Source organism: Clostridium brassicae, assembly GCF_026738875.1.
In the GTDB taxonomy this organism is placed as follows: Bacteria; Bacillota; Clostridia; order Clostridiales; family Clostridiaceae; genus Clostridium_H; species Clostridium_H brassicae.
Window position 1 is genome coordinate 1 of the sequence record NZ_JAPQFJ010000011.1, and the last position, 57671, is coordinate 57671.

Consider the following 57671-nt stretch of genomic DNA (forward strand, 5'->3'; position numbering starts at 1 on the left):
TCTTGAGTAAAGGTAAAATTATTCATAGGATAATACCGCCTTTCTTAATTTTTCTGTAGCAAGAAAATTATACTTCAAGGCTTGGTATTATCCACTATTTATTTTTTGGAAACTATAATATGGAAACTAATAAAGTTTTGTTTGTACAAAACTTAGGTAGTTAAAAATATTATATTTAAATTTATTTTTGTTAGATTTAAAATTGACTATAATTTTAGAGTTTATTATAAACAAACATCATAAACTTTGTTCTAGTTCTACAGTTAGAAAGTAGCTAACAGGTTTGTTATTTATAGAACAATTCATAAAATTGTTAGCCTTGTCCACATAAATAAAAGTGGTAGTTTGTCCATTAAAAGCAGCTATATTAGCTTCTGAATCAACAGTAGTATATATTAAATTTTCATCAGTAATATTATTGCGGTATATATTGAATCTTAAAGCTACTGTGGTATCAAAAGGGGTAGGCTTTCTCCAACTTATTGTTGCTATTAAAGAGATTAAATTTTTTGATGCTTGAACGGTTAAGGGAATTTTAGCTAGAAGTATTGGGTCAGAATAAATGGAAATAGGGGATTCGGGTCGAATTATTGCGGCATCAAAGCTATTGATTAATCCTTTCCCAAGAGTTAAAGGCATTGTCATTTTAATTCCTCCTTGCAGTGCAATAAAACATATTGTGTTTCGTTATATAATATGTTTTTAAAACATATTTGTGCTAAAAATTAAAAAATAAGAGTATGTTTCAAAATAATTTTTAAAACATACTCTTCATAGTTAGATTAAAAACAAACAGGATATTTATTTTTCATTAATAGTTTTTAAATTTCTTTGAGAATATACACAGCCGCAATAATTTTGTCTATAAAGATTATATTCCTTACTAAGCTCTATGGAACGTTTGTATCCGTTTTTCTTTTTGAAATCTGAGTTGAGAAATTTTATATCAAGTTCTTTTGCTAATTTTTCTCCAATTTCATTGATTTTTTCTGCGTTTTTATGAGGGCTTATAGATAATACAGTAGTAAAATAATCAAAATTTAATTTCTTAGCTTTTTTTGCTGCTTCTCTCAAACGTAATTCATAGCATTTAAAACATCGAGTGCCACCTTCACGTTCCTCTTCTAGTCCTTTTGCAATATCAAAAAATTCCTGTGTATTATAATGTTCTTCTATAAAGTTAATTTTTATTTTTGTAGGTAATTGTGCTATGAACTCCTTTTGTTCTTGAACCCTTTTTCTATATTCATTTTCAGGATGAATGTTAGGGTTATAATAAAATATTGTTATATCAAAAAACTCTGAAAGATATTCTAAAACATAACTACTACAAGGAGCGCAACAACTATGTAAGATAAGTGAAGGAACTTTATCTAAAGCTTTTATTTCTTCTAGTTTTTTATCTAAGATTTTTTGGTAATTAACTTTCATTTTAATGACCTCTTTTTATATAATTAAATTTCTGTTTATTAGTGTATAAAACACCTAATTAAAAATATTATTTTTAATTAGGTGTTTTATACTTTATTTAAACACATATTAATTTTCAATTAAGCAATTGTTACTTTAAATATAAGTAACTAAATTATATATTTTATGGTGTTACATAAAATATAGAAGGAATTTCTCTTTCACCAGTAGATTTGTAAGGGTTGCTTATAACTTTTTCTTTATAGTACATGGTAGAAGATGAACCTCCGTCTAAATTTATAGCATAATACGCACCATATTCATATAAAATATCTTGTAATTCTTTTAAAGTAACTGCAAGGCGGCCTATGTACTTACCGTCAATAACTAGGAACAGTATACTTCCATCTTTCCTTTGACCTATGGCTGTTCTAGGAGCTGTACCCCAGCCTCCATCTCCAGAGGTTATAGTCTTTTCACCATTTACTATTAAACATGGACCAAAAGATACAGCATCAGTTACGTTTAATTTTTTTAATTCGTCTACTGTATGATTACCAACTATCAAAGTTCCATATTTAGTAATACCAGCTATACAGCTTTTTTCATCTTTCTTTAAACTATTGTATACTACTTTACCATTAGAGATTATTATACCAGAAGCGGAGCCACTTGTTTTTGAACCAGTATTTTCTGAAACAATAGAATTAGCATCAAAACCTCCTGCATTTATCGCAGCAACAGCATTATAACGTTTTGCAATTTGACTAGTAGTTTCACCGCTTTTACCTATCTCATCAGAAAATCCGACTTTTACTCTTTTAGGGTTTTTAATTACTAAAAGATGCCCTGTAAATTTATCTCCATTGATATAGTATCTTTCTATTTCATTGGAGCCTTTAGGATTATTGTTTATTTTATTAGTTATTTTTTCGTTTAGTTTATCAATATCTGTTTGAACTATATTTTGAATTTTATTTCTGCTTAGTATTTGATTTATATGGTCCTTAGATAAAAACATTGTAGCAATCCATTGATGGGTAGAAGTAGTCATTGCTGATCCGACAACTGTAGTTTTTACATTATCAAAAGGCCCATAGTAAAGTAAAAATGGGGCAGAAATTATGGTGAAGATAATTTCAAATATTATAAACCATTTTTTTGGTTTCTTGTCTTTTTCAGACTTATTTTTAAACATAAATATCACCCTTGTATATTCTATATTAAAATAAAAATTTATACAAGCTGTTTTCTGGCATTAAGAAAAATTTTTATATGCCAAATAACGACCTATAAAGTAAAATATAGTATTTATAGATAATAATATGAAATTTTCGTAATAATCATGTAACTTTGTTTGTTAAAACAAATATTTTGGAATTAAAAAGATAATTATATCATTCCTCAAACCCAATATATATATTATAAAGTTAATTTGGTTATTAATAAAGGTTAATTATACATAATAAATGTAAAATATTTAATAACAAATAACTTTTAATTGCCATAAAGCGTTTAAGTTGGTAAAAATAAAGATCTTATATATTAACTAATGATATTTTAAATAAGATTATTTTATATCAAAACTTAGAAACTGCAACTAATAAAAAGATGTGAAATTACTAATACTACAAATTGTTAGGATGTGATTAAAAAAATTATGTATTCATAAAGAGGTGATATTATAAATGAAAGTTACAAATGCAGATGAACTAATGGACAAAATTAAACGAATTCGAGAAGCACAAAGAATATATTCTACTTATAATCAAAAGCAAGTAGATGAGATATTTAGGCAAGCGGCTATGGCTGCTAACAATGCTAGAATAAGACTAGCAAAAATGGCAGTAGAAGAAACGGGAATGGGTATAGTTGAAGATAAAGTTATAAAAAATCACTTTGCTTCAGAATATATTTATAACAGATACAAGGACGAAAAGACTTGTGGTGTTATAAGTAGAGATGAAGCTTTTGGTATATCTAAAGTTGCAGAGCCAATAGGGGTTGTAGCTGCTATTGTACCAACTACAAATCCAACATCTACAGCCATATTTAAGGCTCTCATAGCTTTAAAGAGCAGGAATGGGATTATATTTTCTCCTCACCCAAGGGCAAAAAAATCTACTGCGGAAGCGGCTCGTATAGTATTAGAAGCAGCTGTAAAAGCTGGAGCTCCAAAAGGGATAATTGGATGGATAGATGAACCTTCAGTAGAATTATCTCAGTTAGTTATGAGTAATTCTGATATTATATTAGCTACGGGTGGTCCAGGAATGGTTAAAGCTGCTTATTCTTCCGGGAGACCAGCTATAGGGGTTGGTGCAGGAAATACTCCGGCGATAATAGATGAAACTGCTCATTTAAAGATGGCTGTAAACTCCATATTACTTTCTAAAACCTTTGATAATGGAGTAATATGTGCATCAGAGCAATCGGTAATAGTATTAGATGAAGTATATGATAAAGTTAGAGAAGAATTTGAAGCAAGAGGAGCATATATACTTAAAAAAGATGAGGTCGATAAGATAAGGGACATAATAGTAATTAATGGTGTATTAAATTCAGAAATTGTAGGTCAATCAGCACATAAGATAGCAGCTATGGCAGGAGTTGATGTGCCACAAAATTCTAAAGTGTTGATTGGAGAAGTAGAATCTGTTGAACTAGAGGAACCTTTTTCTCATGAAAAATTATCCCCAATACTTGCTATGTATAGAGTAAAGACCTTTGATGAAGCATTGAAAAAATCTGTTAGACTAATAGAACTTGGAGGATTTGGACATACTTCTGTGTTATACACTGATCAAATTAAATCAAGAGATAGAATTGATAAGTTCGGAGCCGTTATGAAAACAGGAAGAACAATAGTGAATATGCCTTCATCTCAAGGGGCTATAGGAGATGTCTATAATTTTAAATTAGCACCATCTTTAACTTTAGGATGTGGTAGTTGGGGTGGAAACTCAGTATCAGAAAATGTAGGTGTTAAACATTTATTAAATGTAAAAAGCGTAGCAGAGAGAAGGGAAAATATGCTTTGGTTTAGAGTCCCTGAAAAAATATATTTTAAATATGGTTGTACTCCTGTAGCATTAAGAGAATTAAAAGAAATGCACAAGAAAAAGGCATTTATAGTAACAGATAAAGTGCTTTTTCAATTAGGTTTTGTGGATAATGTTATACAAATACTAGATGATATAGGTATAGATTCTAGGGTATTTTTTGATGTAGAGCCAGATCCAACTCTAGCAACAGCTAGAAAGGGAGCACAAGAAATGTTAAGTTTCAAGCCAGATGTAATTATAGCTGTGGGGGGTGGATCACCTATGGATGCAGCTAAGATAATGTGGGTTCTTTATGAGCATCCACAAGTAAGATTTGAAGACCTTGCTATGAGGTTTATGGATATTAGAAAGAGAGTATATACGTTTCCTAAAATGGGAGAGAAAGCGATGATGGTGTCTATACCAACATCAGCAGGTACAGGTTCAGAAGTGACTCCTTTTGCAGTTATAACAGATGAAAAGACAGAAATAAAATATCCATTAGCGGATTATGAGCTAACACCTAATATGGCTATAATTGATGCTGAGCTTATGATGAATATGCCAAAACCCCTTACTGCAGCATCAGGAATAGATGCATTAACACACGCTATTGAAGCATATGTATCAGTACTTGCCTCAGAATACACTAATGGGTTAGCTCTTGAAGCTATAAGATTAATATTCAAATATCTTCCTCAATCCTATGAGGAAGGGCCTAATAATATAAAAGCTAGAGAGAAAATGGCTCATGCATCAACTATGGCTGGAATGGCTTTTGCAAATGCATTTTTAGGAGTTTGTCACTCTATGGCACATAAATTAGGTGCAATTCATCATATACCACATGGTATAGCTAATGGAATACTTATAGATGAAGTAATTAAATTTAATGCCGTTAATAATCCAAGAAAGCAGGCTGCTTTTCCACAATATAAATATCCAAATGCTAAATGGAGATACAGTCAGATATCTAATTATCTACATTTACATGGAGACACAGAAGATGAAAATATAAATCTTTTAATTAAAGAAATAGATCAATTAAAGAAAAAAATTAATATACCAAAGACTATTAGTGAAGCAGGGGTATCAAAAGAAAAATTTTATGCTAGCTTAGATAAGATGTGTGAAGAAGCTTTTGATGATCAATGTACAGGAGCTAATCCAAGGTATCCTTTAATAGAGGAAATAAAACAGATGTATATAAATGCTTTTGAGGGAAGTTCTACGAGAGTTTAGCTAACACGTATTTAGATCAGAGTAATTTTATATAATAAAGAAGACTATTAATAATCTAATTTGATAATAGTCTTCATTTTTTATTTTAGATTTAAATATTTCAAAATCTGATAAGCTATTATTAAAAAGAGGTTTAAATGAATAGCAATTATCCTTTGAAATCATCAGCGATAACTTTTATTTTTGCTATATGGGATTTTAACTCTATCATAGTAGCACTAATTTCTTGTGTACTTGAAGCTTGTTGTTGAGTTAGATCCATAATTGTATTTACTGAGTCGGATATACCTTCAACTAAAGAAAATATATAAGTTAGCTTATTTGATATATCATTAACATTTGTTGCTGTACTTTGAGCTAACTTTTTGACTTCAGAAGCTACTACAGAAAATCCTTTTCCATGTTCTCCAGCTCTTGCAGCTTCAATTGCAGCATTAAGAGAAAGGAGATTTGTCTGATTAGCAATTGTTTTTATAAGGTTAGTTACTTCGTGGATTGTTTTTATTTCTTTATTAGCTTCTGTAGTTTTACTAGACAAATCTTCAACCATGGTTGCAAGGTTAACCGCAGAGTTGGCAATGGAAGTAGAAGCACTTTCTGTTTGGTTAACAGCTTCATCTAATTCGCATGAAGTTTCTCTAAGTTCAGATAAGTTATTTGAAAAAGGTGAAGTTACTGAAAGTCCACCCACTATAACTCCGTTTTCATATAAGGGGATTGCCATACCAACATATCCCACTCCATATGGCGAGTCTTGTTTAGCTATTTCTGAATAAACTCTTTGTCCTGTACGACAAGCTTTACTTAATACTGTTTCTTCGGCAATTGTATCGCCAATTTTTACAGGAAGTTTAAGAATATCACATTCTAAATATTCTACGATTTTGGAATTTTCAGTGATTAGGATAGTACAATTTTTATTATTTAGCTCATATAACATTTCAGCTGTTTGTTTTGCAACATCAATTATAGACACGTTATCACTCCTTAAATTATATTGATATTTAATTTATTAATTTCTAAGGGGTATTTATATAACAAAATCACATTTATAAATTATTCGAATGGTTTATATAATTCTTAAGTAATCTATACAGAAAAAACTATGTAGTTTTCTAATTAATTAGGTTATTTACAGTGAAATTATAGAATAAAAAATATTATATTTTACAATAAAGTTTTATAATTGTGATATTTTAATTGAGAAATTTTTTTGTTTTGAAATATGTAGTTAAGATTTAAAATAAAATGGACGAAATTATAAAAGAATGTCGAATAAAATAATATGGTATAATATTTTTTTATATTATTATAATTAAAAGATAAAGAGAGGTATGAAATATGGAAATAAACCATGAGTTACTTTATAGAGGATCTAATACAATGCTTAAGGTATGGCTTGAACAAGGACAAGCTATAAAGGCAGAATCGGGGGCTATGGTTGCAATGAGTCCTACTATTGATGTGGATGGGAAACTTGAAGGTGGTATTTTTGGAGGAATTGGAAGAATGTTAGCTGGAGAAAAATTTTTCTTTCAAACTTTAAAAGCATCTAGGGGAAAGGGTGAAGTTTTACTTTCGCCTACATCTATTGGAGATATAATACCTATACAGATGGATGGAATGACAGAATATGTAGTTCAAAAAGATGGTTTTCTAGCGGGATCCGAAAGTCTTGATATATCCACAAAGATGCAGGATCTCGCAAAAGGATTTTTTTCAGGAGAAGGATTTTTTGTATTAAAAGTAAGAGGAAAGGGAACTTTATTTGTAAGTTCTTATGGAGCTATTCATCCATTAGATGTTCCAGAAGGAGAAGAAATGATAGTAGATAATCAACATTTAGTTGCTTGGCCTGAAAATATGGATTTTACAATAGAAAAGGCTTCAAAAGGCTGGATATCTTCAATAACTTCAGGAGAAACCCTTGTTTGTAGGTTCAGAGGTCCAGGAAGAGTATATATTCAAACTAGAAATCCTGCAGGATTTGGACATTGGATTAGAAAATTTGTTCCTGCAAAATAGAATATAAAAGTGTAAATATAGGGTAAAATTTCGTTGGAATTTTACCCTGTTTTTATACAATGAAACTAGTAGGGTTAAATATAGATTTAAGAAGACTAAAGAATGGTGTTAAAAAAAATAAAAGGGAAAGAACCCCTTTATAAGGGGTTCTTATGGGGAAATATATTAAAAAAAGAAACTAGCTTAGTTTAAAATAAAGATTTAAATTAATATTTGAAAATGAATATTTATTTAAAAAAGAATTTACAAATCAATGTTTTTTATGTTGTAGCTTATGAATAATTATACTTCTTAATATATATTTATGCAAGATTTTTAATTTAATAAATGTAAAAAAATAAAAAACAGAATAAATCTTAAAATATACAAGAAATATATATAAAGCTAAAAAATAATGTTAAATAAATATTATTTGAGCTAATTTTGAGTATTTGAAGATATCTTAATATAATTATTAATCAACTTGTCCAACTTAACACTAATAGTCAATACTTCCTCATCAGATAGGCTAACATCCTTGATTCCAACTAAAGTGTTTAATTTTTCTTTTAGAATATTAATTTCACTTAAAATTTCCCTGTCCATACATATCCTCCATATAATAACATCTATGATAATAATATCTATGATAATAATATCGATAGATTATGCTGTAATCTTAATCATAATGTATATAATTATATAGTCAAAAATTTACAAAATCAACTTAAAATTAATCTGTTTTTATATAATTAGTAAAAAAGTAACAAATTATTCACAAAAAATTTTAATTTAGATAATTTTAATATTCAATTTTTTTTATTATATTTAAAAAGATGTTTTAACAATTAGATGGGTAATAATGTGCACTGAAGGAAATAAAACGAAAATTTATACATATTCTTAATTATGCGTATTTTGAATTAAAGTGTGTATTTATGCTAAAATTATTAATAAATTTAATTAAAAGGAAGGACAATTATAATGGATAATCTTTTCAAAGATTTATTTAAAGATAAAGTATTTTATTATTTTGCTGACATAAGTAATATACCGAGGGGATCAGGGAATGAAAAGACTATTAGTGATTATCTTGTAGATTTTGCAAAGAAGCGTAATTTAGAAGTTGCTCAGGATAAAGCATTGAATATAATAATAAAGAAAAATGGAAGTAAGGGATATGAGAATTCTCCTATAGTTATTTTTCAAGGGCACATGGATATGGTTTGTGAGAAAAACACAAATATAGAACATGATTTTAATAAAGATCTTCTAAAATTAGATGTAGAAGGAGATTTTATTAAGGCATGAGGAACAACACTAGGAGCAGATAATGGTATAGCAATTGCTTATTGTTTAGCTATATTAGATACAGAAGATGTTTCTCATTCACCGTTAGAAATTTTGTTTACTACTGAAGAAGAAACTGCTATGAGAGGAGTGGCTGAATTAAATTATGATGTACATACTCCAAAAGAAAAACTTAGTATTCTTCTGCTAAGAGAACTTTTAGATATTTATTAAATGTTTTAAAAGAGATAAAATAAGCTTAGGTCACCATTTAATTTTAAAATAACTTTGTAAAATTGAGGGGAATGTGTAATATTAAACTTATATGAGTTTGTAATTAGGCAATTCGCTTAATTATAATAAATAATAGATTTGGGGTGGTTTATTTGCTTCAATGGAGAGAATTACATAAAGAATGTATGGAGTGCCATAAATGCGAATTGGGAGATACTAGGACTAATATGGTTTTGGGAGAAGGAAATCCAAAGGCGAAGATTATGTTTATAGGAGAGGCCCCAGGGGCAGATGAGGATAGACTTGGAAGACCTTTTGTTGGAAGAGCTGGTCAATTATTTGAAAAGGGAGTTCAAGCTCTTAATTTAATGAGGGAAAGGGATTTTTATATAACAAATATATGTAAATGTAGACCCAAAAACAATAGAACCCCTTATGAGGAGGAAGCAAATGAGTGTATTCCTTATCTTAGAAATCAAGTAGCACTTATAAAGCCTAAAATAATTGTTTGTCTTGGAGCTACAGCTATGAAATATATACTAGGATCTGATTGGAGAATAACCAGAGATAGAGGGAAATGGGTAGAGAGAAAAGGGTATTTTATTACATGCACTTTTCATCCATCTGCTGTTTTAAGAGATGATAATAAAAAATTTAGTTTTTGGGAAGATCTTAAATCTATAAAAAATAAATATGATGAAATAGAATAATATTGTTACATAATGAATAAGGTCGAGGAATAGGTTTTCTAAAATATATGTAGTTATCTATTAAACCTTTAGTATGCAAAGAAACACTAAAGGTATATTCTTCTAAGAACCTTATCCTAACTATGGGATGTCCATATCCCAGTTTAGTTGCCGGAGTCCATATTCCGGCAATTACGCATTTTTAGAAATTTACACCTTAAGTGTTTCTAGTTACTATTTCAAAGTTTAATTGGCTAACTACATGATAGAAAAATTTTTAAAAAGTATTGTTTTTTTATTTTCATTGTTCTATTATGTATATAACAGATATAACTTATAGAACATAAAATATTATTAGATACAAGTATTGTAATAATGGAGAAAGGGGGGGGATTATGCTTATTAAAATAGATTTTCAATCGGAAACTCCAATATATATTCAACTTAGGAATGAAATAATAAAAGGAATAGCTAAAAAACAATTGTTGCAAGGGGAGAATCTTCCTTCTGTAAGGCAAATGGCAGAAGATATAGGAATAAATATGCATACTGTAAATAAGGCATATAACTTATTAAAGGAAGATGGTTTTATTAATATAGATAGAAGAAAAGGTGCCATGATTGGAAGTATGCAAAATATAATTACAGAAGATTTTATGATGAAACTTAATGAAGAAGTAGATGCATTAATAGCTGAATCTTGTTGTAGGGGAATGAGCGAAAAGGAATTTATAGATTTATGTAAAGAAAAATTTAATTCTTATAAATAGGAGGACATTAAATGGATATAAAAATGATTATTATAAATTATGTTCCAGTGCTTTTAATACTATTCTTTTTAGGAATATACATGCCAAATTTAACTAGAAAAGAAATATTTTTTGGTATAAGAATACCAGAAGATATGATTAGTACTCCTGAAATTATCCAGTTTAAGAAACAGTATATAAAAAATTATTTGTTAGTTTGTGGGCTACTTTTATTAGTTATAGTGGGAGCTGTTATTTATAGTAAAAATGAGATTGTTTTTGTTATTGGCATATTTATATATTTGTTTGTTGAAATGATGGTATATTATAACACGCATAAGAAAGTTAAAGAGTTTAAATCACAGCACAATTGGGAAGAAGGAAAAAGAGAAGTTTTGGTTGTAGATACTAGTTTTAGAAGTAATAAGAATGGAAAAATACTTGTTAGTTCTCTTTGGTTTTTAGTTCCCATAGCTATAATAATTGCAAATATAATAATAGGATATAAAGTGTATCCTGATTTGCCTAATAAGCTTCCTTTACACTGGAATTCACAAGGAATAGTAGATACTTGGGTACAAAAATCTCCTAAAGTAATTTTTATGTTGCCTGTTACAGAAGTAGGTATGCTTGTTGTTATGTATATATCATATAAAGTTATAGGCATGTCTAAAGTTCAAATAAATGCTTCTAATCCAGGGGTTTCAAGAGAGCAAAATAGACGTTTTAGATACTTGTGGTCTGGATATATAGTATTTTTATCCGTATTTATTACATTAATATTTACTTTTGCTCAATTAACCGTATTAACTGTAATAAAATGTACATCTGATCAAATGGTTATAGCTATTGCAATTCCAACTATTATTATTATAGTTGCTAGTATAGTTCTTTCTGTTATGACAGGGCAAGGAGGAAGTCGAATAAAAATAAGCCAAGATAATAAAAATGAAGGGTATATAGATAGAAATGATGATAAGTATTGGAAAATGGGAATGTTTTATGTAAACAAAAATGATCCTGCGATGATTATTGAAAAAAGATTTGGAATAGGATGGACAATAAATTTTGGAAATACTAAAGCGATACTACTATTTATATTATTAATGATATTTATTATTTTATCTTCTGTTATGAGTGTTTGGATGGCAAAATAAATTTACATTTCTTTAAAACAGAGCCTATTATATAAATATTGAAAGTTTACTTAAAACAAAAAGTAAATGGGGAGGGGATAATGATATGATTAGTAATAGTAAGTTAATATTTATGATTATATCTACTATTATATGTTTTGGTTTGCCAATAGGATTAACAGTCTATTTTTATAAGAAAGAAAAAATATCTTTATTTGCTGTATTTTGTGGGGCACTTATGTTTATTGTATCTCAAGTATGTTTGAGAATACCAATGCTTCAGTATTTAAATAAACAACCTTGGTTTATTAATTTTATAAAATCAAACACAGTCATTTACATGGTACTTATAGCTTTAAGTGCGGGAATATTTGAAGAAGTTGCAAGATTTATTGGAATTAAGTATATACTTAAGAATAGATTGAGTTGGAAAAATGGAATTGCTTTTGGAATTGGTCATGGTGGAGTTGAAGCAATTTTAATAGTAGGATTTACTTATATATCAAATATAATATATTCATTTTTTATTAATAGTGGTAACGAAATTCCTTATGCAGATGTGCTTATAAATACTCCTTCTTATATGTTTTTGTTAGGGGGATTAGAAAGAATTTTTGCAATAGCTCTTCATATGGCATTGACTATGGTTGTTTTAGAAGGAGTAATAAAAAAACAAGGAAAGTATATTTTATATGCTATTTCAATACATGCTTTAGTAGATTTTGTGGCTGTATATAATAAAAATATTTTTTTAATAGAGGGATTTATGTGTTTAGTTGCTCTTATAAGCTTGAGATTTTTAATTAGATCTAAGAGTAAAATTAAGTCTTTATCTTTTTAATAAAGCTGAATAACTATTTTATTAAAGTGAATTATGTGGGAATTTGTACTTTATATGTAGTGGTTTAAGAATATTTAAAAAGCAGAGCCTATGAAATAATATTTCATAGGCTCTTAATTATAATTTTGATAACGGTTTTAATTATTTAAGCTTAATTAAAAGTTCTCCTGATTTAACTTGTTGACCTTCTTTAACTAATATTGAATCTACAGTACCATTTGTAGATGCAGTAATATTTGTCTCCATTTTCATGGCCTCAATAATTATTAGACTATCATTTTCTTTAACTTCATCACCTGGTTCAACTAACACTTTTAATACTGTACCAGGAATACTTGAACCAACTTCTAGTGGGTTATCTGGATCAGCCATTTGTAATGTATTTACATTGGTAGAATTTTGGGCACTCTTATCTTTTATTTTTATTTCACGTCTATTTCCGTTAATTTCAAATACAAGAGTTCTAAATCCTTCTTTGTCTATTTTGTTTATTTGGAGAAGTTTTATAATTAAGATGTTTCCCTCTGCTACCTTAACTTCACAAGTTTCTCCTTCACGTAATCCATGGAAGTATATATCGCTTCCCATTCTACTTAAATCACCATTTTCCTTAATGTATTTTAAGTAGTCTTCAAATACATCTGGATATAATGCATAACTTATAATATCTTTTTTTGTAGCATCGATATCAAATTTTTCTTTAAGATTCTTAGCTATAGCGTTGAAATCTTCAGGTGGAAGAAGTTCACCTGGTCTGCATGTAATAGGTTTTTCTCCTTTTAAAATTATTTTTTGAAGAGCTTCAGGGAATCCACCTTCAGGCTGTCCCATCATACCTTTAAAATATGCTACTGAAGAATCTGGGAAAGCCATATCTTTTCCTTTTTCTAAAATGTTTTCTTCTGTTAAATTGTTTTGTACCATAAATATTGCAAGATCACCAACCATTTTAGAAGAAGGAGTTACCTTTACTATATCTCCAAGCATTAGGTTTACTTTCTTATACATTTCTTTAACTTCATCAAATCTATGACCTAATCCAAAACTTTCTACCTGAGGTTTTAAGTTTGAATATTGACCTCCTGGTATCTCGTATTTGTATATCTCTGTAGAACCAGATCTTAACTCAGATTCTAATTGAGCATATACAGGTCTTACAGCAGCCCAGTAATCAGAAAGTTTTTGAATTCCATCTAAACTGACACCTGTAGCCCTTTTAGTATGCTCAAGAGCTGCTACAATAGAGTTAAGTGCAGGTTGACTAGTTAAACCTGACATACTGTTAAGTGCAGTATCTACAATATCAACTCCTGCTTCAGCAGCCATTATAAGTGTAGCAACACCATTTCCAGTTGTATCGTGAGTATGAAGATGGATAGGTATTGATATTTCATTTTTTAAGGCTTTTATAAGTTTGTGTGCAGCATAAGGTTTTAATAGAGCGGACATATCCTTTATCCCTAGAATATGAGCACCCATATTTTCTATTTCTTTTGCCTTTTTAACATAGTATTCTAAAGTGTATTTATCTTTTGATTCATCTAAGATATCTCCAGTATAACAAATACAAGCTTCTGCTACTTTATTATTTTTTAGAACTTCATCTATAGCAACTTCCATTCCCTTTAGCCAGTTAAGGGAGTCAAAAATTCTAAATACATCAATTCCAGAGTTAGCAGCTTCATTAATTAATTCCCTTACTACATTATCTGGGTAATTTTTATATCCAACTCCATTAGAACCTCTAATAAGCATTTGGAATAATACATTAGGTATTTTCTTTCGAAGCTCTGCAAGTCTAGTCCAAGGAGATTCTCTTAAAAATCTATAAGCTACGTCGAAAGTTGCTCCTCCCCACATTTCAATGGAGAATAGGTCTTTTTCGTAAAGAGATGTAGCTTTACCGATTTTTAACATATCTACAGTTCTCATCCTAGTTGCCATTAAAGATTGATGAGCATCTCTCATAGTTGTATCTGTAAGAAGAAGTTTTTCATTAGATTTTATCCATTTAACAAGACCTTTAGGCCCTTCTTTATCTAATATTTGTTTAGTACCTGTTAAGTCACTAGGAATACGTGGTTTTGGAACTATAGGTACATCGAAGTCCCTTTTAACTCCACGAGTTTCATTTACAACTTTATTTCCTATAAACTTAAGTATATTGTACTCTGTATCTGTTTTAGTAATGATATCAAATAATTCTTTATGATCTTCTATGAATTTTGTAGTACATTCTCCTTTTGCAAACACTGGATTGTTTAAAACGTTGATTAAAAAGTCAACATTTGTTTTAACACCAGATATAGTTAACTCTTTTAAAGAACGCATAGATTTTCTTATAGTATCTTCAAAGGTTCTTGACCAAGCTGTAGTTTTGAAAAGTAAGCTATCGTAGTATGGGCTTACTATAGCGCCTGTAAAACCATTACCTCCATCAAGTCTTATACCAAAACCTGAACCAGTTCTATAAACGTCTATTTTACCTGTGTCAGGAGCAAAATTATTTGAAGGGTCTTCTGTTGTTACCCTACATTGAATTGCATAGCCTCTAACATTAACATCATTTTGAGAAGTTATGCCTATTTCTTTAGAATTTAGAGGGTAGCCTTGTGCAATTAAAATCTGACTTTGGACTATATCAATTCCAGTAACCATTTCAGTTACAGTGTGTTCAACTTGAATTCTAGGATTCATTTCTATAAAATAGTGGTTTCCATGAATATCAACTAAGAATTCAAGAGTTCCTGCACTTCTATATCCTACAGAATTAGCAATTTTTAATGCATCTGCACAAATTTCTTCTCTTTTCTCAACAGGGAGAGCAAATGCAGGAGTAAATTCGATTACTTTTTGATGACGTCTTTGTACCGAACAATCTCTTTCATATAAATGGACAATATTTCCGGACTTATCTCCTAAAATTTGTACTTCTATGTGTTTAGGATTTTCAAGATATTTTTCAATGAATATATCATCTATACCAAAAGCTTTTTTAGCTTCATTTTTAGCACTTTTAAAAGAAGGAATTAGTTCATCTTCATTTCGAACTATTCTCATTCCTCTTCCACCGCCTCCAGCGGCAGCTTTAAGCATTACTGGATAGCCACATATTTTTGCAAATTTTAATGCTTCTTCTTCTGAAGTAACAGGTTTTTCTACTCCTGGGATAGTAGGAACATTAACACTTTGAGCTACTAATTTTGATTTTATTTTATCGCCCAATTTTTCCATCATATTAGCAGAAGGACCAATAAATTCAATACCAGCTTCTTCACATTTTCTTGCAAATTCAGGATTCTCAGATAAAAATCCGTAACCTGGATGGATTGCATCTACACCTTTTTTTAAAGCTAAATTTATTATTTCATCAATATTAAGATAAGCCTCTATAGGACCTTGTTTTTTCCCGATCTCATAAGCTTCATCTGCTTTAGTCCTAAATAGAGCACATTTATCTTCATCAGAGTAAATTGCCACAGTTCTAATTCCGAGTTCATTACAAGCTCTGAATATTCTTATGGCTATTTCTCCTCTGTTTGCAACTAAAATTCTTTTGAACTTTTTAACCACTTTATTCACTCCTTTTCTGTATAGGTAAAAATATGCAATTCTGCAATATATTTTATGCAAATAATGCAACATATTAAATGCATTTGATGCAAAAAATAATAATAATACTATTATATATGAGTTACATCATTATTTCAATTGCATATTTTCAAAAAATAACTTGCAAATTTCTCAAAAGTTAATGTGATAAAATTACATTTTTATTATGATTATATGAGAAATTAATATATGATATATAATATATTATTCTCCTATATTAATAAATGAAACGATATAATTAATAAAAAATTAAGTCAAGCCCTAGTAGTGGACTCGACTTGATTTTTACTTATCTTCTATTATTTCAGCATCAGATACATTTTCAGTAGTAATATCATTTTCTTCTATAGTAATATCATTTTCAATATTTGTTCCACACTTAGGACAGAACATAGTTTCAGAGTTTAAGGTTTCCTCACATTCAGGACAAACTTTTTTGTTTTTTATTTGAATTACCCTGTTTTTCATTTCTTTTACCTTATTTTTTAAATCTAACACGTCGTTACATTGATCTACTAAATCAGGATCTATATACATTCCATTTTCATGCTTTTCACAGACTATTTTACCAATTTCGGTATATATGTCTTTGATTTTAGATTCTTCAGAGTTTATAGATACTGTTAGTTTAGATACTTCAACAAGTTCTTCAGATTTTTTTGCTATTTTAGCTGATCCTTCTTTAGCTGTTTGTGCAACTACTTCTGCAGTATCAATAGTAGTTTTAGTTATCTTTGAAATAACATTTTTAAAATCCATTAATTAATCCCCCCGAAATATATAATATTTTAGTAATTTTAATAATAGTTTAAAGGAATAGTATAGTCAATATATTTTAACTTTAATTAACGGTAAATTCAAAATTTAATAATTAACTAAAAAACTCCTAGGCTAAATAGCTTAGGAGTTTTTTTAGTTATATATCTAAAAGATTTGTTTTATAATCTATATATAGTTTTCTTAATTCTTGCATTTTATTATCCATCTCAACTTGAAGATCAGAAATTGAAGCTAAGTCACCTGCATCTACAGCATCGTGTATTTTTGAGAATAAGGACTTAGAAGAATAAGAATCTTTCATTAAGTAATATCTTAATTCATTTATTTTTTTCCATCTAGTTATATCTACGTCATAAGCTTTTTCTACATCATGAAGCATCTTATAGCTTCGTATAGTTCTTATATGATTAGGAATAATTCGTGCTATGATTTCTGTTATCCATCTTTTTTCAACACCACTTCTGAAGCTATTAATTATTTTATCAGTAAATACTTCTCCAGATTTCAATACTTCAAGTTTCTCAGGATGTTTATCAAAGGATAATAGATTTTCATATACTGTATTAGGTGCAACTCCAAATAATCTATTTCTTTCTTCTTCAGTATAATCCTCAAAGACGTCCTCCTCACTTCTGTAAGCTCTGTCTTTTTCAAGATAATCGGCTTTTTCACCAGCTTGCTTAGAAAGCTCAGCGAAAAGCTCATCTTCAGTTTTATTATTAGTAATTGCATAAGCAATACCATCATTGCATGCCATAAACATTGTAGCTAATGCAAGATAGGTATTTGTATGAGGATTTGGCGATCTAAGCTCAAATCTAGTAGCTAGTGGAGCAGTTAAATCACGTATAACTCCTAGTAATATAGTTCTGTTTCTAGAAGGAACATCTACTGAATGACCTACAGATGTAACAATACATACAGGAGCTTCAAATCCTGGTTTTAATCTTCTTAGAGAGTCATTAGTGCAAGATATAAATGGATTTATAACCTCATAATTTTTTAAGATTCCCATTACTGAGGCATATCCAAATATGCTTAAGAAAGTCTTTCCTGTAGCTGCAAATAAATTTATTCTTTTTCCGTTCTTTAATTTTAATGAAAAACTTAAATGAGTGTGTTCACCGCTTCCAGCAACTCCATTAATAGGTTTAGCAAGAAAATTAACATCTAATCCATGTCTCCTAAAAGTTTCTCTAACAAGTATTCTAACATATAACTCATTGTCAGCAGCTTGAAGAGCATCAGCATATTTCCAGTCAATCTCTAATTGTTCCATTATGTGAGTCAAGTTTCCACTTTCAGATAAAGTAGCTTTTACGCCACCAACTTCTTTATGACCCATTTCAGATTCTAAACCATATTTATCCATCAAATCAAGTACTTCTTCAAGTGCAGTTCTTACTGAACCTTTTGTTCTAGTCCAATATTGTTCTTGAAGAACTTGAGATGTAGAAAGTTCTTCAATATGAGCTCTTTCTTCAGGGGTTTTTACCCAAAATTCAAGTTCAGTGGCAGCTGTAGCATAAACATCTTCTATATCATCTACAGTTATTCCATAAGGTTCAAGAAGATGAGGGTAATCATTGAAGTATTTCATAAGATTTTTTTCAATATGTTCTATAGAAGATTTTAAAATATGTCTTGAATCAATTGCTTTACTGTCATGTATTAAGAAACAAGGTATTCTAAGTGTTCCAATAGGCTTTTTAGTCTCAAAATCTATATTTTCATAATTGTAGTCTATAAACCAGTTAACATCAGTATCTGGAATCATATCTACTTTAGCATTATTTAATGTAGCAATACCAGGTAAAACAACAGATGAACCGTCTGTTTGAATAGCCCCTTTTAAAAATCCATCTATGTCATCTAAAAAAATTCTTATTGGAATCTTTTCGTCAGTATCATTACCTGAAAAATCTATACCTATAAGAGATACAAATTTAATTTCTGGATGTTCAGTAAGAGTTTTTCTTATACATTTTTCAGAATGATCAGATTTTGGTATAGAAAAAATTAAATCATTAAACATTTTATTCCTCCTCATAAATTAAACACAAAAAACTGTGAAAATTTTTGTATTTATTATTTTAACCCCATTTATTTTAAAAATTATATAAAAATTCTATTATATAATTGATAAATTGTCAATGAGATTAGTTTTTTTTATAAAAAATTTTAAATGGAAAAAGTTAAGTTTTCTGTTTAAAGAATGTATATTCATATAGTATTAAAAGAATTTGTGAAGTATAATTTATATTATGGGTAAAATTGATATGTTTTAATAAAATAATAAGTTTTGTTTTAATAAGTTATGCTAAATAAGCAAATCATTAAAACATAGACTTAATACAATATATGGATTCTCGGAAAAGATTGGAGGTGAAACTGATTTGCAGGTAGAATTTCTGTAGATCAGTTAAAATTATGGACATTAGCAATAAACCTATAGGTTTTTTCGATTCAGGAGTTGGAGGATTAAGTGTTTTAAAAAAATCTATAGAACTTCTTCCAAATGAAGATTTTATTTATTTAGGTGATTCTAAAAATGCTCCTTATGGGGTTAAGAGTGTTGAAGAAGTTAGAAAACTTAGTTTTCAAGCTGTAGAATTCTTATTACAATATAATGTTAAAGCTATTGTAGTTGCATGTAATACAGCAACTAGTGCAGCTATAGAGCAACTTAGAAAAGAGTATAAAAATATTCCTATTATAGGAATAGAGCCAGCTCTAAAACCTGCAGTGGAATTAAATAAGAGAGGTACAATAGTTATAATGGCAACTACTATGACTTTATCAGAAAAGAAGTTTAATCGTCTTATGAACAAATATAAAGATAAGGCTAATATTGTACCATTACCTTGTCCAGGGCTTGTTGAACTTATAGAAAAGGGAGTACTTCAGGGGAGTGAAGTAAATCAATTTCTTAAGGATAAATTTTCAATTTTAGATAAAGATGAGATAGCTTCAGTAGTTTTGGGATGCACTCATTATCCCTTTATAAAAAACGAACTCTCTAATGTGTTAAATAAAGATGTTATTATTATAGATGGAAGTGACGGGACGTCTGCTCAGTTAAAAAGGCAACTTAAACGTAATAAAATGATTAATTTAAAAGGAGAAAAGGGAGCGGTACATATATATAATACTTTAGATGATAAGGAAGTTTTAGATATTTCATATAAGCTGTTAGGTATTTAATAGAAAAATACTCAATTTTATAAGTAATTTTTCAAATTTACATCAAGATAGTTAAATTGTAAGTGAATTATTTCTCTTCTCTTAAATAAAAGGAAGCTAGTGATGAACAATAAAGTAATTTATTTAATATTGGAAATTATACTATTTTTAGCAGTAGATTTTATAGCTATAAATTTTGGATTATGAATTAGTGCTGGTCCATGTGAGGCTGGTATTCCGACTGCAACTATTTCAATATTATGTTCAGTAATTGTAATTTATACTTGTGTAATTGTTGATGAAATTAGAAAGCTTAATAAATAATATTAAAAAAGATAATATTCAATTTTTAATAGATAGTTTGAATCAAGAGAATACATTAGAACTGATGTTAAATACTCTGTAATTTCATATTAGCTTTCAAATAAAATAACCTTAAATTATTTTTAGGTTATTTTATTTTTTTATAAATATAGGTTTATAATTTTAAATTATTTCTCTTTTTATATAGTGTAAGATCAATCAAATGAATCCCAAAAAGGAGACTTATAAAAATAAAATATGATATTGGAATTTTATGAAAGTTATGTATAATATAAAATATGGAAATATCAAAAAGTAGGTGATTATTTGAAAAAGAATAAAGTATTAACTATTATAGTACTTATTATAGCTTTGCTTTCTTTACATAGTACATGGTTCACTAAATTTAAATATAATAATTATATTACTAGTGCTTGTTTTTTACTTCTTGCACTAATAGTGTTTTTATCAAAAGATTAATAATAAACTCTCTAGTTTCTTGAAAATCATATCTCATTATTTTTCAACAATAATTCCCCAAAGGGTAACTAGATCAGCTGCTTGAAGCATATTGATTTTAATTCCTTTAAGTTCAATAGGAGGGGTGGATACCGTTGGGGCAACAAACTCATTTCTGGTAAAATCAATACCTGTTAAAATTGTTTTAAAAAAGTTATTTCTAATAAATTGTGAATTTCTTGCTTGGAATCTTTTTAATTTAGCTTCAGTTATAGAAACCTCAGAAAAATCTATATCTTCAAAAACAACATCTGTCATTTTAGTTTTATCAAAATAGGAATATTGAAAATTTGATTCTTCCATAGATGTGTGTTTAAAAATAGAGTCACTCATATTTACTCCTATACATTTACATGAAATAAACTGACATCTTTCAAAATATGTTTCTGTAAAATTACTGTTTGACAAATCACAATTCAGAAATACAACATCGACAAAACTTGCTCTTTCAAAATCGCAATCAAGAAAGGTACAGTTTTCAAAAATGCTTTTCTCAATTTCAATTTTAAAAAAATCAAAATGCTGCATATGTTCTTTAGAAAGCTTTATTTCACTGATTGGTATTTCCTCATTTAAATATTGTTGTATATATAAGGAAAAATCCTCTATAGTTATCGGAACTGACGGGAACTGTGGCCTAATCATACTTATGGTTTTATTCGTTGTATTTCTCATACATTACATCTCCATTCTTTATATAATACAAAGCTCATATAATTGTACATAAACTTTTAGGTAATATGAATAATCTTTATATCTAAAAATATATATTAAATTTACGAATAATTCAATCTACTGGATTCATGTATATGTATTTTTATAAATATTCTTCATATAATCACCTTGTTTTTTCATTTATATATTTTTTATGTTTTATTAATGATAGAGATAGATATAATTATCCCTAAAAATTAGGATTGACTGTTGTTATTGAGATTTCTGGCTTACTTTAATTACAAGATAATATCATACTTGTAGTAGATTGATTTGATAGTCTATATAATCTCATAAACTACCTAGAAAATTTGTAAGTAATTACTGATTGATAATAGGAAATGTTGTATATCAAGATTTTTCTGGCGTGTCAAATTTTAAGTATCTGAATAAATTATTATTATACAATACAAAACTCATAGAAATAAGGTGGTAAAATGAAGATATTTATAGTAAGAAAAGAAAATGAATTAGATGAAGAAAAACAAAAAGATGAAAAGGTTCAGAGAGTTGCAATTAAAGAAGATGAAAAATTTAATTATATAGTAATAAAAAATCCTTACGATAGTAATAAAATATGTATTATAAACGATATAGAGATTTTGAATCAGGGTGTACCTAATAAATTATGTCTTATGGTAGGAGAAGAAGATCTATATAGAGATATAAATGATAATTCACATGTTAAAAAATTTGATATACTTAATTTTAAAACTAAAAATATACAAAAAGGGAATGAGTCAAATATAGAGATAAGTAGTAGAGATATTTTAATTAATGAAGAGTGCAATATACTAAACAAATTTACAATTATAATGTTACCTAGAGGATGTATATTTATTAAATTAGATAAAGAAGTAAATTTTTTTAATATGAATATAAATTGGACAAGTGAAGAAATATCATAATAAATAGCTATTTATTATGTTGCAATATTTATATTATATTTTAGTATTGATTTATATTGAATACAACTTGCCTTGTTTACTATAGTGTATAATATTAATCAAATTATATAAGACTATTAATTTTATTAATAGTCTTATAGCTAACTAAAGAATTAATTAAGAGAATTTAGTTAATAATATGGTATAATTTAGTGGTACAATTATTTCAAAATACTATTGCAATGGAAGGAGAAACATATATGAATCCAGTAGTAACTATTAAAATGAAAAATGGGGATGTTATAAAAGCGGAGTTATATCCAGAAATTGCTCCTAACACAGTAAATAATTTTATTAGTCTTATAAATAAAGGATTTTATGATGGAGTAATATTTCATAGAGTAATTCCAGGGTTTATGATTCAAGGGGGAGATCCAGAAGGTACAGGAATGGGTGGACCTGGTTATTCTATTAAAGGAGAATTTACAGCTAACCGTTTTAAAAATGATTTAAAACATGCTAGAGGAATTTTATCTATGGCGAGAAGTATGGCTCCCAATTCAGCAGGAAGTCAATTCTTTATAATGGTGAAAGATTCACCACACTTAGATGGTCAGTATGCTTCTTTTGGTAAAGTAATAGAAGGAATAGAGAATGCAGACAAAATAGTTAATGCAAAGACAGATTATAGTGATAGACCTTATGAGGATCAGGTTATGGAAAAAGTAACAGTTGATACTTTTGGAGTAGAATATCCTGAACCTGAAAAAATGTAAATAAAAAATCCCACGGAGGAATACATATGAGCAGAGTAGGGGAGAAGATAAAAGAAGCTAGAACAGCTTCTAAATTAACTCAAAAACAATTAGCAAAAAAAATTGGGGTTTCTGAAAGCTTTATAAAAGATATAGAACTTGGTAAAAAAATTATAAATGAGAGTGTTATGAACAAAATCTCAAAAGCCTTAGGTAAAGATTTAAATGATATAACGATGTCTTTTGAAGAAGAAGTATTAAAAGAGGCTGTAGAAGAAAAAAGGGGTAGAAAAGTGGATACTCCAAAAGTAAACGACGTTTGGAATGACGCTTTTAGTTCAGTTTTAAAAACAGTACCTGTATATGAATACAATTTAAATAAGGCGTTAGATGGAAGAAAAATGCCTATTATTGATAATAAGATTGAAGGATATTCAAAGGATAAAGTTGTATTTTTAAAAATACAAGATGATGATATGATTGGATTTAGAATTTCAAAAGGAGATATTGCATTTGGACATATAACTCATGAAATTGATAATAATGCAATTTGTCTTATCGAATATAATGGAGAAAGAAATATAAGGCAGATAAAGAAATTAGATAGCAATAAAATTCTTTTAATAAGCAATAGGGGATCTTTAAGAACTGAAACAGTATCACCAAAAGACATTAAGGTTTTAATTAAACTTGATAGAGTGGAAATTATACTATAGAAAAAAGTGCTTAGCACTTTTTTCTATAGTATAATAATTTTTTCTGATTTTAGGCTTTCTTTTACATTTATTATTCTTTGATTTGTAGAACCTACGTATTTAGGGACATCTTCTTTTAGACTTTTATTAAATTTCCCATCTATAAGAACATCTATGTGTTTTAATAAATTTAGTTTATGTTTATCATTACTTCTTAATATTTCTTCATATGTATAACCTGTGTAACACCATAAATTTAAATCTTCATCTTTAATCTTTTTAGCAAGAATAGTCAATTGTTCTGCTTGCTCAAAAGGTTCTCCACCAGAAAAGGTTACGCCTGAAATCAAAGGAACATTATGTTGTATTCTATTAAATATATAGTCTAAAGATACTTTATCGCCATAATTAAAATTTTGCATATCTTTATTGTGACAACCAATACAATTATGTTTACATCCAGATACAAATAGAACACTTCTAAGACCTTTCCCATTCACTGTGGAATTATCTAAAAAACCTGCAACTTGAAGCATAATAGTCTCCTTTCTATTTATAAGAAAAAACCCCTTTACAATAATATATTGTATCAGAGCTTTTATTTATTATTTAATATAATTGCATAATTAAAAATTTTTAATGCTAAAATCGTATAATGTATGTAATTTTAAAATTATGCAACTTTCTATTTATTAAAATCTTATATGTTTAAATAGTATATGTGTTAATATGTGATTCATCATTATGAGAAGTTCTATCTTTTCTTTCAGCAATCTTTCCATTACCAAATCGTTCATCTAGTGAAAGGTAGCCTGTAACTCTAGATATACCTTGTATATTTTTACTTTTACATTTAGGACAAGTGTGTTTAGAAGCTTCTATTCTTTCACCACAATCTCTACAATATTTCATATGAAAGTTTATGCCCATATAACTAATATTAGTGTTTTTATAAGAATAATCAATTATTGCTTTAACATCTTCAGGTTCTGGGTACCCATCCATTTCAATGTAAGTTATGTGCCCACCATTACATAATTTATGGAATGGTGCTTCTAGGTCTATTTTATCTTTTATAGATATTTTATATGAAACAGGAATATGATAGCTATTAGTATAGTAATCTTTATCTGTAACTCCTTTAATATTTCCAAATATTTTTTTATCTTGAATTATAAACTTTCCTGAAAGTCCTTCAGCAGGAGTCGCATAACATGACCAGTTTAATTTATCAAGTTCTTTATATTCATCACAGAATTCTCTTATATGAGAAATAATTTTTAATCCTAACTCATAAATATTTTTGTCTTCAGCATGATGTTTACCAGTTAAAGCAGTTAGAGTTTCTGCAAGACCAATAAATCCAATACCCCATGTGCCTTGTCTTAGAATAGGTTCTATAGAATCATCAAGAGATAGATTTTCAGAACCTCTCATTAAATGTTCTCCTGCTACAAAAGGCAAGTCTTTTACTTTTAGTTTTTTAAGTATACCATATCGATGTAATAATGATTCTCTAACAAGAGATAATCTATTATCTAAAAGCGAGAAAAATTTGTCTATATTACCTTTAGCTAATATTCCAATACGTGGAAGGTTTATTGTAGTAGGAGCAATATTACCTCTACCAGCAGGTCCAGCTTCACCATTTATATTAGACATTATATATGTTCTACATCCCATAGTAGCTGCAATAATACCTTTATCATAATATTCTTTATTAAAATCTGCATCTAGATTCATAAACATAGGATTCATTCTCTTACTTGCAACTTTGCAAGCAAGTTCATATAAATAATAATAAGGGTCTTCTTGCTCTCTATTTACACCTTTTTTTACTCTAAATATTATGTTAGGGAATATAGGTTGTTCTCCTTTACCTAGCCCTTTTTCATATTCTTGCAAAAACGTTTCACATACCATAGCTGCATCTTTGCTTCTAGGAAGACCTAAATTTATTGAACTAAAAGGAACCTGACTTCCAGCTCTAGAGTGCATAGTATTTAAGTTGTAAACTATTCCTTGCATGGCTTGATGAACAACTTTTTTTAATTTTTTTTCTGCTATTTGTTCTATGTCTAATCCTGTTTCATTGAATTCTTCTTTATATTCTTTTATTATTTCTTGTCTTGTCATATCTACGAAGTCTGCCATATCATTATCAAAGTCAACATGGGCTTGACCTCCGAACATATCATTTTGAGTACTTTGAAGCAATATACAGGATAACTCTGCAGCAGACTCTATCCTTTTAGCAGGGAGAATTGTGCCGTAGCCTGTATTGAATCCACGTTTTAGTATTTTACCGGTTTCAATATTCAAACAGTTAGTAGTTAGATTATAACTATCTAAATCATGATAGTATATATCTCCATTTTCATGAGCTTTAGCTAAGTGTTTAGGCATTGCAGCAAGGTTATACCATTTATTAGATTCGCTAGCGATTCTTAGAAGCTTAGAGCTGAAATTATTACCTACATTTGCATTATCACGATCTGTTTCAATTCCTATGCTTTTAATGCTTCTCATTAAATCTGATTTTATCTCTCTTAATTTTGTTCTTTCTTTTCTATAATTTGAATATGCGATCCCTATAGGATTATATCCGTTTTGTAACAAAACATTTTCAACAATATTTTGTATTTCCTCTACTGTTACTTTATCATATCCTTTTTCTTCGATGTGTTCTATAACTCTTTGAGTACCTTCTATAGCTTCGCTTTCTTTTAAGTTGAAGCCTATTTCATCTGCAGAAGCTTTAATAGCGTTAGTAATCTTAATAGAGTTGAATGGTACTTCTCTACCATCCCTTTTCACAACATATAGCATTCACTTTACCTCCAACCACAACATATTGTACAGTGGATATTATAACCTACAAAAAAAATTATAGCAATTTTTAAATATACTAAAAAAAATTAATACAAATAGTTTTAGCTAGTATACCTTCTTTTTCTTTTAATTTTTAAACCTATATTAATGTTGACAGTAATAACTGGAATTTCTATTTAAGCTATTACTTTTCTAAAAATTCTAATTTATAAATATAGTGTCAAAAGATTCTTTTAAGAATAAATTATTACTATAGGTATAGCATTTAATGGAGGTATTAAGTTTTTATGAGTTATACAACCAATAGGCAGCCTCAAGGAATCTCCTACTGTTTTACAAATAAAATACGTGAAGCCATGATAGCAGAATTAGTTGCTATAAACGATTATGCATATAACATAGCTCATTCTGATATTAAGGACATAAATGAAATATTGCACCATATAATGGAAGATGAAAAGAGACATTATGGCATGTTTTTAAAATTACTTAGGAAGTATGATCCAATACAATATACTAAATATATGGAAGTAAAAGAACATATAAAGTTAGATAAAGATGCAAAGTATTTAAATTTTTATGATAAGAATTCTGAGAAAATGATATTAAATTTTATAAGGGATGATATTAAAGGGGAGCTTGAAGCAATAATTTTATATGAGGAGCATTTAATGGAGATACCTTACAAAGATATTAAAGAAACATTTATGAAAGTTATTGAGGATGAGAAAGAACATGTTGAAGAGTTAACTTTATTACTTATGCATTATGATAAAGACAAGTATGGACCTATAGAGTAAATAGTAAAAGCTAGTTAAAATTTAAAATTTTAACTAGCTTTTACTATTTTGTAACCAACATGTAACTGCTTTGTAGTAAATATTGTTATTGGAGCATCTAAAATAGATTTAGACATAAATCTATTTTAGGGTGTTATTTTATAATATATTATTTAAAATATATCCTAGATTTAAGATATATAAATATAATTTATTTTTAGGAGGGTTTTAAAATGAAAGGTTTAGTTTGTATTGGACTAATTGCTTCAATTATAGGACCGACTTCTACAGCGATAGCAAGTGCACCTAATTCTAATGGTTTAAGTAAAGCTAGTACTAGTGTATCAAGTATAAACACAGTATCTTCAGTAAAAGTTCAAGGAAAAAAGATAATAAGCAAGGACAATTTATTATGTGCAGAATTGAATATTCCTACCATAAGTGGATTGCTAAATATTGAATTACAAAAACAAATAAATTCAATTTTAGAAAGAGATGCCATTAATTTTAAAGATGAAATAATCAAATCAGCAAAAGAATATGATGTTGAGGGAGTAGAACCAGAATTTAAAATACTTCCTTTCCAAGCTAATGTAGATTATAAAGTATCTTATAATAGAAATGATTTTTTAAGTCTGTATGTTGATTATTATCAGTATACAGGTGGAGCTCATGGGTCAACTACAAGAAAATGTTATAATATTGATCTTAAAACAGGGAAAGTATTGAATTTAAAAGATATGTTTAGTGAAAATTCAAATTATAAAGAGATTATTAATAAAATAGTAAAAACAGAAATACAAAAAAATCCTGAAAAATATTTTCAAGAAGATTTTCAAGGTATAGCAGATGAGCAGTGCTTTGTTGTAGAAGGAGATGATTTAGTTATATACTTCCAACAATATGAAATAGCGCCATATGCAGCAGGAATTCTTGAATTTAAAATACCTCTTTCTAAAATTAAAAAATAAGTATTCTAATCCTCAGATAGGAACATTCTTATCTGAGGATTTTAGATTATGATTAAGAAATTGTTGAATTTATATAACTGGCAGCTTGTTATAAAAGATACGGATTAATACATATTTATTTTTACTTATGGATTATTGGGTAAAATAAGTGTATGTAGTAAAAAATAAAGGAGAATATTCATTTGAAATAGAAGTAAAATAATTAGGGGATTTTGGAATAGATTAAGTTAACAAGAGAATATATTTTGCTTATATTTAGTTAAAACAAAAAGCATTAGACAAAGGTATTAGGGGGATATACAGATGCTTAGTAAGTTTATTGAAAAATTTATAAATAAGAAAAGTACTATACCTAATCAGAGTTTAATTTATACAAAAAATAAGCTTAAGCAACTTCTTTTTAATAATGGAAAAATACTAGATATACAAATTAATGAAAAAATAATAAGATTAGAAAAAAAAATAGAATATTTAATAGAAAATGATTATCATATTGAGGTTTTAGATGAGCTTAATGGTGTACTTATTGCATTGATAGAAGGTAGCATAAGCAAAGAAAAAATTCCTGAAGGATCTATCAAAAAGATAAAAGAGTCTCTAGATCAGTATGAAAAATTTATAGATGAAATTACTGAAAAATATGAAGATGAACATAATAAAGATCTGGAAATGAAAGAGAAGTTTATAAATGATCAGTTTGATAAGTTTACTGAAGTAGTAAAGAGTATGAGAGAAGATATAAAAAAAGGTAAAGGAAGTATATAAAAAAACGTAGTCTGAAATATGATAATAAAGGAAACTTCAGTTTAGTAAAGTTTCCTTTATTATCGCACTAGTAAAATTTAAAATAGAAATGTTTTTTATAAATATATTACAAGGTATTTTTTTAAGAATAGTACCTTGCAATGTATAATACTATATAATATACTATAATAGAGTAACGAGAATAGAGTTTAAATAAATAAGAAGGGATACTATATGGATACACAATTAAAAAAAGGAGTTCTTGAACTTTGCGTATTATCAGTTTTAAGAGATAAAGATTGTTATGGATATGAACTTGTGACGGAAATATCTAAAAATATAGAGATATCAGATGGAACAATTTATCCTATACTTAGGCGTTTAACAAAAGAAGGATATTTTAATACTTATCTAAAGGAATCAACGGAAGGACCACCAAGAAAATATTACAGTTTAACTGCGGAAGGAGAAAAGAAGAGGATACAACTTACTGAGGAATGGCAGGAGTTTGTTAAAGCTGTAAATAGAATAATTAAAGAAAATAAAGAACCAATTAGTGAGTTATTGTTTGAGAAAGGAGATAATTAGAGTGAAAAAACAAGAATATTTAAATATACTCTCCCAAAATTTAAAGGTTTCTAAAGAAGAAAAAGAAGAAATTCTTTATGATTATGAGGAACATTTTAGAGTAGGGATGGAAAATGGAAAATCAGATGAAGAAATAATAAGAGAATTAGGAGAACCTAAGGCTATAGCTAAGCAATATTCGGTTTATGAATTTGTAGAAAAGGCAAAAGAAAAACCTTCTCCCAAGAATATATCTTCAGCAATACTTGCTTTTATGGGAGTCGGATTTTTTAATTTGATATTTGTATTAGGGCCTGCTTTAGCTATGGCGGCTATATTATTTGCCTTAATTGTAATTTCTTTTTCAATTATTATTTCAGGATCTGCATTTGTATTAGCTCCAATACTAGTGCCATTAGGAATTGCTAATGTATCTAATATGCCTATTTTAGCAACGCCGTTTTTGGGAATTGGTTTTTTAGCTTTAGGAATATTAGCAACTAGAGGAAGTTATAAAATAAATAAAGGATTTTATAAAGTAATAATAAAATACATAGACAAAAATATAAAGATTATAAAAAATCAAGGATAAGTTTATTAATAATATATACTCGATAATATGTTTTTATTAGCTAATTAAAGTTGTAAATTGATATATATAAGTAAATATTTTACAAATGGAGTTGAATATATGATTAAATTATTTAAAAATATAAAGAATTTTCAATTAGTTATAATAGCTGTTTTAGGTATAGGAATAGGTTCAGTAATACTTTTTTTTAGTAATGACTTTAGTTTTAAAGGATTTTTTTTAGAGGATAATAAAAATGTTGTAAAAGAAGTTATTAAAGAGAATATGATACCATTGAGCAATATAAATAAAATTGATATTGATGCTGATAGTGCTGATGTAAATATAGTATCAGAAGAAAGAAGAGATATTAAAGTAAAGTTTGAAAAAGCTAAAGATAGTAAGAAGGTAAATTGTGATTTGAAGGTTGCAGTAAATAATAATAGTTTAGATATAAAAGTTTCTAATAATAAAAAAATGTTTAATATTATTTCAATGGGTAATTCAGAAAAAGTAACTATAACAATATATGTACCTAAAAACTATAATAAAAATTTAAATGTAGATACTTCTTTAGGTAGTATAGACTTAAAAGATATTAACTTAGATAATGTGATTTGTGAATTAGGATTAGGAAGTATGAGTATTACTAATGTACAAGCTAAGAATTTTAAATGTAATAATAAAAATGGGAAAATTATAGCTAATAAATTATATACAAATTCAACAACAATAAATGCTAGTTTAGGTAAAGCAATATTAAAAGAATTTACAGGAGCTTTAGAAATGGATATGGGTAATGGTAGTGCCGATATATCTTATGTTAAATTAAGTAACAATGTAAATATTAAACAGTCTTTAGGAGATGTAGATATATCATTACCTAAAAATGCAGAATTTTATTTGAATGCAGAGGCAAAGTTAGGAAACTTAGAATCTGATTTTCCTGTAACAATTCAGGGTAATGCAAAAGATGAAGATAAATTAGAAGGTATTGTAAAAACTGATAAATATAAAGTTACTATTAAAAACAGTAATGGAGATATAAATATAAAGCAGAGATAAGGATTTTAAATTTAAGTTTTTCACTATAAAGTTTAAATTTTAATGCCTATGTTTTAAGAAATTTTTATTTCTTAAAACATAGGCATTATTTTAATAAACTTTTTACTTGATCATCCCAAATTTTAACGTATTTTCCTATAGACCATTGAGACATTATAACTGATTCGCCACTTTTTAAAGGAATTATTTTTAAAGGTTTTTTACCAAGATTTTCATTTACAATATCATATATTAAGATTTGAGATTTTGTTACTACAAGCACAAAGTTTCTGTTTGGAGGAGAATAAGCGTCTAAAGCGTTAGAAACTCTTTCCTTTATTATATTCCAAGTAGGATATAAGGAATCATATCTTATTAATTCTTTTGACGCCATTATAGGTATATCAAAATCTCCAAACATATCTTTATAAGCTTCAGAAGAATGGTTTAGTCTTCCTATTAAGTTCCATTTACCATTCTTACGATTTAATCCGAAATTATACATTCTAGGGAAATTTTCTAATTTTTGTCTGGAGTCATAATTTAATGAATTAAGGTAAGTCGCGGCTCCTTGTTTAAGTGCTTTAATACCTTGTTCTCCTAATAATTTATCTATAGAAACAGCTTGTAATGTAGAAGCATTTACCATATCTAAAGGGACAGTATTTAAAAAGCTATATTTATAAGTGGTATTAGTGGAATTATTATATCCACCATTATTCAACTCTAGTGAAATGTAGTCACTTCCTACAAACGTTATATTTGCTAAAGAATAAGAATTCTTTTTGATTGAAATATCATTATTCAATATATCTTCAGAATTTTTTTCTATGGGATAAGCATATATATGGTCTTTTACATAAGAGTTATCTACATTTACAGTTCTTTTAGATTCAACTTTCCAAAAACCATTGGGCCTTGGAGCTAATATATATGGAAGCTCATTGTTAGATACTACAGAATCTCCATTAAAATTAATCCATAAAGTTCTATATACAGGTTCTACTTCTTGAGAAGTAGAATATTTGTAAGGTATTTTATATGTAGCAGGTTTATATGATTTTAAACCAAGCAACACGCCAGAGTTAAATTGGTGAGAAAGTTTATATGGATACACAGAGTTATTATATTCATTTGTAACCTTGGAATTTTTGGCTATATCGCTCTCAATGCTATCTTTATCATCTAATGTAGTATCAAAATCAGTTTCTGAAGAACTAAGCTGTTTATTTTTAGATAATCTAAAGAAGGTTCCATTTTTACATGTTAAGATTCTGTTTTCATCTAATATAGCAAAAGAGGCTAAAAAATTTTCATGATATGTAACAGTTACAATTTGGATTGTATCTTTATGTATATCTAAACTTTCAGGTTTAATTGAGTAATTTCCTATAAAGTAGTTTTGGGCATTAACAGTTTTTATCTTATATTTTGGATTTCTGCATACATCATCAAAAAATGTTATTTTATTTTTACTGAATGAAACTATTTTTTCCATTTCACTTTTTATTTTGGATATATCTGAAGAGGATTGATCAGCGTAATATTTATCTGCTATCCAAACACCTTCGAGAGGCATGTTATAATTTTCAGGAGGTAATATTTTAGAGGAATCTGATAAGGCATTTTTGTTGCAACCAACAAAAATTAATGGTAAAAATAGTATAAACAAAAAAAGTTTAATGTGTTTCATATATTATAAACCTCCTAATGTAATAGTTTTTAGAGATTATTAGAGGAGTCAATAGTAATCTCCATAGGTAACATGATTTGTATTTCAGTTCCATTATTCTCCTCACTAAATATATTTAATACTCCATTATGAAGTGAGACTATTTCATTACAAATAGATAAACCAATACCATTTTTAGATTTAGTATTCTTGCCCTTATAAAATTTTTCTTTAACTTTAGGTAAATCTTCTTTTGGTATTCCACATCCAGTATCTTTTATAGTTATAAATAAATAGTTATCTCGTATATTAGTAGATATTAAAATTTCTCCACCACTTGGAGTAAATTTAAAAGAGTTATCTAATATATTCATAAATAACTGCTTAAATCTATTTTTATCAGCATATATATTTGGAATTAAGCATTCATTTGTAATTAAAATTTTAATGTTTTCTCTTTGAGATCTTGGAGTTAATTGTTTTATCATATGATTTATAAATTCATTTAAGTCAATTAACTCTTTTTTTAGAGTTATTTTCCCAGATATAAGTTTGGAAAAATCAAGTAATTCTTCAACTAATAATGTTAATCTATCAGATTCTTGTTCAATTATTTTGAGTCCATCTTCAAATTCAGACTTATTCTCAGGATCACATAAACTTAAAGCGACTGCCCAACCTTTTATGGAAGTTAGGGGCGTTCTTAGTTCATGGGAGACTGAAGCTATAAATTCATTTTTTAACTTTTCATTTTTTAATATTTCCTCAGACATATAATTTAAAGTGTCAGTAAGTTTCCCAAGTTCATCATCAGTAGTTTTTTTTATTTTTTCTTCTAAATTACCAGAAGCCATCTTTTCAGCGCCATCAGTTATTATTTTTATAGGCTTAGTGATTTTTTTTGATACAAAAATACTAATAATACTAGATAGTAATATTACAGATAAACCTATAAAAATTAAAAAATTAGATATTTCTTTAATAGTTTTATCAACTTTTTCCATAGAAGTTATAAATCTTAGTACTCCTTCGATTTTGTTTTGCTTTTTTAAAGGACAAGCTACTGACATTAATGTTTCATTTGACTTAGGATTTTCATAGATAACATAACCTAAATCTCCAGAAGAAGCTGCTTTAAAGTCCTTAGAATCTATAACTTCAGTTTGATAGTAGCCAATTGAATCCATTAAAATATTCCCAGATAGATCTAATATTTGGACTTGAGCAGGAGTGTTTTTCCAAAACACATCTACATCAGCAGCAATATTTTCTTCAAGACCTGTTGAAGAAAGATATGTATTATAGAATTGAGCTGACATTTTTATTTGGTTTGATAAAAAATCCTTCGTATTATCATAAAAATATTTTCTTATAGAAGATATTAAGAAGACTTCACAAATGAAAACTGTTAGAACTATTATTAAAAAGTAACTTTTAAGTAATCTAGTTTTTATTGATTTCAAATTAAATCTCCTTCCATCTATAGCCCATACCCCAAACAGTTTCAATATAATTTGGAGACGAAGGAGTTTCTTCTAATTTATTTCTTAGTCTACGTACATTTACATCTACTATTTTAGGATCTCCAACAAAGTTATATCCCCATACAAGGTCTAAAAGCTTATTTCTGCTTAAGGCTTTATTAGGATTTTGCATAAATATTTTCATGAGTAAAAATTCTTTTGGAGTTAAATTGACAGTAATAGTATTTTTAAAAGCTATTTTGCAGTTCATATCTATTTTAAATGGACCTGATTCAAGTATATCAGAAGCGTTATTATCATGAGAATTAATTCTTCTTAATAATGAATTTATTCTAGCAGATAATTCTAATGGATTAAAAGGCTTGACCATATAATCATCAGCGCCATATTCTAAACCTTTAATTTTGTCTATATCTTGTCCTCTTGCAGTTAACATTATTATTCCTATATCAGGGTAATCTTTTCTTACTATTTCACATACTTTAAAACCATCAATACCAGGAAGCATTATATCTAAGAGTATAATATTGGGGTTTTCTATATTTACTTTTTCTAAGCCATCTTCTCCAGTTCCAGCCTGAATAACAGTAAATCCTTGTTTACTTAATACTAATTTTACAAACTTTCTTATAGATTCCTCATCTTCTATAATTAAAACTTTATTCATAATTATCACCTCAAAAAAATTATACTGTAAATGACAAATTTAACTATATATACTTAAGTATATTGTCCTAAAATTACATTATATAATGGTTAAGAAAGTATTACAATTTTAAAATATATACTAAAAGAAAAATTTGTAAAGATTAAAGTTCTAAAATTATTAAATAAATGAAAAATATTAAATTGTAATAGAATAATAGAAATAATATAATAGAATAAAATGGAACTTATTAGTAGAACTGATTATATAGAGTAATTATAGATAAAAGAGGTGGAAGGATGTTAAATGATAATTTAAATGGTTTGAAAAAATTTGGTAAATTTAAATCTCTTAGATTAAAACAAGAGTCAATAGGTATAATATTGGATAGAATAATAGATACATATTCTAATGTTGGAAAATTTATTTTAGGAGGGATTTCAATGTATTCATATATTAAATATTTATCATCTATGCTTGAAAATGAAAAGGAAATACATGTTAGAAATAATGAATCATTAGATAAGATAAGTGAAATATTACAAGAAGAACTAAGACGAGAAGATATAAGTGAAGAAGAGAAAAAAGATATATATAAATTATTAAGTCAAATAAGTTTTATACATAGAGATAGCCAAATTAAAAAGCCAAAACATGTAACATCAAGGCTTATATCTAGCATGGGTATTGTAGGATCAGTTACTGTAGCATTAGGAAGTGTATTTATTCATAACAAGTATAAAACTAAAAGATAAATAAGAATTGGAATAATTATTAATAATTTGGTCAATAATATTGACATATTAAGTTATATGTCATAATATTTAAAATAAGAGTTTTAAAAAATTATAAATTATAGATTAATGCATTGAAGAGAAGAGTAGTGAATAGAAGTGTCTAAAGAGAACTAGGGTAGGTGAAAGCTAGTGTCACGGAAGTTTATGAAGATGGCCTCGGAGCAGACTACTTGAATCTATTATTAGGGTAGTACGGAAGCAGCCGTTATACTGCAGGGTGATAAAATTAGCTATTAAGTTGAGGAGTCACTTATTAAGGTGTTTGTCGTGAGGCAAAAACAAATTAGAGTGGTAACGCGTAAATTTTACGTCTCTAAACAGAAATAAACTGTTTAGAGGCGTTTTTATTTTATAAATAATAAAGAAAAACTAGTGCTGTGATGAAAAAGTTAAGTATAACATTAGATTATATTAAAGATTTTAACTTCAAAAATAATTTAAAACATATATAAAATTTAAATATAAAAAGGGAGGAATTTTAATGAGTAAAGGAAGTTATTATATAACAACACCTATATATTATCCATCTGCTAAATTGCACATAGGAAATACATATACTACAGTAGCTGCAGATGCTATAGCAAGGTTCAAAAAACTTACTGGGTATGATACTTTTTTCTTAACAGGAACAGATGAACATGGACAGAAAATCCAAAGACTTGCAGAAGCAAAAGGGGTTACACCTAAAAAATATGTTGATGAAATAGTTGCAGATATAAAAGACCTATGGAAGATTATGAATATAGATTATGATAAATTTATAAGGACAACTGATGACTATCATATTGAAACTGTTCAAAAGATATTTAAAAAACTATATGATCAAGGCGATATTTATAAGAGTGAATATGAGGGTTTATATTGTACTCCATGTGAATCTTTTTGGACAGAAACTCAATTAGTAGATGGAAAATGTCCTGACTGTGGGAGACCAGTTGAAAAAACTAAGGAAGAAGCTTACTTCTTTAAAATGTCTAAATATGCGGACAGACTTATAGAACACATAGAAACTCATCCAGAATTTATACAACCAGAATCAAGAAAAAATGAAATGTTAAACAATTTTTTAAGACCAGGTCTTCAAGATTTATGTGTATCAAGAACATCTTTTGACTGGGGAGTTCCAGTAACTTTTGACGACAAACATGTTATATATGTATGGATAGATGCACTTTCAAATTATATAACTGCTCTTGGATATAATCAAGAAAATGATGAGTTGTATAATAAGTATTGGCCAGCAAATGTACATCTCGTAGGTAAAGATATTTTAAGGTTCCATACAATTTATTGGCCTATAATGCTTATGGCTTTAGATATACCTCTTCCAAAACAAGTATTTGGTCATGGATGGCTTTTGGTTGATGGTGGTAAGATGTCAAAATCAAAAGGAAATGTAGTTGACCCAACAGTTTTGGTTGAGCATTTTGGAACTGACCCTGTTAGATATTATCTTCTACATGAAATACCATTTGGACAAGATGGACTTTATACTAGTGAAATATTTATAAAAAAGACAAATTCAGATCTTGCAAATGATTTAGGGAACCTTGTTAATAGAACGATTGCGATGATAAATAAGTATTTTGATGGAACAATTCAAGCTCCTACAGCTAAAGAAGAAATAGACGAAGATTTGATAAAAATAGCTCTTGAAGCTCCAACAAAAGCAGAAAAGAGAATGGATGAATTAAAAATACCTGAAGCTTTAGATGAAATATGGGCTCTTGTAAGACGTAGTAATAAATATATAGATGAAACTATGCCTTGGGTTTTAGCTAAAGATGAAACTAAAAAAGAAAGACTAGGTACTGTTTTATATAATTTAGTAGAGAGTTTAAGAATAGTTTCAGTAGTGCTATCAGCATTTTTACCAGAAACAAGCCAAAAAATAAAGAAACAATTAAATGTAGATCTTGCATCATGGGATAGTATAGCTTCTTTTGATGGAACAAAGGCTGGAACAAAAGTTGGAGAAGGAGAAGTAATATTCCCAAGAATAGATGTTGAAAAGAAATTAGAAGAACTTGCTAAGTTACAAGAAGAACAAAAACCAAAAGAAGAAAAAATAGAGATGGAACCTATAAAGCCTGAAATTACTATAGAAGATTTTGATAAAATTGATTTAAGAGTAGCGAAAGTTTTAGAATGTGAACCAGTTAAAAAAGCTAAAAAACTTCTTAAATTAAAAGTTGATTTAGGTGGAGAAATAAGGCAGGTAGTATCAGGTATAGCTAAATATTATAAACCAGAAGAAATGGTAGGCAAATATATTGTATTAGTAGCTAATTTAAAACCTGTAAAACTTATGGGAGAATTATCTCAAGGAATGATACTTGCAGCTTCAGACAATAAAGAAAGTTTAATAGCAGTAAATCCAGGAGAATTACCAACAGGAAGTAAAGTTAAATAATAGAATAATGTTGCGTCGCAACATTATAGTAGCGAATAGTGAAAAGTAAAGGAGGATTTTCCTTCTAGTGTAAGAAAATCTTTAAACTAAGTAAAAAATAAGGGGCTGTCGCATTAGCATAAAAAAATTTGCTAACGCGACAGCCCTTTTATTAATTATATAGTTATATGATAATATGTATTTATATTCAAAATGAGGTTTTATGTGGTATAATTATCAAAGAAATATTTGTAAAAAATTGAAGAAAATTTTTGGTGTAAAGGGGGAAATATAAAATGAAAAATAAATATTTAGTAGCGACTTTTTTTAGTGCTTTTTTACTAATGACACCTAATGTAAAAGCGACAAGTTTTGTGGACAACCAAACAGTAGATTCTAATAAAAATTGGACAATTAAATTTACAGAGAAAATTGAATTTGATGCTTCAACCAAACAAGATATAACTGTAAAAGATACTCAAGGGAATAGGATAAATGCTGATATTCAGTTAGGAGAAGATGGTAAAACAGTTATAGTAACATCTCCAAAAGGGGGATATACGGTAGGTGAAAGCTATATATTAAATGTTGGAACTAAAGTACATTCCAATAAAGGTAAGGCATTAAAGAAAGAACAGAAAGTACACTTTAATATTAAAAATAATAATTCAATAGTAACTTTTAAAGATAAAAATTTAGAAGAAGCTGTAAGATATGTAACAATGAAGCCAGAAGGAACTATTTACAAAAGTGATGTTGAAAAAATAACTTATTTAAAAGCAGAGGTTAAAGACATATCAGATATTGGTGGAATTGAGAATTTAACTAATCTTGAAAAGCTTGATTTAGGGGTTAACCATATTAGTGATATAAATGCATTGAAAGGATTGACTAAACTAAAAACTCTTAATTTAGGGTTTAATCCCATTGATGATGTTAAAGATTTAGAGGCATTAGAAGGATTAGTTAATCTAGAAAATCTTGATTTAAGCCACAATCAACTTAAGGATTTAAGTGTATTAAAAAAATTAACTAAGCTAAAAACTCTTAATTTAGAAGGTAACGACTTTATTAAAGATATAAGTGCCTTAAAAGGATTAACTAATCTTCAAACACTTAATTTAAGAAATAATCAAATTAAAGATATAGGTGCATTAAAAAATTTAAATAAACTAGAAGATGTTAATTTAGAAAGCAACCAAATTAGTAATCTAAATGAATTAAAAGGATTAGTTAATTTAAAAACTCTTAATTTATCTGGTAATAAGATTAATGATCTAAGTGCACTAAAAGGAGTAGTTAATTTAGAAGATCTTAATTTAGTTACTCTTAATAAAGAGGATACTACACCTAAGGATATAAGCGCATTAAAGGGGTTGATTAACTTAAAAATTCTTAACTTAAGTGGCAACAGAATTAAAAATTTAAGCGTATTAAGTGAATTAAAAAATTTAGATGATATTGATTTATCTAATACTATGACTAAAGATATTAGCGTATTAGGAAAATTAACTAATCTAAGAGCTATTGTTTTAAATAATAATCAAATTAGTGATATAAGTGCGTTTGGAGAATTAACTAGTCCAACATTTATTGAATTAAATGATAACCAGATTAAAGATATAGGTTCATTAAAAGGATTAGTTAAATTAACATATCTTAGTTTAAATAATAATCAAATTAGTGATGTAAGTGCTTTAGGAGGTTTAACTAATTTAAAACGTCTTGATTTAGGTCATAACAAAGTTAATAATATAAACCCATTAAAAAAATTAACCAATTTAGGATATATGATTTTAACAAGTAATCAAATAAGTGAGGGAGATAAAAAAGCATTAGAAGATGCTCTACCTGAATGTACTATTCCTTTTTATTAAAATAAGTAAAGAGGGTTTGTCTAAAAAAATAAAAGGGGGATGTAAAATGAAAAATAAATACTTAATAGCAACTCTTTTTAGTACTTTTTTACTAATGGCACCTAATGTAAAAGCAGCAAACTTTATGGACAACCAAGAAGTAGATACTAATAAAAGTTGGACAATTAAATTTACACAAGAAATTAAATTTGATGATTTAACTAAACAAAATATAAGTGTAACGGATAGCAAGGGTACTAGAGTAAATGCTGATATTAAGTTGGGAGAAGATAATAATACAGTTATAGTGACAGCTCCACAAGGGGGATATACAAAAGGAGAAAGTTACATATTGAATGTTGGAACTAAAGTACATTCCAATAAAGGTAAAGCATTAAAGAAGGAACAGAAAGTACACTTTAATGTTAAAAATAATAATTCAATAGTAAAATTTAAAGATAAATATTTAGAAGAAGCTGTAAGATATGTAATAATGAAGCCAAAAGGAACTATTTACAAAAGTGATGTTGAAAAAATAACTTATTTAGATGCAAAGTGTCAAAATATAGAAAATATCGAGGGGATTGAAAAATTAACCAATCTAGAAAAGATTGATTTAAGTTTTAATAGCATTGAAAATATAAGCGCACTGAAGGGGTTAACTAAATTAAAAACCCTTAATTTGAGTTCTAATTGGAGTTATGACGGTAAGGGGTTAGAGGCATTAGGAGAATCAAGTAATCTAGAAAATCTTGACTTAACAAGTGATCGAGTTGGAGATATAAGTGCATTAAAAAAATTCACTAAACTAAAGATTCTTAAATTACAAGATAATGTCTTTCTTGAAGATATAAGTGCCTTGGATGGATTAACTAATCTTCAAACACTTAATTTAAGTAGCAATCAAATTAAAGACATAAGTGTATTAAAAGGATTAAAGAATCTAAAAACACTTGATTTAGGTAATGATAAAATTAAAGATATAAGTATACTAAAAGGACTAACTAACTTAGAAAATCTTAGCTTATTTAGTACTATGACTAAGGATATAAGTGCATTAAAGGGATTAGTTAATCTAAAAGCTCTTAATTTAAGTGGTAACGAAATAAAGGATTTAAGTGTACTGAAAGGGTTAACTAAATTAGAAAATCTTAATTTATTTAATACTATGACTAAGGATATAAGTGTATTAAAAGGACTAACTAATCTAAAATTTCTTGGCTTAAGTTATAATTATATTAGCGACATAAGTGCATTAGGAGAATTAACTAATCTGGAAAAGATTAATTTAAATGTTAACCAAATTAAAGATATAAGTCCATTAAAAAGATTAGTTAATCTAACAGAGCTTGGTTTAAGTAGTAATCAAATTAGCGATATAAGTGCTTTAGGAGGTTTAACTAATTTAACACAGCTTGAGTTAGCAAATAACAAAGTTAAAGACATAAACCCATTAAAAAAATTAACTAATTTAAGATATGCCGTATTAATTAATAATCAAATAAATGATGTAGATAAAAAAGCATTGCAAGATTCCTTACCTAAATGTACTTTTGATTATTGTTACGAATAAGCATTATTAAGATAAAAGAGGTTATAGTAAGTTTACTGTAACCTCTTTTAATAATGTTGTTATGCAACATTATTTTATCATTCAGTAACAGTTTCAACTAATAACTAATATACTGATAAGTGAAAAATTCTGTGAAAGGATATAGTATGAATATTTACAGACAGTATTTTTTTTGGGGGAGTAGTACTATAATCTTAACATTTGTTTTTACTTATCTTATACAGGCGTTAGTTTATTATAAAATAGCAGAGAAAGCAGGGCTTGATAATAAGTGGATAGCATTTATACCAATCCTACAATTTGTAATCTTCTTTCATGTTATTGATAGAAGTGCTCTATATATTTTGTTTGGGTTAATATCGTTTATACCTATTGTAGGGCCTTTAGTTTTATTTGTTCTTGGAATATATTGGAAAGTAATGTTTTATAGAACTTTTGGATTAGATAATTTACTTATTATTCTTGCTGTAGTAATTCCATTTGTAGATTTTATAGTAGAACTGTATATTGCATTTTCAGATTCTGTACAGTATCAAGATACAAATAGATTTCAAGTATATAAGTAATCAGTTTTAATCTTTAATCTATAATCTTTAAAAAATAATATGTTTTTGGAATGATTAATTACTAACATGTAGGAAATAATTATTATTAATAGTAATTAGAATTATATTTTACAAATTAAAATAAAAATTCAAATAAAAATATAGTAAAAGCATATAGTTCTAACACTGTATGCTTTTACTATGTTATATTAAATTTGATAATAAAAAAAAGAGATGTATAATTATAATATTACAATAACTAGAGAAAGGGAGATAATATGGTACAAAAGCTTATTTTCGCAGCAATATTAGGTGCTGTAATAGGGTACATAACTAACTGGTTAGCTATTAAAATGCTTTTTAGACCACACCATGAAAAAAGAATAGGAGGAATAAGAGTGCCTTTTACACCAGGACTTATTCCTAAAGAACAAGGAAGAATTGCTAAGAGTGTAGGCGAAGCTATCGGAAGTCATTTATTAACTAATGAAACTATGGTGGAAGCTCTTAAGACAAATGGGGTAAATGAAAAGTTTAAAAAATGGGTTGAAGCCAAAATTATGGAGGTTCAACGAAGCTCAATATCTTTAGGAGAGCAGATAAAAAAAATAGTTGGGGCTTCTTATGAAAAACTAGTATGTTTTGTTAAAAATAAAATAGCTAACATAATAATTTCTACTATAAAAAAGGACAATTTTAAAAATGAAATAGAAAATGTGATAATTAATGGTGTAAAAAAAGAACTTTCTAAAAGACCACAAGTACTTTTAGAAAATGATAATTATAAAAAATTAAAAGAAAAAATAAATGTTGAAATGAAGAATTACAAAGATTCTCAGGAATTTAAAGACTTACTATTTACACTTACAAGTAGCAAGATTAATGAATTAGAAAATAGTGATAAAACGTTAGAAGAGATAATACCTATTAGTATTGTAAGTACAATAAAAGTATACGTATATAACAAAAATTATGATATATCAATGGTAATAAAAGATATGCTTAAGGATGATAAGATAAATCAAAAAATAAAGGACGCTATTAAAGGAATGCTGGGTTCTAATCTAAATCCAATGATAGCAATGTTTTTAAATGCAGATGTTATATATGAAAAAATTTCTTCTGTAATAGAACATGAATTAGACAAAGAGGATACTCAAAAAAATATTGCATTATTTATTAATGATTTGTTTGATAAGATACTTGAAGGAAAAGCTTCAAATGTTTTTTCTAGTATGTCTGAAGAATCTAAAGATAAAAGCATTAAGCAATTATGTAAATTAATAACTGAAAAAATTATAGATAACAAATTGTTTGATGAGATTATTAAATTGTTAGAGTTAAAAATAAGTAATAAAGAGTCTATAGAAGATATATTAACAGATCTAGACTTAGATTATGAACAGACTCTTAGGAATTTTATAAGAAGTAGAATAGATTATTTATCAGAAAATAAAAAGATAGAAGAAAAAGTATATTTTTATGTAGATGGTTCACTAAACAAAATTTTAAATATGAATTTAGATCAAATATCAGAAGGAAAAGAAACGAAAATCTGTACAATAGCTTCAAACGCATCAGAAGTTATGTTTGATAGGTTTGTTACTAATAAGGCAGGAGATTTTATAGAAGCATTTAATATTAAAAAGATAGTAGAAGACAAAATAAATTCTTTTGAAGTTTCTTTTGCAGAAGAAATTATTTTGGAGATTGCTAGTAAAGAATTAAGTGCTATAACTTGGCTTGGCGCATTACTTGGATTTATAATGGGATTTTTATCTACATTGATTGCATCAATATAACTTTATTGTAAATTACTAAAGGAGTGATAGAAGTTATGATGATTTTTGACTCTCATGCTCATTATGATGATGAAAGTTTTAATGAAGATAGAGAAAGTGTAATAAAAGAATTAATGAAAAATGGTATTGTTGGTGTTCTTAATTGTGGGGCTTCTGCTAAAGGAATGAGGGATTCTGTTAAGTTAGCAGAAAAATATGATATTTTTTATGCTGCTGTAGGAATACATCCTGAAAATGCTTATGAATTTACTGATGAGGTTATAGACGAAATAAAAAAATTTGCAAAAGAAGATAAAGTTAAAGCTATTGGAGAAATAGGTTTAGATTATTATTGGGAAGAGAACCCTCCTAAAGACGTTCAGAAAAAAGCTTTTAGAAAACAGATGGAGATTGCAAAAGAATTAAATCTTCCAGTTATTATCCATGATAGAGAAGCACATAAAGATACTTTAGAGATAATGAAAGAATTTCCAGAGGTAAAAGGAGTTGTTCATTGTTTCTCTGGAAGCGTAGAATTTGCTCGTGAATGCTTAAGATTAGGATACTATATTGGATTTACTGGAGTAGTAACTTTTAAAAATGCTAGAAAAATATTAGAGGTAGCAGGGGAAGTACCTCTTGATAGAATTTTAGTTGAAACAGATTGTCCTTATATGGCTCCCGTACCGTATAGAGGAAAGAGAAATAGATCAGAGTATATAGAATACATAATAGAAAAGATAGCAGAAATTAAACAGATTTCTATAGAAGATATACAACATATAACTATAGATAATGTTAAAAATATGCTTAACATCTAGATAAGGAATAATCATATTTCATTGACATAAAAAGGAAAATGATATATAATATAGAAAAAATTATTTAATAAAAATAATAAAATGTACAAGCTATTCATAATGTAACATAAAATTGAGATTGTCCTAATATTAATATTATGTGTAGTGTTTCACTATTAAAAAATAGTTATGCATATGATGCATTATAATTTACACAGAATAAGGGCAAAAAGTGCTGAATTTGACGAAAAATGAAATTCAAGGTATAATGATTTAGGCACTTTTGTCAAGGAGGTTAAATTATGTTACAAAAAATTACTAGCGACATAAAGACCTACTTCTCAAATGGACCTAAGATTCTTTTCTTATTTGGACTAGTTCTTATATGTACGCTTATTGGAATGTTTACAATGCAAAAGAGTGTGAATATTGTAGTCGATGGAAAAGAAATTAGTGTGATGACTTATAAAAATGATGTAAAAGACGTGTTAGAAAAAAATAATATTGCACTGGGTCCCAAGGATATTGTAGAACCAGACTTAAAAAGCAAGATAAAATCAGGAGACACCATAAAGATAGAAAGAGCTATTAATATCCAACTACAGGTTGATGGTAAAAGTAAGAATGTCGCTACAACAGCAGATAATGTTAAGGAAATGCTGTCACAAGAAGGAGTAAAACTTTCACAAGAAGATAAAATCTCACCATCAATGGAAGAAACTATTAGAGAAGGCCTTAAGGTTAAGATAGTTAGAGTGAATTCTAAGATAGAAAAAAAAGTTGAACCTTTAGAATTTACTACTGTAGTAAAGAAAGATAGTAATTTAAAAGAAGGATACAAAAAGGTTGTACAAGATGGTACAGCTGGACAAAAAGAAATACAATATAAAGTTGTTTATGAAAATGGAAAAGAAGTTTCTAGACAGATGGTTAATCAAACAGTAATTCAGCAACCTAAAGATAAGATTATTGCAATGGGAACAATGAAAACAGTAAGGCTATCCCGTGGTGATACATCTTATTTAAGAAAAATAAGGATGAGAGCTACTGCTTATACATCCAGTTTCAAAGATACAGGTAAGAGACCTGGAGATAGAGGTTTTGGAGTTACTGCATCGGGTACTAGAACAAAAAGAACTTCAGGGGGATACAGTACGGTAGCTGTTGATCCATCAGTTATTCCACTCGGAACAAAATTGTATATAGAAGGATATGGGTATGCTATTGCAGAAGATACAGGTGGAGCTATTAAAGGAAATAGAATAGATTTGTATTTTAATTCTGATAGTGAGGTTCATAATTTTGGAGTTAGATATTTAAATGTATATATTGTACAATAGAGCGCTAAGCGCTCTTTTCTTTTGTTTAAAAGCATAATTAGTAAATTATGAAAAATAATTTGAATAAAGATTTGTTTGGTTTATAATAAAGAAGGTAATATTGTTTAGATTAATTTTTGGAGGCTTTATTGTTATGATGATAAAGGAAGTTATTGTAGTAGAAGGACGAGATGACATAACTGCAGTTAAAAGAGCTGTAGAAGCAGAAATGATTGCGGTAGGTGGGTTTGGAATAAATAGTAAAGTGATAGATAGAATAAAAGAGGCTCAGAAAAGACAGGGAGTAATAATATTTACAGATCCTGATTTTGCAGGAGAAAAGATAAGAAGAATAATAACCAAAAGAGTGAGTGGAGTTAAACATGCGTATATAACGAAACAAGAAGGAATGAAGGATGACGATATTGGCGTGGAAAATGCTTCTCCAGAGACTATAAGAAGAGCTCTTCAAAATGCAAAATGTGAAGTTAAGGAAAAAAGAAGTTTTTTTGATACTCAAGACTTATATTTCTTTAAACTTACAGGTGAAGATGATTCTAAAAAAAGAAGAGAAATGTTAGGAAAAGAATTAGGTATAGGGTATTGCAATTCTGCACAATTTATTACTAGGCTAAATAACTATGGGATAGATAGAGAAGAATTTGTAGTTGCTTTAAATAAGGTAAATAAGGAGATATAAGATGGAAAAGTTGAATACTAAGGATTTAGTAAAAAAATATAACTTTAAGTTTACGAAGAGCTTAGGACAAAATTTTTTAATAGATGATACTGTTTTAGATGATATAGTAGAAAGTGCAGAGGTTTCAAAAGAAGATTTTGTTATTGAGATAGGTCCTGGTGTAGGAACTTTGACTAAAGAACTTTTAATGAAAGCAAAAAAAGTATGTGCAGTTGAGTTAGATTCAGAACTTATTCCTATACTTAAAAATGAACTAGCTTCTTTTGAAAATTTTCAAATTATACATAAGGATGCTTTAAAGGTAGATTTTAATGAAATAATTGGTGATGAAAAAAGTGTTAAGGTAGTTGCTAATCTTCCTTATTATGTTACTACACCTATTATAGTTAGAATATTAAATGAAAATTATAAGTTTAAGTCTTTAACAATTATGATTCAGAAAGAAGTTGCAGAGAGGATAGATGCTGAGCCTAACTGTAAAGAATATGGTTCACTTTCAGTATTGGTGCAATATTATTGTGATACAAAAATAATACGAACAGTATCACCATCCTCATTTATACCACAGCCTAAAGTGGACTCAATAGTTATAAGATTGGATAAGTTAAATAAACCTAGAGTGGATGTTAAGGACAAAGAATTATTCTTCAAAATAGTAAGGCAATCTTTTAATATGAGAAGAAAGACATTACGAAACGTTGTAAAGAGTCTTAATCTTTTAGTTGATAGTAATATGGAGAAAGCTTTTAATAATTCCAATATAGATTTAAAGAGAAGAGGAGAAACGCTATCTCTTCAAGAGTTTGCTAATCTAAGCAATTCAATATATGAAATAATTAATTAATGAATAGAAGTATATGATTTACAATGCCAACAAACCCACATTAAAAATGTGGGTTTTATAATGTTCATTTTTATATGGTATTTATTTAAACTAGGTAATAAATATAAGATTTAAATGGAATAAGATTAAAAGTAAACATTAAGTTTGGATATAGTTTTTCCTAAAAAAAGTTCATTTTTTTAAAAGTAAGCATATATTATAATAATGAATAAGTTTGTTTTGGGGGGAAAACGATTGGCTACCAAAAAAAGTTATAGTAGATATTTTATTATATTACAGGAAGATGAAAAAGGTTTTTCAACAGATGTGAATAAATTTCCTACAGGATATACTAAGATAGAGAAGAAAAATGATAAATGTAAGGTATCATACTATGTTCAAAACTTAAAAAAGGATAAAGAACCATACTATATGGTGTTAATATGCAACAGTAAAGATACTAAAAAACTAATTAAATTGGGAGAAATGAATTTAGATAATTTTGGAAGCTCAGAAGTTTCTTATGAATATGAGGTTAGTAATTTAGCTAGTAGTGGCATAGGAATGGATGCAATAAAGGGTGCTTGTATAGTAAATTTTAAAGATGTTAATATGAGTGTTGCTTTAACTGGGTTCATAAATGGAGTTAAGCTAGATAACTGGAAAGCTTACTCTATCATAGAGCCTAAAGAAAAATTTAGGGATTCTGAAGTAGATAAGAACATAGAACAAGACATTGAAGTAAGCAATGATAATAAAGAAGTAAATATAAAAGATACAAGTACCAAAGGAATACAAGAGGAAAAAATGCAAGATGAGATAGATAGTAATAAAAATTCAACAGAAAGTAATATGTTTGATGAATATGAAAGCGACATAGAAAAATTTAAGAACATAAATAAAGATGTTAAAGATATTGATGATTTAAACAAATCAAGTAATGAAGTAGATGATATTGATAGCGAAGCTAAATGTGTAGCTAAATCAAGTGAAAAAGTGGAGTTGGATAGAGAAGTAAATTTAAGTGACCAAACAGATGAACATAGTGAAAATGTGGATTCGATTAATCAGGTTGATCAAACAGAGGATAATTCATATAAACAAGAAGAATATAGGAAAAGTGAAGAAAGAGATAAAAAAAGTAAGAATAAATGTAAAGAAGATAAAGAAGATAAAAATAAAGAAGATAAAAATAAAATAGGCAAAGATGATAAAGATGAGTATCCATTAGGAGCTACAGGAAAGTTTTTTAAGAATTTAGCTAAGGATCTTGAGGAAGTTTATGATATATGTCCTGAAATGGGCAAATGCAAATGGTATAAGGTACCAGTAGAACAGCTTGAAACAATAAACCCATTAATTGATTTTAGGATATACAATATGTTATATTATCCTATGAGTTATTATTATCCTTATATAAAAAAACAAGGGCATTATCTTATTGGATATAAATGTGATTCAAATGGAGATATGAAGTATCTAGTATATGCAATACCTGGCACAAAAATGGTTTATGATCAACCTTTTGGAGGAACAACAGGGTTTACTACTTGGACTTGTAAAAAATATGATGATGATAAAATGCATAGTAAAGGGTACTGGGTAATGTTTTATGACTTTAAAAATTGTAGGGTTATGATACCTGTTATGTAAATAAAAAACTAACTGCTTTAAATTGCAGTTAGTTTTAATATTTTGTCATTTCCATTCATATAGTATATTAGTGGGATGTACTATAATGGATATGGGGGAGTTTTATGAAAATTATATTAATAAACAAAAGGAGAATAGAAATTGTTGTTATTGTTTTTGTTTTAATGATATCTATTTTTGGAATTGGGAAATTATTTGAGGAACGTATCAAATATGTAAGTTTTATACAAAATAATATAAGCTCTTTAAAAGAATATAAAGCTTTAGACGGATGGTTAACTTATAAGCTCCCCGAAAAGTGGAACACTGAAATTGAAAATTCACTAGGGAAAGAAATAATATACCATAATAATTTTAAAGCTGAAGACTTAGCAATAAATGGAGTTATTCAAGTTTGGAATATAAAAAATAATTTACAAGAATTTTTAGAAAATAGTAAACAGATATCTATGAAACAAAATAATATTTTAGATTATAAAATAAAAGAGATAAATATAGATAATAAACAGGGATATTGGATTAGATATGTGATTTTATCCAATGATACTTATTATGTAGCTAATGAATATTTTGTAAAGAGTGATGATAGGATAGTTAGAATATCTTTTTTTGTTAAAAATCAGGATTTTAAGGAAGCTTTTAAGGCTTTGTTCGATAGTATAGTCCAGACTATAACAATACATCAGTCATAATTATAGATTTCATTGATTTAGTTTTTTTTAAGTATTATAATTTTATAATAGGAAAATAAAAAAGAAGCTTTAAGCTTCTTTTATTGTTTTGTATTAAAATATATATTTTAAACTATAGGAGGTAAGATAATGAAACCCATTCTGTTTGAAGTTTTCGGCATCAAAGTTTATGGATATGGATTTATGATAACAATAGGAATAATATTTGCTCTTGTACTTTTAAATAAAAGGAGCAGAACAAGAGGCTATGATGAGGACAAGCTATGGGATATGGCTATATTTACTATAATTTCAGGTGTTATAGGCGGAAAGATATTATATATATTAACTGATTTTAATTATATTAAGTCCAATCCAATAGCAATCATTAAGGAATTTGGAAGCGGGTTTGTTATATATGGAGCCATAATAGGGGGAGTTTTAGGTATAGTAATATATTGCAGAAGAAAAAAATGGAGTATTTTAAAAACTATTGATTTAGTAGCACCAAGTGTAGCTTTAGCGCAAGGATTTGGAAGAATAGGATGTTTTCTAGCTGGATGTTGCTATGGAAGAGAAACACATTTACCTATAGGTGTTATATTTAAAGAATCACCATTTGCACCTAATCATATTACACTTCATCCAACTCAATTATATTCATCTATGTTCGATTTTGGGTTAGCTTTATTTTTATTATGGTATGATAAAAAGGAAAGGAAAAATGGTAAGGTTTTTTCTATGTATGTTATAATCTATAGTGTTGGAAGATTTATTGTAGAATTTTTGAGAAATGATCCAAGAGGAACTGTAGGAATTTTGTCAACTTCTCAATTTATTGCCATATTTACATTAGTAATAGGACTTATTCTTTTTAATATAAATAAAATCAGAAGAAGCAGTTTATAGAAGACGCTTGACGTTTTAGGAGGTAAATTTGTGAATAAGAAGTTTAAAACTATACTTGTTTTGGTGGCTATTATTTTTAATACTACATTTTTAGGATGTAGCAAAATTGATGCTTTTAAGGTGAAACTTGGAATGCAAAATAAAGATTTTGAATACATAAAACAAGGGAAAATAAACAAAGTAATAATACAAAATATAAGAGATAAAGGGTTTACTTTTATTGTTACAGATAAAAAATCCATACAAGATTTATATAATATCTTATCGTTAGGAAAAGAAGTAAGTAAAAAGACTTCTTTAGAACCTGATTATAATATTGAACTTTATGAAAGTATAGATAAAGTTCATAAGTTTAAATATGTTGCAGGATTAGATAAAAGTGATGCAGGAAACCTTTATAGTGATGGTAAAGTTTATATTGTGTCTAAAAGATTAGATGATGATATTTTAAAAAATTTTTTAAATTTAAGAATACCAAAGGAATTTAAAGATGTTTATTATGGTTCTATGCTTAAAGCATTAGAAGATTATAGTAAGGATTTAAGTGCTGATCAAAAGATAGGTATAGATATAAATGATGAAGAAGGTGCGAAGTTTGTTTTAACGACGGATATAGAAGAATTTAAAGAACAATTGAGTAAAAATGCAGAGATAATAAAAAATGATGAAAGAGATAAGTATGAAATAACTATGGATATATTAACTGAAGGCTACAAGGATGATTTATATAAATGTATAATTACCTTTTTTAATAAGAAAACTAAAAAAGAAGTTAAGTATTATTTTGTTAATAAATATGATTTTAATTCATGGGATTTTAATATGAGTAAAGGTGAAAAACCAAAAGATTTTTAAGGTTTTTGGCATTTGATAAAAATAGATATAATGATATAATATTGTTGTTAATTTTTCATACTACGATTAGGAGGAATAAAAATGAGCAGTTGTGATACTTGTCCAAGTAAAGGAACATGTAATGAACAAGAATGTTCAAAAACATTTCCTAAAAACGGAAATATAAAAAATATAATTGGTGTTATAAGTGGTAAAGGTGGAGTTGGAAAATCTACAGTAACAGGTATTTTAGCAACTCAACTTGCTAAAAATGGATATAAAGTTGGGGTTTTAGATGCCGATATTACTGGACCATCAATGCCTAGAGTATTTGGTATTAATAATCAAAGAGCTCAAGCAATCCAACATGAAGGTACAGAAGAAGTTAAATTCGTGCCTATACAAACAGAAGGTGGAGTAAAGGTAATGTCTTTAAATCTTCTTACAGAAGAAGAAGAACAACCAGTTATATGGAGAGGACCTTTGATAACTGGAGTTTTAAACCAAATGTATACTGATACGATTTGGGGTGAATTAGATTATCTTTTAATTGATATGCCTCCAGGAACAGGAGATATAGCTTTAACAATAATGCAAAGTCTTCCTATAACAGGGATGGTAGTAGTTTCAACTCCTCAAGATATGGTTTCTATGATAGTTAAAAAAGTAGTAATCATGATAGAAAAGATGGGGATAAATCTATTGGGCGTTGTAGAGAATATGGCTTATATAAAATGTGAAGCCTGTGGAGATAAAATAAAAGTATTTAGCAAAAAGCCATCTGAAGAACATGCAAAATATTTAGGTGCTAATCTTTTAGCTGAGATGCCAATAAATTTAGATATGGTTGAGAGTTTAGAACAAGGTAAAATGGAAAGTTTTATAAGAGAATCAAAAGAGTATGATGAACTTTATAATAATTTTGTTAAGGAATTAAATAAATAATATAATAATGTTGTGACGCAACATTATAGTAGTGATTAGTGAACAGAGAATAGTGAATAGTAAAGGAGGATTTTCCTCCTAGTGTCAGAAAATCTTTGAATTAAATAAAAGAATAAGCTCATAATGAAAATTTAATTTTTCATTATGAGCTTTGTTTTTGACTTAAACAAAAGAGCTGGTAAGCTCTTAAAAGCGGTAGCTTGCGGATTTATATGAAGTTTTATGTTTATTTAACTATCTAAAAAGTTAAACTATAAGCTGGAGCACAGACTCTTTTTTTATAAATATTAACGTTATAAACAGATATCATTTGTATAATTACAGCATTTAAACTATGTTTTATAAACCTTTTAATTTTAAGGTTTTGTTTACTATTCACTATGCACTATTCCTTATTCTCTAAACAAGGACTATTTCTTTGCGTGCTGAAGGTTTAATGGATAACTACATATATTTAGAAAACCTATTCCTCTGACGTTATCCATTAAGTCGTAATATTATTATATTGTGTTATAATTAAATAAAAAAGTTTTTCATTTTATCATTGATTATTTCCATTGATAATGATGGTGTATTTATGTTGACTTTATCTCCGATTTTTGAATTAGGAGGAAGATGTGACGTACATAAATCCATAGTTGCACCATTTTCAAAAATTATAAAGGCATCCGTGTCGTTTATATCGAGTATTTTTCCTTGCATTTAAAGTGCTCCTTTACAAATTTATTTATCTAAGTAGTTTTTACTAATATAGATTAATTATGCTACAGAAAACAGTTTAAAAAGGGGATAGAGTTATGGTCAGGGATTATGGATTATATCTTACTATTGTATTATTAGTAGCTTTAATTTTACTTCAGCATTATTGGATGAAAAAAGCAAAGGATAGATTGATTTCAATAGATAGAATAAAGGATGAATTTTATAATTTAGGAAATCGGATTAACAAAGTAAAAAATAAAAATGATTTATACAAGGTTATGCTTAATGCTGCAGTAAGTTTAATTAAAGCTGCAGATAAAGGAAGTATACTTATATTAGAGGAAGATGAACGCTTTTACTTTAAAGCAATAAATGGATTTGGTGATGAACTAAAAGAAGTGTCCTTAAGCAGAGAAGAGTGTTATTTATATAAATATAACAATTTTAAGAATACGACAATAATAAAAGATCCAGCTCAATTTGATGAGAAATATTTAAATGATGAAAATAAAGATAAAATGAATAAGTTTAAGGCGTTAAATATTAAATATACTTTAAGTTCTCCTATTTATATTGAGGATGAATTAATTGGATTAATAAATGTGGATTCTTCTTACGAGGATAGAGCGTTTACTAAGGATGATTTAGAATTAATGGATTATATAAAGAATGAGATGCAGATAGTACTAAAAAATTTTATAATTCAAGATGAATTAAGATATTTAGTAAACCATGATGATTTAACAGGAATATATAATAGACGAATTTTTAAAGATATAATCAATGAAGAATTAGTAAATGTTAAATATAATAAATTAAATTTAATATTTGTTTTAATAGATATAGATAAATTTAAATCTATAAATGATACTTACGGTCATATAATGGGGGATAAGGTTTTAAAAGAATTTACAAAAACATTAATAGATAATATAGGAGAAAATAGTATATGTGCTAGAATATCAGGAGATGAGTTTGCGATTTTCTTTAAAAATTATTCAAAAGAAGAAGTTATGCAATTATTAGATAATATAAATAAAATTTTTTCTTCTAAAACTATTAATAATATATATGATTTAAAAGTAAGTTTTAGTTATGGTATATGTGAGGTATGTTCTGACAATATATTATCTTATGATGAGGTCTTTTCTATATCTGACAAAAATATGTATAAGAATAAAAAGGAAAAAGGAGATATAAAAAGATAATGAATAATTATGAAGTGGTTCTTAGATTAGTATTAGCCGCTTTTGCTGGAGGCCTTTTAGGATATGAGAGAGAATTTAAGAATAGACCAGCAGGTCTTAGAACCCATATTTTAGTTTGTGTAGGTGCGGCTATAATATCTATTATACAACTTTATATTGCTTGGGATACTATGGAACTTATAAGAGCAAATCCTCAGATGGCAAACTCTATTAAAGCTGATATAGGAAGAATGTCTGCTCAAGTTGTGTCTGGTATAGGATTTTTGGGTGCTGGTACTATAATACATGAGAAAGGTTCAGTAAAAGGACTTACTACAGCTGCTAGTTTATGGACAATAGGGTGTATTGGTATAGCTATAGGTATGGGATATTATTTTTTAGCAATTGTATCTACAGGAGTGGTTTATTTTACTTTGGTTTCTTTAAAGAAATTTGAGTTTAAGGTGCTAAAAAAAGTTTCTACTGTAAAACTCTTAATAGAATATCATAATAATGAAGAATTAACCTTAAGATTGAATAATTATTTTAAAAGTAAAAATATAGTTATAAAAGACTCTAAATTTTTGGTGGATGAAAAAGATGAAGATTTATTATTTAAAAAATCTTTATACGTAATAGTAGTACCGAGAAATGTTAAAGTAAGTAGCGTTATAGGGGAACTAAAGAAAATCGATCAAGTTGTAAGAGTATCAAGAGAATAAAATTGCTAAGCAATTTTATTCTCTTGGATCTAATATTTTAACTGTATTTTTATCAAGAATATTTTTATCTATAATTAAAGAACAATTATTTATTCTTTCACCATTTTCCATATTTATAATAAAGGTTTCCACTCCTTCAAGTGGAAAAGATAAATGAGGAGTTTTATAATGCATAGGTATAATTATTTTACTATTAATTTCTTTAGCTACTTTAGCTGCTGCTTTACCATCAATAGTATAATTTCCACCTACAGGAATAAGAAGAATATCGATATTTCCAATTTTATTTATATAATCTTGTGATAGTTCATGTCCTAAATCACCTAAATGGCATATTTTGTATCCATCAATTTCAAATACAAATATAATATTTTCACCTCTTTTAGTTCCTTTAACATCATCGTGAAATGAAGGAATTCCTTTTAAAGGAATATCACATAAGTTAAATAATCCTACTTTATCTATAATTTTTGGATTACCTTTAAGTTTATCTATATAATCATGATCAAAATGATGATGACTTATAGATACCAAATCTACTTCTTCATCAAAGATTTTATATCCTACAGATTCATCAAAAGGATCAGTTAATAACCTTCTTCCCTTAGAGTCTTCGATTAAGAAAGATGAATGACCTAACCAAGTTATTTTCATTATACTACGCTCCTTATAAAGCAATTTTTACTATCTAAGCTAAATTATAATTATATTTAAGTTTATTATTATAGATATTTTAAAATATCTATTTAAATATAATTGTACTCAATATTAATATAAAATAATCATTATATGTAAAAAGTCAATATAGATAATAGATGATTTAATTAATATATCGACTATAGGATTTGAAAATATGGAAAATAATACATTTGATAATCAAAAACTATTTTATAAAATTATGACAAAAAAATTGAATTATTTTACTGAATAAGATAAGATTAGATTAGTAATATATTATTGTGGAGGCGATATATTGAAACAGTGTACAAAATTTCTAATAAGTATTATGGCTTTTCTATTTCTTATAGGAATAAATATACCTCCAAATGTTTTTGCGGCTACAAGTTCTAATATTATGGGTAAGGCGAGCGTAGATGTGAATAAGATTTGGACTATTAAATTTAATAATGAATTGGACAAGTCAACGATAGAGGGAAAAGATAATGTGTTGGTTTTAGATGATAAAGGAGCTAAAGTAAATACAAAAATTCAATATAAAGATAGTAAAACCCTATTGATTTCTCCTATTAAAAATTATGATTATGGCAAGAAATATACAATAATAGTAAAAGATACAGTGAAATCAAAAAAAGGAAAAGGCATGAAAAAAGCTGTACAAATGGACTTTACAACTAAGAGCAATGCTACTCAAATAAAAACTATTGAAGATATGAGCCAAATTTTATATAAGGGTGAAAAATATACACTACCTTCAGTTGTTAAAGCCGTTATGAGTAATGGTACAGAACAAAATGTTAGTATTAAATGGGATAATACATATATAAACACTTTAAAACCGGGAACATATAATTATAAGGGTACAGTATCAGGATATGATAAAAAAGTTAATTTAAAGGTAGTAGTAAGTTCTTCATCTGGTGCAGATTTGTCAAGAATTACCAAAGTTTGTATAGATCCAGCTAGTGCATCTAATCTTAAACTATTAACAGGACCTACTGGAGTTAACGACAATGATGTTAATTTAAAGATTGCATTAAAACTTGGAAAGTTACTAGAAAGCAAAGGCATAAAAGTTGCTTATACAAGACAAAAAGATTCTGTTTCTTGGAATCAAAGTGAAGATGTAGAAAAGAGATGTAAGATAGCAAATGATTCAGATTCGGAAGTTCTTATAAGTATAAGATCTAATTATTATTCATCTTCAACAGCAGAAGGAATAGAAACTTATTATCTAGGCAAAGATACTAAAAGTAAAGATTTAGCACAGCAGGTGCAAAAAAACGTGATTTCTAAAACAAATGCAAAAGATAGGACAGCACAGAAGATAGGTGAAAACCATATTGAGCTTTTGCAAGACTTTAATGGAGTTGGTATTTTAATATAT

At 27.6% G+C, this 57671-nt stretch carries 51 protein-coding genes, 1 pseudogene and 1 other annotated feature (1 of these 53 running past the window's edge); of the genes and pseudogenes, 36 read left to right on the forward strand and 16 right to left on the reverse strand.

The genetic code is table 11. From position 1 onward, the window contains the following. Positions 1–237 precede the first annotated feature (237 nt). From OW729_RS11165 to OW729_RS11175, 3 genes are all read right to left on the reverse strand, one after another. Entirely contained in the window at positions 238–645 is a 408-nt protein-coding gene (locus OW729_RS11165) for a hypothetical protein (RefSeq protein ID WP_268061592.1), read from the reverse strand. 156 nt (positions 646–801) lie between these two features. Next, complete coding sequence (locus OW729_RS11170) at positions 802–1431, reverse strand: epoxyqueuosine reductase QueH (protein WP_268061593.1); 630 nt, start codon at positions 1429–1431, stop codon at positions 802–804. Positions 1432–1594: 163 nt separating this feature from the next. Continuing rightward, on the reverse strand, positions 1595–2608 hold the full coding sequence (locus OW729_RS11175; protein WP_268061594.1) for a phosphodiester glycosidase family protein: 1014 nt from the start codon (positions 2606–2608) through the stop codon (positions 1595–1597). A gap of 490 nt (positions 2609–3098) precedes the next feature. On the opposite strand from OW729_RS11175, the gene adhE reads away from it, so the two are divergent. Beyond that, positions 3099–5696: a bifunctional acetaldehyde-CoA/alcohol dehydrogenase gene (adhE, locus tag OW729_RS11180; protein ID WP_268061595.1), complete on the forward strand. Its 2598-nt coding sequence runs from the start codon at positions 3099–3101 to the stop codon at positions 5694–5696. Between the two features lie 148 nt (positions 5697–5844). Here the strand turns inward: adhE and OW729_RS11185 are convergent, their stop codons facing one another. Continuing rightward, positions 5845–6672 (reverse strand): methyl-accepting chemotaxis protein, encoded by an 828-nt coding sequence (locus tag OW729_RS11185; protein ID WP_326498373.1) that lies wholly within the window; start codon positions 6670–6672, stop codon positions 5845–5847. 365 nt (positions 6673–7037) lie between these two features. On the opposite strand from OW729_RS11185, the gene OW729_RS11190 reads away from it, so the two are divergent. After that, complete coding sequence (locus OW729_RS11190) at positions 7038–7721, forward strand: TIGR00266 family protein (RefSeq protein WP_407647667.1); 684 nt, start codon at positions 7038–7040, stop codon at positions 7719–7721. Positions 7722–8138: 417 nt separating this feature from the next. Here OW729_RS11190 and OW729_RS11195 read toward each other — a convergent pair whose 3' ends face one another. Further along, on the reverse strand, positions 8139–8306 hold the full coding sequence (locus tag OW729_RS11195) for an aspartyl-phosphate phosphatase Spo0E family protein (protein WP_268061596.1): 168 nt from the start codon (positions 8304–8306) through the stop codon (positions 8139–8141). Between the two features lie 378 nt (positions 8307–8684). Here OW729_RS11195 and OW729_RS11200 point away from each other — a divergent pair. The 5 genes and pseudogenes from OW729_RS11200 to OW729_RS11220 all read left to right on the forward strand — a co-directional run. Beyond that, positions 8685–9155 (forward strand): annotated as a pseudogene (locus tag OW729_RS11200) (M20/M25/M40 family metallo-hydrolase); the annotation flags it as partial. 221 nt (positions 9156–9376) lie between these two features. Next, complete coding sequence (locus tag OW729_RS11205) at positions 9377–9934, forward strand: uracil-DNA glycosylase (RefSeq protein ID WP_268061597.1); 558 nt, start codon at positions 9377–9379, stop codon at positions 9932–9934. Between the two features lie 374 nt (positions 9935–10308). Then, entirely contained in the window at positions 10309–10683 is a 375-nt protein-coding gene (locus OW729_RS11210; RefSeq protein WP_268061598.1) for a GntR family transcriptional regulator, read from the forward strand. Positions 10684–10694: 11 nt separating this feature from the next. Beyond that, positions 10695–11819 carry a DUF1648 domain-containing protein gene (locus OW729_RS11215; protein WP_268061599.1) on the forward strand — a complete coding sequence of 375 codons (1125 nt, stop codon included), beginning with the start codon at positions 10695–10697 and terminating at the stop codon, positions 11817–11819. An 85-nt stretch (positions 11820–11904) separates the two neighbouring features. Next, the gene (locus OW729_RS11220) at positions 11905–12639 is read left to right on the forward strand and encodes a YhfC family intramembrane metalloprotease (protein WP_268061600.1); all 735 of its coding nucleotides are present in this window, start codon (positions 11905–11907) and stop codon (positions 12637–12639) included. 141 nt (positions 12640–12780) lie between these two features. On the opposite strand, the gene OW729_RS11225 is transcribed toward OW729_RS11220, so the two are convergent. The 3 genes from OW729_RS11225 to OW729_RS11235 form a co-directional block, all read right to left on the reverse strand. After that, positions 12781–16212, reverse strand: a complete 3432-nt coding sequence (locus OW729_RS11225; RefSeq protein WP_268061601.1) for a pyruvate carboxylase — start codon at positions 16210–16212, stop codon at positions 12781–12783. 324 nt (positions 16213–16536) lie between these two features. Continuing rightward, positions 16537–17010, reverse strand: coding sequence for a hypothetical protein (locus OW729_RS11230; RefSeq protein ID WP_268061602.1), 474 nt, complete (start codon positions 17008–17010; stop codon positions 16537–16539). A 157-nt stretch (positions 17011–17167) separates the two neighbouring features. After that, a complete protein-coding gene (locus tag OW729_RS11235; protein ID WP_268061604.1) occupies positions 17168–19066 on the reverse strand; it encodes a glutamine synthetase in 1899 nt (632 codons plus the stop codon). 395 nt (positions 19067–19461) lie between these two features. Between OW729_RS11235 and murI the strand changes: the two genes are divergently transcribed. Then, the gene (gene murI / locus OW729_RS11240) at positions 19462–20235 is read left to right on the forward strand and encodes a glutamate racemase (protein ID WP_268061605.1); all 774 of its coding nucleotides are present in this window, start codon (positions 19462–19464) and stop codon (positions 20233–20235) included. 609 nt (positions 20236–20844) lie between these two features. Further along, a complete protein-coding gene (locus tag OW729_RS11245) occupies positions 20845–20997 on the forward strand; it encodes a hypothetical protein (protein ID WP_268061606.1) in 153 nt (50 codons plus the stop codon). Between the two features lie 36 nt (positions 20998–21033). Here the strand turns inward: OW729_RS11245 and OW729_RS11250 are convergent, their stop codons facing one another. After that, positions 21034–21687: a pentapeptide repeat-containing protein gene (locus tag OW729_RS11250; protein ID WP_268061714.1), complete on the reverse strand. Its 654-nt coding sequence runs from the start codon at positions 21685–21687 to the stop codon at positions 21034–21036. A gap of 500 nt (positions 21688–22187) precedes the next feature. On the opposite strand from OW729_RS11250, the gene OW729_RS11255 reads away from it, so the two are divergent. The 3 genes from OW729_RS11255 (at position 22188) to OW729_RS11265 (ending at position 24108) form a co-directional block, all read left to right on the forward strand. Beyond that, positions 22188–22658 carry a hypothetical protein gene (locus tag OW729_RS11255; RefSeq protein ID WP_268061607.1) on the forward strand — a complete coding sequence of 157 codons (471 nt, stop codon included), beginning with the start codon at positions 22188–22190 and terminating at the stop codon, positions 22656–22658. 239 nt (positions 22659–22897) lie between these two features. After that, entirely contained in the window at positions 22898–23413 is a 516-nt protein-coding gene (locus OW729_RS11260; protein WP_268061608.1) for a peptidylprolyl isomerase, read from the forward strand. A gap of 26 nt (positions 23414–23439) precedes the next feature. Further along, positions 23440–24108 carry a helix-turn-helix domain-containing protein gene (locus OW729_RS11265; protein WP_268061609.1) on the forward strand — a complete coding sequence of 223 codons (669 nt, stop codon included), beginning with the start codon at positions 23440–23442 and terminating at the stop codon, positions 24106–24108. A 23-nt stretch (positions 24109–24131) separates the two neighbouring features. Here OW729_RS11265 and nrdG read toward each other — a convergent pair whose 3' ends face one another. Together nrdG and nrdD are read right to left on the reverse strand one after the other, a co-directional pair. Further along, positions 24132–24623, reverse strand: a complete 492-nt coding sequence (gene nrdG / locus OW729_RS11270) for an anaerobic ribonucleoside-triphosphate reductase activating protein (RefSeq protein WP_268061610.1) — start codon at positions 24621–24623, stop codon at positions 24132–24134. A 172-nt stretch (positions 24624–24795) separates the two neighbouring features. Next, positions 24796–26916 (reverse strand): anaerobic ribonucleoside-triphosphate reductase, encoded by a 2121-nt coding sequence (gene nrdD, locus OW729_RS11275; protein ID WP_268061611.1) that lies wholly within the window; start codon positions 26914–26916, stop codon positions 24796–24798. A gap of 290 nt (positions 26917–27206) precedes the next feature. Between nrdD and OW729_RS11280 the strand changes: the two genes are divergently transcribed. From OW729_RS11280 to OW729_RS11305, 6 genes are all read left to right on the forward strand, one after another. Further along, on the forward strand, positions 27207–27719 hold the full coding sequence (locus OW729_RS11280) for a ferritin family protein (RefSeq protein ID WP_268061612.1): 513 nt from the start codon (positions 27207–27209) through the stop codon (positions 27717–27719). Positions 27720–27931: 212 nt separating this feature from the next. Continuing rightward, complete coding sequence (locus tag OW729_RS11285) at positions 27932–28669, forward strand: DUF3298 and DUF4163 domain-containing protein (RefSeq protein ID WP_268061613.1); 738 nt, start codon at positions 27932–27934, stop codon at positions 28667–28669. 303 nt (positions 28670–28972) lie between these two features. Then, complete coding sequence (locus OW729_RS11290) at positions 28973–29434, forward strand: hypothetical protein (protein WP_268061614.1); 462 nt, start codon at positions 28973–28975, stop codon at positions 29432–29434. 213 nt (positions 29435–29647) lie between these two features. Next, a complete protein-coding gene (locus tag OW729_RS11295; RefSeq protein WP_268061615.1) occupies positions 29648–30001 on the forward strand; it encodes a PadR family transcriptional regulator in 354 nt (117 codons plus the stop codon). 1 nt (position 30002) lies between these two features. Continuing rightward, positions 30003–30572 carry an HAAS signaling domain-containing protein gene (locus OW729_RS11300; protein WP_268061616.1) on the forward strand — a complete coding sequence of 190 codons (570 nt, stop codon included), beginning with the start codon at positions 30003–30005 and terminating at the stop codon, positions 30570–30572. 99 nt (positions 30573–30671) lie between these two features. After that, positions 30672–31616: a DUF4097 family beta strand repeat-containing protein gene (locus OW729_RS11305; RefSeq protein WP_268061617.1), complete on the forward strand. Its 945-nt coding sequence runs from the start codon at positions 30672–30674 to the stop codon at positions 31614–31616. Between the two features lie 85 nt (positions 31617–31701). Here the strand turns inward: OW729_RS11305 and OW729_RS11310 are convergent, their stop codons facing one another. Genes OW729_RS11310 through OW729_RS11320 form a run of 3 tightly spaced genes read right to left on the reverse strand, consistent with a single transcriptional unit; the run spans position 31702 to position 35418 of the window. Beyond that, a complete protein-coding gene (locus OW729_RS11310) occupies positions 31702–33288 on the reverse strand; it encodes a hypothetical protein (protein ID WP_268061618.1) in 1587 nt (528 codons plus the stop codon). A gap of 29 nt (positions 33289–33317) precedes the next feature. After that, positions 33318–34730 (reverse strand): sensor histidine kinase, encoded by a 1413-nt coding sequence (locus tag OW729_RS11315; protein WP_268061619.1) that lies wholly within the window; start codon positions 34728–34730, stop codon positions 33318–33320. A 1-nt stretch (position 34731) separates the two neighbouring features. Continuing rightward, positions 34732–35418, reverse strand: coding sequence for a response regulator transcription factor (locus tag OW729_RS11320; RefSeq protein ID WP_268061620.1), 687 nt, complete (start codon positions 35416–35418; stop codon positions 34732–34734). Positions 35419–35696: 278 nt separating this feature from the next. Between OW729_RS11320 and OW729_RS11325 the strand changes: the two genes are divergently transcribed. The 15 genes from OW729_RS11325 to OW729_RS11395 all read left to right on the forward strand — a co-directional run bounded on the left by OW729_RS11325 (position 35697) and on the right by OW729_RS11395 (position 52995). Then, positions 35697–36152 carry a hypothetical protein gene (locus tag OW729_RS11325; protein WP_268061621.1) on the forward strand — a complete coding sequence of 152 codons (456 nt, stop codon included), beginning with the start codon at positions 35697–35699 and terminating at the stop codon, positions 36150–36152. Positions 36153–36256: 104 nt separating this feature from the next. Next, positions 36257–36512, forward strand: a binding site (T-box leader). Positions 36513–36675: 163 nt separating this feature from the next. Beyond that, on the forward strand, positions 36676–38607 hold the full coding sequence (gene metG / locus OW729_RS11330) for a methionine--tRNA ligase (RefSeq protein ID WP_268061622.1): 1932 nt from the start codon (positions 36676–36678) through the stop codon (positions 38605–38607). Between the two features lie 275 nt (positions 38608–38882). Continuing rightward, positions 38883–40463 (forward strand): leucine-rich repeat domain-containing protein, encoded by a 1581-nt coding sequence (locus OW729_RS11335; protein WP_268061623.1) that lies wholly within the window; start codon positions 38883–38885, stop codon positions 40461–40463. Positions 40464–40509: 46 nt separating this feature from the next. Then, positions 40510–42015, forward strand: a complete 1506-nt coding sequence (locus OW729_RS11340) for a leucine-rich repeat domain-containing protein (RefSeq protein WP_268061624.1) — start codon at positions 40510–40512, stop codon at positions 42013–42015. 146 nt (positions 42016–42161) lie between these two features. After that, complete coding sequence (locus OW729_RS11345; protein WP_268061625.1) at positions 42162–42581, forward strand: DUF5684 domain-containing protein; 420 nt, start codon at positions 42162–42164, stop codon at positions 42579–42581. Positions 42582–42838: 257 nt separating this feature from the next. Next, a complete protein-coding gene (locus OW729_RS11350) occupies positions 42839–44362 on the forward strand; it encodes a DUF445 family protein (protein WP_268061626.1) in 1524 nt (507 codons plus the stop codon). 38 nt (positions 44363–44400) lie between these two features. Next, positions 44401–45162 (forward strand): TatD family hydrolase, encoded by a 762-nt coding sequence (locus OW729_RS11355; protein WP_268061715.1) that lies wholly within the window; start codon positions 44401–44403, stop codon positions 45160–45162. A gap of 281 nt (positions 45163–45443) precedes the next feature. Beyond that, positions 45444–46481 (forward strand): ubiquitin-like domain-containing protein, encoded by a 1038-nt coding sequence (locus tag OW729_RS11360; protein WP_268061627.1) that lies wholly within the window; start codon positions 45444–45446, stop codon positions 46479–46481. A gap of 136 nt (positions 46482–46617) precedes the next feature. After that, positions 46618–47160 (forward strand): ribonuclease M5, encoded by a 543-nt coding sequence (gene rnmV, locus OW729_RS11365; protein WP_268061716.1) that lies wholly within the window; start codon positions 46618–46620, stop codon positions 47158–47160. A 1-nt stretch (position 47161) separates the two neighbouring features. Then, positions 47162–48004: a 16S rRNA (adenine(1518)-N(6)/adenine(1519)-N(6))-dimethyltransferase RsmA gene (gene rsmA / locus OW729_RS11370; protein WP_268061628.1), complete on the forward strand. Its 843-nt coding sequence runs from the start codon at positions 47162–47164 to the stop codon at positions 48002–48004. Between the two features lie 234 nt (positions 48005–48238). Next, a complete protein-coding gene (locus OW729_RS11375; protein ID WP_268061629.1) occupies positions 48239–49636 on the forward strand; it encodes a midas domain-containing protein in 1398 nt (465 codons plus the stop codon). Between the two features lie 104 nt (positions 49637–49740). Further along, positions 49741–50328 (forward strand): PsbP-related protein, encoded by a 588-nt coding sequence (locus tag OW729_RS11380; protein WP_268061630.1) that lies wholly within the window; start codon positions 49741–49743, stop codon positions 50326–50328. A 129-nt stretch (positions 50329–50457) separates the two neighbouring features. Further along, a complete protein-coding gene (locus OW729_RS11385; RefSeq protein WP_268061631.1) occupies positions 50458–51216 on the forward strand; it encodes a prolipoprotein diacylglyceryl transferase in 759 nt (252 codons plus the stop codon). Positions 51217–51246: 30 nt separating this feature from the next. Then, on the forward strand, positions 51247–52071 hold the full coding sequence (locus OW729_RS11390; protein WP_268061632.1) for a hypothetical protein: 825 nt from the start codon (positions 51247–51249) through the stop codon (positions 52069–52071). An 81-nt stretch (positions 52072–52152) separates the two neighbouring features. After that, positions 52153–52995 carry an Mrp/NBP35 family ATP-binding protein gene (locus OW729_RS11395; protein ID WP_268061633.1) on the forward strand — a complete coding sequence of 281 codons (843 nt, stop codon included), beginning with the start codon at positions 52153–52155 and terminating at the stop codon, positions 52993–52995. Positions 52996–53511: 516 nt separating this feature from the next. Here the strand turns inward: OW729_RS11395 and OW729_RS11400 are convergent. Then, positions 53512–53697, reverse strand: a complete 186-nt coding sequence (locus OW729_RS11400; RefSeq protein ID WP_268061634.1) for a hypothetical protein — start codon at positions 53695–53697, stop codon at positions 53512–53514. 95 nt (positions 53698–53792) lie between these two features. Here OW729_RS11400 and OW729_RS11405 point away from each other — a divergent pair, with 95 nt between their 5' ends. Together OW729_RS11405 and OW729_RS11410 are read left to right on the forward strand one after the other, a co-directional pair. Continuing rightward, positions 53793–54905, forward strand: coding sequence for a sensor domain-containing diguanylate cyclase (locus OW729_RS11405; RefSeq protein WP_268061635.1), 1113 nt, complete (start codon positions 53793–53795; stop codon positions 54903–54905). Continuing rightward, complete coding sequence (locus OW729_RS11410; protein WP_268061636.1) at positions 54905–55606, forward strand: MgtC/SapB family protein; 702 nt, start codon at positions 54905–54907, stop codon at positions 55604–55606. Before OW729_RS11405 ends, OW729_RS11410 begins: the two co-directional genes overlap by 1 nt. A 15-nt stretch (positions 55607–55621) precedes the next feature. On the opposite strand, the gene OW729_RS11415 is transcribed toward OW729_RS11410, so the two are convergent. Further along, complete coding sequence (locus OW729_RS11415; RefSeq protein WP_268061637.1) at positions 55622–56260, reverse strand: MBL fold metallo-hydrolase; 639 nt, start codon at positions 56258–56260, stop codon at positions 55622–55624. A gap of 319 nt (positions 56261–56579) precedes the next feature. Here OW729_RS11415 and OW729_RS11420 point away from each other — a divergent pair, with 319 nt between their 5' ends. Continuing rightward, positions 56580–57671, forward strand: the 5' portion of a protein-coding gene (locus OW729_RS11420; protein ID WP_268061638.1) for an N-acetylmuramoyl-L-alanine amidase. 903 nt of this gene lie beyond the right edge of the window; the window shows 1092 of its 1995 coding nt (coding positions 1–1092); its start codon is at positions 56580–56582; its stop codon lies off the right edge, out of view.

What these genes read in the sequence shown, in the direction of transcription:
- OW729_RS11400 (WP_268061634.1), bottom strand. Translation starts at nt 53,697, where the DNA reads ATGCAAGGAAAAATACTCGATATAAACGACACGGATGCCTTTATAATT.
- rsmA (WP_268061628.1), top strand. Translation starts at nt 47,162, where the DNA reads ATGGAAAAGTTGAATACTAAGGATTTAGTAAAAAAATATAACTTTAAG.
- nrdD (WP_268061611.1), bottom strand. Translation starts at nt 26,916, where the DNA reads ATGCTATATGTTGTGAAAAGGGATGGTAGAGAAGTACCATTCAACTCT.
- OW729_RS11210 (WP_268061598.1), top strand. Translation starts at nt 10,309, where the DNA reads ATGCTTATTAAAATAGATTTTCAATCGGAAACTCCAATATATATTCAA.
- OW729_RS11360 (WP_268061627.1), top strand. Translation starts at nt 45,444, where the DNA reads ATGTTACAAAAAATTACTAGCGACATAAAGACCTACTTCTCAAATGGA.
- OW729_RS11305 (WP_268061617.1), top strand. Translation starts at nt 30,672, where the DNA reads ATGATTAAATTATTTAAAAATATAAAGAATTTTCAATTAGTTATAATA.
- OW729_RS11320 (WP_268061620.1), bottom strand. Translation starts at nt 35,418, where the DNA reads ATGAATAAAGTTTTAATTATAGAAGATGAGGAATCTATAAGAAAGTTT.
- adhE (WP_268061595.1), top strand. Translation starts at nt 3,099, where the DNA reads ATGAAAGTTACAAATGCAGATGAACTAATGGACAAAATTAAACGAATT.
- OW729_RS11260 (WP_268061608.1), top strand. Translation starts at nt 22,898, where the DNA reads ATGAATCCAGTAGTAACTATTAAAATGAAAAATGGGGATGTTATAAAA.
- OW729_RS11190 (WP_407647667.1), top strand. Translation starts at nt 7,038, where the DNA reads ATGGAAATAAACCATGAGTTACTTTATAGAGGATCTAATACAATGCTT.
- OW729_RS11215 (WP_268061599.1), top strand. Translation starts at nt 10,695, where the DNA reads ATGGATATAAAAATGATTATTATAAATTATGTTCCAGTGCTTTTAATA.
- OW729_RS11415 (WP_268061637.1), bottom strand. Translation starts at nt 56,260, where the DNA reads ATGAAAATAACTTGGTTAGGTCATTCATCTTTCTTAATCGAAGACTCT.
- OW729_RS11165 (WP_268061592.1), bottom strand. Translation starts at nt 645, where the DNA reads ATGACAATGCCTTTAACTCTTGGGAAAGGATTAATCAATAGCTTTGAT.
- OW729_RS11340 (WP_268061624.1), top strand. Translation starts at nt 40,510, where the DNA reads ATGAAAAATAAATACTTAATAGCAACTCTTTTTAGTACTTTTTTACTA.
- OW729_RS11395 (WP_268061633.1), top strand. Translation starts at nt 52,153, where the DNA reads ATGAGCAGTTGTGATACTTGTCCAAGTAAAGGAACATGTAATGAACAA.
- murI (WP_268061605.1), top strand. Translation starts at nt 19,462, where the DNA reads ATGGACATTAGCAATAAACCTATAGGTTTTTTCGATTCAGGAGTTGGA.
- OW729_RS11195 (WP_268061596.1), bottom strand. Translation starts at nt 8,306, where the DNA reads ATGGACAGGGAAATTTTAAGTGAAATTAATATTCTAAAAGAAAAATTA.
- OW729_RS11235 (WP_268061604.1), bottom strand. Translation starts at nt 19,066, where the DNA reads ATGTTTAATGATTTAATTTTTTCTATACCAAAATCTGATCATTCTGAA.
- OW729_RS11170 (WP_268061593.1), bottom strand. Translation starts at nt 1,431, where the DNA reads ATGAAAGTTAATTACCAAAAAATCTTAGATAAAAAACTAGAAGAAATA.
- rnmV (WP_268061716.1), top strand. Translation starts at nt 46,618, where the DNA reads ATGATAAAGGAAGTTATTGTAGTAGAAGGACGAGATGACATAACTGCA.
- OW729_RS11230 (WP_268061602.1), bottom strand. Translation starts at nt 17,010, where the DNA reads ATGGATTTTAAAAATGTTATTTCAAAGATAACTAAAACTACTATTGAT.
- metG (WP_268061622.1), top strand. Translation starts at nt 36,676, where the DNA reads ATGAGTAAAGGAAGTTATTATATAACAACACCTATATATTATCCATCT.
- OW729_RS11255 (WP_268061607.1), top strand. Translation starts at nt 22,188, where the DNA reads ATGAAGATATTTATAGTAAGAAAAGAAAATGAATTAGATGAAGAAAAA.
- OW729_RS11220 (WP_268061600.1), top strand. Translation starts at nt 11,905, where the DNA reads ATGATTAGTAATAGTAAGTTAATATTTATGATTATATCTACTATTATA.
- OW729_RS11280 (WP_268061612.1), top strand. Translation starts at nt 27,207, where the DNA reads ATGAGTTATACAACCAATAGGCAGCCTCAAGGAATCTCCTACTGTTTT.
- OW729_RS11265 (WP_268061609.1), top strand. Translation starts at nt 23,440, where the DNA reads ATGAGCAGAGTAGGGGAGAAGATAAAAGAAGCTAGAACAGCTTCTAAA.
- OW729_RS11335 (WP_268061623.1), top strand. Translation starts at nt 38,883, where the DNA reads ATGAAAAATAAATATTTAGTAGCGACTTTTTTTAGTGCTTTTTTACTA.
- OW729_RS11410 (WP_268061636.1), top strand. Translation starts at nt 54,905, where the DNA reads ATGAATAATTATGAAGTGGTTCTTAGATTAGTATTAGCCGCTTTTGCT.
- OW729_RS11405 (WP_268061635.1), top strand. Translation starts at nt 53,793, where the DNA reads ATGGTCAGGGATTATGGATTATATCTTACTATTGTATTATTAGTAGCT.
- OW729_RS11345 (WP_268061625.1), top strand. Translation starts at nt 42,162, where the DNA reads ATGAATATTTACAGACAGTATTTTTTTTGGGGGAGTAGTACTATAATC.
- OW729_RS11385 (WP_268061631.1), top strand. Translation starts at nt 50,458, where the DNA reads ATGAAACCCATTCTGTTTGAAGTTTTCGGCATCAAAGTTTATGGATAT.
- OW729_RS11310 (WP_268061618.1), bottom strand. Translation starts at nt 33,288, where the DNA reads ATGAAACACATTAAACTTTTTTTGTTTATACTATTTTTACCATTAATT.
- nrdG (WP_268061610.1), bottom strand. Translation starts at nt 24,623, where the DNA reads ATGCTTCAAGTTGCAGGTTTTTTAGATAATTCCACAGTGAATGGGAAA.
- OW729_RS11325 (WP_268061621.1), top strand. Translation starts at nt 35,697, where the DNA reads ATGTTAAATGATAATTTAAATGGTTTGAAAAAATTTGGTAAATTTAAA.
- OW729_RS11350 (WP_268061626.1), top strand. Translation starts at nt 42,839, where the DNA reads ATGGTACAAAAGCTTATTTTCGCAGCAATATTAGGTGCTGTAATAGGG.
- OW729_RS11290 (WP_268061614.1), top strand. Translation starts at nt 28,973, where the DNA reads ATGCTTAGTAAGTTTATTGAAAAATTTATAAATAAGAAAAGTACTATA.
- OW729_RS11380 (WP_268061630.1), top strand. Translation starts at nt 49,741, where the DNA reads ATGAAAATTATATTAATAAACAAAAGGAGAATAGAAATTGTTGTTATT.
- OW729_RS11355 (WP_268061715.1), top strand. Translation starts at nt 44,401, where the DNA reads ATGATTTTTGACTCTCATGCTCATTATGATGATGAAAGTTTTAATGAA.
- OW729_RS11295 (WP_268061615.1), top strand. Translation starts at nt 29,648, where the DNA reads ATGGATACACAATTAAAAAAAGGAGTTCTTGAACTTTGCGTATTATCA.
- OW729_RS11175 (WP_268061594.1), bottom strand. Translation starts at nt 2,608, where the DNA reads ATGTTTAAAAATAAGTCTGAAAAAGACAAGAAACCAAAAAAATGGTTT.
- OW729_RS11285 (WP_268061613.1), top strand. Translation starts at nt 27,932, where the DNA reads ATGAAAGGTTTAGTTTGTATTGGACTAATTGCTTCAATTATAGGACCG.